The organism is Nocardia sp. NPDC006044, from assembly GCF_042871115.1.
In the GTDB taxonomy this organism is placed as follows: domain Bacteria; phylum Actinomycetota; class Actinomycetes; order Mycobacteriales; family Mycobacteriaceae; genus Nocardia.
Genome location: NZ_JBIAID010000004.1, coordinates 1,117,067 through 1,161,719 on the forward strand (window position 1 = coordinate 1,117,067; position 44,653 = coordinate 1,161,719).

The following is a 44,653-nucleotide window of genomic DNA, read 5'->3' on the forward strand; positions in this document are numbered from 1 at the left end:
GACGAGTCCGGCGGTTCGGTCGTGATGATCAACTCGGCGGTGCTGCGGCACTCCCGGCGCACCTTCGGCCCCTACAAGATGGCCAAGGCCAGCCTGCTGGCCCTGGCCCAGAGCCTGGCCACCGAGCTCGGCCCACGCGGCATCCGGGTGAATACCATTGCCCCCGGCTACATCTGGGCCGACAACCTGAAGTGGTACTTCAACTACCTCGCCGAGCAGCGCGGCATCACCGCCGACGAGGTCTACGCCGAGACCGCGAAGACCATCGATCTGCGCAAGCTGCCCGAACCCGACGAGATCGCCGATGCCGTCGTGTTCTTCGCCTCGCCGATGGCGCGCGCGATCACCGGGGCGTGCCTGGACGTCAACGGCGGCGAATACCACCACTGATCGGGTGCGCACCACTAGTGAGGAGATGAACGTTGATCGGTAGGGACGATGTCGGGACCATCGATGATCTGCACGCGTCGGCGACCAAGGTCGTCGGGCTGACCGACTTCGGTGCCGACGACTACCGCGCCGGGCTCGAGGTGCTGCTCGAGTCCTATGCCAAGGACGCGGAGCTGACGCCGTTCGGCAACAAGGTGAATCGCGCGTTCCTGCGCGGCGCCCTGATCGCCCGGCTGCTCAGCGAGGCCGCGTGGCAACGGTTTCCGGAGCACGCCGAGGTGGCGATCGAACGGCCCATCTTCGTGACCGGGCTGCCGCGCTCGGGGACGACCGCGGTGCACCGGCTGCTCAACGCCGATCCGGCGCACCAGGGTCTGGAGATGTGGCTCACCGAGATGCCGCAGCCGCGCCCGCCCCGGGAGACCTGGGCGAGCAATCCGGTGTATCAGCGGATCGAGGCCGCGTTCGAGCAGCATCATGTCGAGCATCCCGAATTCATGGGGGTGCATCATATTTCCGCCGATCAGGTGGAGGAGTGCTGGCAGCTGCTGCGGCAGTCGGCCATGTCGGTGTCCTACGAGTGCCTCGGCTATCTGCCGACCTATTCCGACTGGCTGCGTGCCCAGGATTGGACCGGCGCCTATCGCCGGCACCGGCGCAACCTGCAACTGATCGGACTGCCCGATGCCGGGCGGCGCTGGGTGTTGAAGAACCCCAGCCATTTATTCGCACTCGATGCCATTTTCGAGGTGTATCCGGACGCGCTCGTCATCCAGATGCATCGCGACCCGCGCACCATCATCGCCTCGGTGTGCAGTCTCAACGAGCAGGCGTCGGCCGGGTGGTCGGACAAGTTCCGCGGGCCGGTGGTCGGCGCCGCGCAATTGGATCTGTGGGCCCGGGGTGCGGATCGGTTCCTGGCGGACCGCAAGCGGCACAATGCGGCTCAGTTCTGCGATGTCGACTATGACGACTTCGTCGCGGATCCGATCGGGACGGTCGAATCGATCTACCGGCACTTCGATCTGCCGTTGACCGAGGAGGCGACGTCGGCGATGACGGCGCTGCACGCGGAAAGCACCTCCGGGGCAGCGCGTCCCGCGCATCGCTACACCCTCGCGGACTTCGGTCTCACCGAAGACCAGGTCGACGAGCGGTTCGCGGCGTATCGGGAGGCGCACTTCCCGGGCCGTTGATCAGTGGAAGCAGCGGGCGCGCATGGCATTTCCCGCATGTGTGCAGAGCATGCAGTAATCGGGCCTGCGCGGCGACCTCGGTCGCTGCGCAGGCCCGGTGCTTGAATCCCTTGGCGGCAGCGGCATCTCGTGCACGCGTGCAGAGTGCGCACTTCCGCGGTGGTGGGACGGAATCAGGGCTGGCCCGGCTTGAGCACGATGAACAAACCGTGCGCCTCGGCGCAGAGCCGGTCGCCGTCGTGCAGCGTGGCCCGCACGTAGACCTTGCGGCCCTCTTGGCGTTCGGCCCACGCGTGCACCTTCAGTTCGGTGTGCAGCGGGGTGATCGATCGGTAGTCGACGGTGAGCGACGCGGTCCTGGTCACTTGGCCGGAGTAGACCGCCGCGGCCATGCCGAGCAGGTCGTCGAAGCCGATCGCGACAACGCCGCCGTGCGCGGCGTTGTTGCCGCCGAGGTGGAAGGTGCGGAAGGTGATGCGCGCGTCGACGCCGTCCCGGCCGACATGGTCGAAGACGAACGGCGGCAGCGTGATGTTGCCCCGGCCGGGCAGATCGTGCCTGGTCCAGTTCGGGGTGGACCACTCGTCCACCTTGGCCGCGTCCAGCTTGTCGTTGAGCTGCTTGAGCAGGCCGATCGTCTCCACCGCCAGCTCGTCGGAGGGGCACGCGAGTCGCACGCGATCCATCAGCCCGCGCACCTGCTCGATGAATTCGCCGTAGTGCGGGCCGCCGCGGGTGATGTCCACGTCGCTGTGCGCGGCGTCGATCAGGTCGCTCATCGGCCGGAACGAGCCCTCGTGGTGCTCCTTGCTGGGCAGCGAGTCACCGGCCTGTTGTTCGTTCATGCAGAACACGTTATAGGTTGCCCGCCGAATGCTCACTTCGTGGGCGGCCGGACGGGCCGCGAGACGTGGCCTAGGCTGGGTCGGCGTATTGACCGGCTCGGCGACGAAAGGCTGTGGGTAGATGGGTATTACGGCGGTTGTCTTCGACATGGACGGCGTACTGATCGACTCCGAGCCGGTGTGGGAACAGGTGCGCCGCGACTATGTGGCCGAGCGGGGCGGGCAGTGGCTGCCCGACGCGCAGCAGCGGCTGATGGGCATGAGCACCCGCGAATGGTCGGCGTATCTGAGCACCGACCTCGGCGTCGACGCCGCGCCGGAGACGGTGGCGCGCGACGTGATCGAGCGGATGGCCGCGCACTACGACCGCGCGGTCCCGCTGCTGCCCGGTGCGATCGACGCGGTGCGGCGGATGAGCGGGCAGTGGCCGCTCGGCGTGGCCAGTTCGTCCCCGCGGGCCCTGATCGACGTGGTACTGGGCCGCACCGGTCTGATCGAATTCTTCGAGGCCACCTGCTCGACCGAGGAGGTCGATCGCGGCAAGCCTGCCCCCGACGTCTACGTGGCCGTGGCCGCCGCCCTCCGCCAACGCCCCACCGATTGCGCCGCGGTGGAAGATTCCAGCAACGGCCTGCGCTCCGCCCACGCCGCCGGCCTGCGCGTCATCGCCGCGCCCCGCCCCGAATACCCGCCGGCCCCGGACGCCCTGGCCCTGGCCGCCCACGTCATCGCCGACCTCGCCGAACTCACGCCGACCCTCGTCACCGAGCCCGCCTGACCGGGGGTGACCGTGCCGAATCACGGGTGATGCCTTCGTGAAGTCCTGTGCCGGGATGAGGCGCGAGTGCCCCGGTCACGGGCCGGTCGTGCGGTAGGAGGTCAGGAGGGTGCGGGCGGCTTCGGGGAGGTCGGTGTCGAGCCAGGTGGGGAGGGTGGGGGCGTGGCGGCGGAGGGTGGCGTAGGGGAGGTCTACTACGACCCGGCTGATGGCGTCCAGTTCGCGTGTGCCCGCGCGGCCGAAGAGGTCGGTGGCGAGGCGGCGCAGGTGGGCGAGCAGGGGTTCGTTCATGGTGGCCAGGCGGGCGCGGAAGTCGTCGTCGGGGGCGCCGTCGAGCAGGTCGCGGAACCGGACGTTGAGCAGAAGCCTTGCGTCGTCGGGGAATTCGCGACCGAAGACCAGCGCGGCGCGGACCATGGCGACGCCGGCCTCGACCGGGTCCGGGTCGCCGGCGGCGGTGAGTACTCCGCTCTGGAACCGTTCGAGCGCGCGTAACCAAGTTGCGGTCAGCACGCCGTTGCGGTTGCCGAAACGGTGGTACAGCGTGCCTACCGGCGCGCCGCTGGCCTCGGCGATGGCCGCCACGCCGGCCGCGCGGGGCCCGTCGGCGAGCACCAGGGCGCGCGCTGCGTCGAGGATCACGTCGGTGTCGTGCTTGCGGGGAGGTGCCATGTACTAGTACGTTCCTTCTATATGGAGCGTTTGTCCTATATCGACCAGCATGCCAGATCGATCGACGCGAATCGCGATCGGGTCTGGAAAGCACTGCTCGAAGTCATGTGCAAAGACCCGGCCGATCCGTCCACGGTGCCGGGCGGTTTCGTGCTCGACGAAGCGGCGGTTCCCTCCCGGCTGGCCCTGAAGGGTCGGCACTGGTTCTCGGTCTACGCCCTTGTCTTCGAACTCGACGACGAAGGCGCGAACCGGACCCGCATCCGCGCCGAGTCCTGGGGGAATTTCCCTGGGCTGCACGGCAAGATCTACCGAGCCCTGGTCATCGGCACCGGCGGCCACAAGATCGTGGTGCGCGGCCTCCTCCGCCGAATAGCCGCCGCGGCCTGATTACCGGAAAGAGCTGGCCGACACCGAGCCTCGGGCCGCGTCGCGACCCTGACCGGCGATCGAGCATGATCAACGGATGACAGCGGTACAGCTCGGTGAAGTCCAGACCTGGTATGACGAAATCGGTTCCGGCGAGGCGGTATTGCTGCTGCACGGCGGTTTTGTGGACTCCCGGTCGTTCGAGCCCGCCGTCGCCGGCCTGGCCGAGCACTTCCGCGTCTTCCGGATGGATCGCCGCGGGCACGGCCGCACGCCCGACGTCGAGGGTCCGATCTCCTATGACCTGATGGCACAGGACACCATCGCCTTTCTCGACCAGGTGGTGGGCGGCCCCGCCCACCTCGTCGGCTACAGCGATGGTGCGATCGTCGCGCTGCTGATCGCGATCCGCCGGCCGGACCTGGTCGGCAAACTGGTCTCGATCAGCGGCAACTTCCATCGCGACGGCATCCTGCCCGGCGTGCTCGACGGCTTCGGTCACGAGGAACCGATGCGGCGCTTGGCCGCTCGCTACGGCGAGGTGTCGCCGGACGGCGAGGAGCATTTCGCCGTGGTCGCCGAGAAACTCCTGCGGATGGCGCGCGAAGAACCGGCCATGTCCGTCGAGGACCTCGCGGGCATCACCAGCCGGACCCTGGTGATCGCCGCCGACGATGACGCGGTGAGCCTGGAGCACACGATCGCGCTCTATCGCGCGATCCCGGATTCCGAGCTCGCCGTGATCCCCGGCACCTCACATCTGCTCGTGGTCGAAAAGCCCGCCGAGGTCTATCGCGTCGTCGGCAACTTTCTCACCACCGATGCGGCCCGGACCTGGCAGCCGATCCGCCGCGCCTGATCGAATCCGGCGTTTCCATCCGGTAGCGCAAAACTGGTCGCGCTTGCGCGCGCAAGACATTTCGGCAAACTATGTGCTAACGGCGGCGCTGTTGGTCGTCCGACCGGTCATGCTGAGCGGTATGGACTTCATGAAACCAGCTGAGCAACTGTTAGCGCAGGTTGCGGCCAGGTTAGGCTCTGCAGAGGCCTTCCTCGAAAGGCTGGCGGACGTCCGCGCGCAAGCGATGGACGACACCGTGGAGATGCCGCGTGTCGCCGGCGGATTGCCCACCATTTACTGAAACTGGTGAAGTTCGGCTACATCGAACTTCCACAGCTCGAACCCGTCGGGCACGGTGTCGCCCACCGAGATCCGGTCGTGCGCCCATGTACCCGCCGGCCCGCGCCGGTCGGCGCCGCCCTCGGCCGTGAGGATCGGCAGCGGATGCACGCGGCGGCGCAGCGCGTCCTCCCGCACGGTCGCCTTGTCCACGTAGCCGAGTTGATCGTGGTTGACGATGTAGCGCCCGGTGCAGCCGTGTTCCGGTGGATTCAGCGGCGCGACGGAAGCGGTGGTGGCGTACAGGCTTTCGCGCCCGCCCTGCTGCCTGGCCCACACCACCCGGGCGGGCGTGGTCAGCAGCCGTTCGACGCCCTGAACGAGGTGATTGCCGATCCACGCGTGTTCCTCGAGCTGGGTATCCGGCTCCACATAGCCGATCAGCCGGTGGTCGTCGTCCAGGAGTACTGCTCGATAGAACTGCCGCACGTGGCCGGATTCCTCTCGGAGGTAAGCGATTTCGTAGCATGCTCACACGCGATTGCGGTGTGGCGATTACCGTCGCGTTACAACCGGACCAGAGCGCTGCCCGCGCACATGAACGGCGGGCGGCATTTGGCGAAATTTGTTGGAGGCATGCTGGTGTCGCCTCTACCGTGACGACGTGACGACTCAGGTGATCGTGCTCAATGGCGGCTCCAGTTCGGGGAAGTCCGGTATCGCCCGATGTCTGCAGGCGGTCCTGCCGGATGCCTGGCTGACCCTCGGAGTCGACACGTTGATCCAGGCCCTGCCCGGCTCGCTGCGCGCCGCGGGCGCCGGGATCGAGTTCGCCGCCGACGGCGGGGTCCGGATCGGGCTGGAATTCTTGCGGTTGGAGGCGGCCTGGATCGAGGGGGTCGCCGCCATGGCCAGGGCCGGCGGCCGGATCATCGTCGACGAGGTCTTTCTCGGCGGCGCGTCGTCGCAGCAGCGATGGCAGAAGGCCGTGGCCGGATTGAGCGTGCTGTGGGTCGGTGTCCGCTGTGACGGTGCGGTCGCCGCCGGCCGCGAGATCGCCCGCGGCGACCGGGTTCCGGGCATGGCCGCCGCGCAGGCGGAGATGGTGCACCAGGGCATGGTCTACGACCTGGAGGTGGACACGACCCTCACCGAGTCGCTCGCCTGCGCTCGGGTCATCGCGGCTCACGTCACGTGACTCAGGGACCGCCCTGTGCGCGGTCGAGCAGCAGGGCTCGTTCGGCTTCGTTGGCGGTGAGTTCGGCGGCGCGGAGGAATTCGGCCCGCGCCGCTTCGGGGCGGCCGAGCTGGGCGAGCAGATCGCCGCGCACCGCGTTGTAGAGATGATAGGTGTCCAGGGCGCCCGCGAGGGCGTCGACGAGGTCGAGGCCGGCCGCCGGACCGTGCACCTTGCCGACCGCGACCGCACGATTGAGTTCGACGATCGGGGACGGGAAGCGTTCGGCGAGAACGGCATACAGGCCGGCGATGCGGCGCCAGTCGGTGTCGCCGGGGGTCGCCGCCATGGCGTGCACGGCGGCGATCGCGGCCTGCAAGGCGTAGCTGCCGGGCAACGTCCCGCGGTCCCTGGCGACCGTGTTGGCGCGCGCGAGCGCGGCGAATCCGCGCCGGATCAACAGTCGATCCCAGCGTGCTCTGTTCTGATCGGCGAGCAGGACAACATCTTTCGCGGGACCGCTGCGCGCGGGCAGCCGGGACGCCTGCAATTCCAGCAGTGCGGCCAGTCCGTGCACCTCCGGCTCGGTGGGCAGCAGTTCGGCCAGGATGCGGACGAGTCGTAATGCGTCCTGGCACAGCTCGATTCGAATCCAGTCCGCACCCGCGGTCGCCGTATACCCCTCGTTGAAAATCAAATAGACGACCGCGAGCACGGAGCCGAGCCGCTCGGTCAGCTCGGCGCCCTCGGGTACCTCGTAGGGCACCTGTTTCGCGGCGATGGTTCGTTTCGCCCGGACGATGCGTTGCGCCACAGTCGATTCCGGGACGACGAAGGCGCGGGCGATCTCGTCGGTGGTCAAACCGCCGAGCAGCCGCAGCGTCAACGCCACCCTGGCCTGCTCGGACAACACCGGATGACAGGCGGTGAACATCATCCGGAGCAGATCGTCCTCGACCGCACCTTCGGGTTCGGGCTCCGCCGGCTGCTCGGTCACCAAGGCGCGGCCGAGCACCGCCAGCTTGCGGGTGAAGTTCTGGGTGCGGCGGATCCGGTCGATCGCCCGGTGTTTGGCGGTGAGCATCAGCCAGCCGCCCGGATTCGGCGGCACGCCGTCGCGCGGCCACTGTTCCAGCGCCGCGACGAGCGCGTCCTGGGCCAGTTCCTCGGCGGCGTCGATATCGCCGACGATGCGGGTGAGCCCGGCGACCAGCCGCGGCCATTCCATCCGCCAGACCGTTTCCACGGCGCGACGGGTCTGTTCCGGCGACCGGCCGGGGCTCATCCGCGGCGCCCGATCAGGCCGGCTCGTCGATCTGCCGGATCTCGACGTCGATATCCCACTCCGGTCCGTGCACCCCGAGGAAGCGCGAGGTCCACTCGATCGCCTCCGCTTTCGACTTGGTCTGCAAGACGCAGTAGCCGCCGACCACCTCCTTGGACTCCGTGAAAGGTCCGTCCAGCACGGTCTGCTTGCCGCCGCTCTGGCTGATCCTGGTCGCCTCGGTGACCGGGCGCAGGCCGTTGGTGTCGAGCAGCACGCCCGCCTTGGTCATCTCCTCGATCACCTTGCCGACCTGCTCGAACAGCGCCTCGTCCGGTTCCGGGGCGGTGGTCGGGTCGACGTGGATCAACATCATGTAGCGCATCTGCGGTCCTTTGCTCGTTGTCGTCAAGATCGGTCGATCCTCACCTCACTGCATCGAACGGCCGACCCCCGAATCGACATCTCGCCGGAGATTCTCCTCGAATTTCTGTCCGGATGTTCGTGACGAGGCGATCTGCGCTGGGCCGCCGCGGGATTCACAGCAGACTCCCAGCCAACAAAGACGTTAGTTTTGCTAAGGTAATAGTGGCGGGCGAGTATCGCGCCGCCGAGTTTCTACCTGATCCCGTCAAGTTTCTTGCTGGTCGTGGAGGTGGACCTACTTATGTCGATAGATTCCCGTGAAGAGCGGCTCGCACGCCGCATCGCAGATCTGCACGCCACTGACGCACAGTTCGTCAGCGCGCTTCCCGACGAGGCGGTGACCGCGGCGCTCGAGCAACCGGGCCTGCGGCTGGCGCAGCTGGTGCGAACCGCGCTGTCCGGATACGCGGACCGGCCCGCGCTCGGGCAACGCGCCGTGCGGTTCGTCGAAAACAAGGCGACCGGACGCGTCGCGACCGAACTGCTGCCCAGTTTCGAGACCATCACCTATGGCGAGCTGTCGGAACGCGTCGACGCCTTCGCCGGTGCGCTCGGCGACGTGGTCGGACCCGGTGATCGGGTCTGCATCCTTGGCTTCAGCAGCGTCGACTACACCACCATCGATCTGGCGCTGATCCCGCTCGGTGCGGTGTCGGTTCCGCTGCAGACCAGCGCGCCGGTGACGCAGTTGCGCCCGATTGTGGCGGAGACCGAACCGCGCGTAATCGCCTCGAGCATCGACTATCTCGCCGACGCCGTCGAACTGGCGTCGGCCGCCGCACCCGAACGACTGGTGGTGTTCGATTACCTCCCGCAGGTGGACGAGCAACGCGAGGCGTTCGAGGCGGCCCGAGCGCGGCTGGCCGAAGCGGGCAGCCCGGTGGTGCTGGAAAGCCTCGCCGACGTGCTCGACCGCGGGAAAGGCGTGCCCGCAGCGGATTTCGCGCCCGACGAGCCCGATCCGTTGACCCTGCTGATCTACACCTCCGGCAGCACCGGCGCGCCCAAGGGCGCCATGTACACCGAACGACTGGTGGCCAACTTCTGGCGCAAGTCGACCAAAGCGGCCTGGGGACAGGAGAGTTCGACCCCGGCGATCACGCTCAACTTCATGCCGATGAGCCACGTCATGGGCCGCGCCGTCCTGTACTGGACGCTCGGCACCGGCGGCACCGCGTATTTCGCGGCCAGGAGCGATCTTTCGACGCTGCTGGAGGATCTCGCCCTGGTCCGGCCGACCCAGCTGAACTTCGTGCCGCGGATCTGGGAGATGCTGTTCCAGGAGTTCCACAGCGAGCTGGATCGGCGCCGCGCCGAAGGCGGCGATCGGGTGGAGCTGGCCGCCGAGGTGATGGCGGATCAGCGCCGGTCGCTGCTCGGTGGCCGGTTCGTCACGGCGCTGACCGGTTCCGCGCCGATCTCGCCGGAGCTGCGCGCGTTCGTGGAAACCTACCTCGACCTGCACCTCTTGGAAGGCTACGGTTCGACCGAGTCCGGTGCGGTGTTCATCGACGGCCACGTGCGCCGCCCGCCGATCATCGACTACAAGCTGGTCGACGTGCCCGAACTCGGCTACTTCCGCACCGATCGGCCGCATCCGCGCGGCGAACTGCTGGTCCAGTCGGACGATGTGTTCCCCGGCTATTACAAGCGGCCCGAGGTCACCGCGAGCGTGTTCGACGCGGACGGCTACTACCGGACCGGCGATATCGTCGCCGAGGTCGGACCGGACGAGCTGGTCTACCTCGATCGGCGCAACAACGTGCAGAAGCTGTCGCAGGGCGAGTTCGTCACGGTCTCGACGTTGGAGGCGGTGTTCGACAGCAGTCCGGTGGTGCGCCAGATCTACATCTACGGAAATAGTGCTCGTGCTTATCTTTTGGCGGTCGTCGTGCCCACGCCGGAAGCATCGGCACGCACCGGCGGTGACGTCGAGGCGCTGAAATCGCTGATCAGCGATTCCTTGCAGGAGGTCGCGCGCACGGCCGAATTGCAGTCCTACGAGATCCCGCGCGGGCTGCTCATCGAGACCACGCCGTTCACGCTGGAGAACGGCCTGCTCACCGGCATCCGCAAGCTCGCCAGGCCGAAACTCAAAGAGCACTACGGTGATCGGCTCGAACAGCTCTACCGCGAGCTGGCCGAGGGGCAGGCCGACGAATTGCGCACGCTGCGCCGCGACGGCGCCGGTCTTCCGGTGCTGGAGACGGTCAGCCGGGCGGCCGGCGCGCTACTCGGCGCGTCGACCGCGGATCGGCGGCCCGACGCGCACTTCACCGATCTGGGCGGAGATTCGTTGTCCGCGTTGACCTTCGCCAATCTGCTGCACGAGATCTACGACCTCGATGTGCCGGTGGGCGTCATCGTCAGTCCGGCGACCGACCTCCAGGCCATCGCCGACTACATCGAGGCGGAACGGACCGGCGGCGCGCAGCGGGCCACCTTCGCCACGGTGCACGGCCGCGACGCCACCGTGGCGCACGCCGCCGAGCTCACCCTGGACAAGTTCATCGACGCCGAAACGCTCGCCGCCGCACCGGTATTGCCCCGCCCCGGCACCGAGATACGGACGGTACTGCTGACCGGCGCGAGTGGTTTCCTCGGCCGCTACCTGGCGCTGGAATGGCTCGAGCGGCTGTCACTGGTCGACGGCACACTGATCTGCCTGGTGCGGGCCAAGGACGACGCGGCGGCCCGAGCCCGTTTGGACCAGGTGTTCGACAGCGGTGACCCGGAGTTGTTGCGGCAGTATCGGAATCTGGCCGCCGATCACCTCGAGGTCATCGCCGGCGACAAGGGCGAGGCCGACCTCGGACTCGATCGGCGGACCTGGCAGCGACTGGCCGACACGGTCGACGTGATCGTCGATCCCGCGGCCCTGGTCAACCATGTTCTGCCGTACAGCCAGCTGTTCGAGCCGAACGTGGCGGGCACCGCCGAGCTGATCCGGCTCGCGCTCACCACGAAGCTGAAGCCGTTCACCTACGTGTCGACCATCGGTGTCGCCGCACAGATCGAGCCGTCGGCGTTCACCGAGGACGCGGACATCCGGGCGGCCAGCCCGGCCCGCGCGGTCGACGACAGCTACGCCAACGGCTACGGCAACAGCAAGTGGGCGGGCGAGGTGCTGCTGCGGCAGGCCAACGACCTGTGCGGCCTGCCGGTCGCGGTCTTCCGCTGCGACATGATCCTGGTCAGCGGCCGGTACGAAGGCCAGCTGAACCTGCCGGACATGTTCACCCGGATGATGCTCAGCCTGGTCGCCACCGGAATCGCGCCCGGCTCGTTCTACGAGACCGATGCCGACGGCAACCGGCAGCGGGCGCACTACGACGGCCTGCCCGTCGACTTCGTCGCCGAGGCCATCACCACCCTCGGCGAGCAGGTGACCGAGGGGTTCGAGACCTATCACGTGATGAACCCGTACGACGACGGCATCGGCCTGGACGAGTACGTCGACTGGCTGATCGACGCGGGCTACTCGATCCAGCGGATCGCCGAATACGACGACTGGCTGCGCAGATTCGAGACCGCGCTGCGGGCGCTGCCGGAGCAGCAACGACAGCATTCGCTGCTGCCGCTGTTGCACAACTATCAGCGACCCGAGCGGCCGGTCCGCGGCTCGTTCGCGCCCACCGAGCGATTCCATGCCGCGGTGCAGGAGGCGAAAGTCGGTCCGGACAAGGACATTCCGCATGTCACCAGGCCGATCATCGTCAAGTACATCACCAACCTGAAGCTGCGCGGCCTGCTCTGAATCCGAAACCCGGTGCGGCCCTGTGCCGTACCGGGGTCAGGTCGGCCAGGCGGGCGTGGTGTGCGCGGCGCGGGCGCTCCAGCGGCCGTCGTAACGGACCTCGACCGGGTGCGCGAAGGCGGCCGTGACGTTGCCGGTGGTGAGGATTTCCCGGGCCGGACCGGCGGCGACGGTGCGGCCGTCGGCGATGAGCAGCGCGTGCGTCGTGGTGCTCGGTAGCTCCTCCAGATGATGGGTGACCAGCACCGAGGCGACCTCGGGATGGCTGTCGCCGAGGGTGTCGATGGTTTCCAGGAGTTGTTCGCGCGCAGCGAGATCCAGGCCGGTGGAGGGTTCGTCGAACAGCAGCAGCCTGGGTTCGGCGATGAGCGCGCGGGCGATCAGTGTGCGTCCGCGCTCACCTTGGGAGAGGGTGTTCCAGGTGTTGGCCGCTTTGCCGCTGAGGCCGACGGCGTCGATCATGGCGTCGGCGCGGACGAGCTGATCCGCCGTCGGCGTCCAGCGCATCGGCGTATCGATGGTCGCCGTGATTCCGGTCAGCACGACCTCGCGGATGGTCAGCGGGTATTGCAGCGGATGCCGCGGATTCACCTGGCCGATCGAGTGACGCAGGCGTTGCAGTTCGACGCGGCCGAGCTGTTCGCCCAGCACCCGGACCGTGCCCGTGGTGGGAAACGTGACCGCGCCGCAGAAACCGAGCAGGGTGCTCTTGCCCGCGCCGTTGGGCCCGAGCAGCGCCCAGTGCTCGCCGGCGCGCACGGTGAGCGAGATGCCGTTGATGATCTTCTTGCCCTCGCGGCGGAACGTCACGTCCGTCAGTTCGAGCACCGGCGTTCCGGTCACGTGAAAGCCTCCTTCAATGCGGTGAGATGGGAGCGGCTGAGTTCCGCCGCGGCCGTGGCGTTTCGGGCGACGATCGCCTCGACCAGCAATTCGTGCGCGGCATGGTCGGCGCGCTCGGACGGGACGGGGCGGATGGTCAGCATGTCGATCATGGCCAGGCGCAGCCGGGGGAGGAACGTGTCGAACAGCTGGACCAGCACCTCGTTGTGCGCCGCGACCAGCACCGCGCGATGGAAGGCCATGTCCGCGTCGACATGCTCGGCCACCGGCTCGCCGTGCGCCTCGCGGGCGAGCAGGGTGGAGCGCAGGATGCGCAGGTCGGCCCGGGTGCGCCGGTGCGCGGCGAGGGCGGCCGCCTCGGCCTCGATGGCGATCCGCGCCTCGATCACCGAGGCGATGGTGGCGCGCCGCAGCACCACGTCCCAGTCGTCCTTCGCGTCCAGTGCCGTGACGAACACGCCCGCGCCCTGACGGCTGTCCAGCACGCCCCTGCCCGCCAGTTCCCGGATCGCTTCGCGCAGCGTCGAGCGGCCGACCCCGAGCTGCGCGGCCAGCGTCGTTTCCCCGGGCAACCGATGCCCGAGCGGCCATTCACCTGCCTTGATCCGGGTCATCAGCAACTCGGCCGCCTGCGCGGCCAGCGGATGCCTGCGTACCTGCGAGACCATTGCACCTCTCTACTTGTCTGAGGAGTTGTGTATAAGTCTAGCCATCATGCGCACCATGCTTCTGCTTAGCCGCCACGGCGGGGCCTGACCGACCGGCCCCCGCCGTGGGGCTCTGTCGTGGCCGGTCACCTCTGTTTCGTGACGACCAGAAGGCACCGCATGTCTTTCCCGACGATCAACACTCCGGCCGGCGCGATCCCCGGCAACGCGCCCGCCTGGAACCCGCAGCGGCACTCCCAGATGCCCTCGCACCGCTACCGATCCGTCTACGACCGGGTGGAAGTGCCGCTCACCGACCGTGATTGGCCGAACGCCCGGATCACCGCCGCACCCCTGTGGGTGCCGGTCGACCTGCGCGACGGCAACCAGGCCCTCGCCGACCCCATGGATCCCGAACGCAAGCGCCGCTTCTTCGAACTGATGGTGGCCATGGGCTACAAGGAAATCGAGGTCGGCTACCCGTCCGCCTCGCAGACCGACTTCGACTTCGTCCGGTTGATCGCCGAGTCCGGGCTCGCGCCCGGCGACGTCACCATCGTCGTATTCACCCCCGCCAGAAGAGATCTCATCGAACGCACCGTCGAATCGGTGCGCGGACTGCCGAGGGTCGTCATCCACATGTACGCCGCGACCGCACCCACCTGGCGAAACACCGTGCTGGGCAAGGACAGTGCCGCGCTGCGCGAGCTGATCCTGGCCGGCGGCCGCGCCATCCTGGAACTCACCGCCGAGCTGCCGGACGTGCGGTTCCAATTCTCGCCCGAGGTGTTCAACCTGACCGAACCCGACTATGTCCTGGACCTGTGCGACCGGGTGACCACACTGTGGGACGCCACCCCGCAACGGCCGGTCATCCTGAATCTGCCTGCCACGGTAGAAGTCGCGACGCCGAACGTGTACGCGGACCAGATCGAATACATGCACCGCAACCTGGCCCGCCGCGACAGCGTCATCCTGTCCGTGCACCCGCACAACGACCGCGGCACCGGCATCGCCGCCGCCGAACTCGCGGTGCTGGCCGGCGCGCAACGTGTGGAGGGCTGCCTCTTCGGCAACGGGGAACGCACCGGCAACGTCGATCTGGCCACCCTGGCGCTGAATCTGCATGCGCAGGGCGTGGATCCGATGATCGACTTCGCCGACATCGACGAGATCCGCCGCACGGTCGAGTACTGCACCCGCATGCCGGTGGCCGAACGTCATCCGTACGTAGGCGATCTCGTGCACACCGCGTTCTCCGGCACGCATCAGGACGCGATCAGCAAGGGCATGGCCGCGCATCGCGCACGGGCCGCGCGGACGGGAACCCCGGAACGGCAACTGGATTGGCAGGTGCCGTATCTGCCGATCGACCCGGCCGACCTCGGCCGCACCTATGACGCGGTCATCCGGGTCAACTCGCAGTCGGGCAAGGGCGGCATCGCCTATCTGCTGAAGACGGAGTTCGGCATCGACCTGCCCCGCGATCAGCAGATCGACTTCGCCGGGCATGTGCAGGCGCACACCGACGCGACCGGCCGGGAGATCACCGCCGCCGAGCTGCGCGAGCTGTTCGAGGCGGTCTATCCGGCCATGCCGATGCCCTGACCGCCGGGCATCTTCGGGCAAAACGCCCGGCGGCGCGCCCGTCCGTGCGAAGGTAATCGGCGTGGCGCGGTACGTGACAGGAAACCTCCCCGCCGAAGTGACCAGTTTCGTCGGGCGGGGCAGCGAAGTCGCCGCCGCCAGGAAACTGCTGTCCAGCACCCGCCTGCTCACCCTCACCGGGCCGGGCGGCGTGGGTAAGACCCGGCTGGCCAGGCGGGTGGGCGAGACGGTGCGCCGGGCCTTTCCCGACGGCGTGTGGCTGGTCGAGGTGGCCCACGTCAACGACGGGGCGCTGGTGGCGTTGACCGTCGCGCAGGCGCTCGGCCTGCGCGACGACACCAGCGTCCCGCTGGCCGGCCTCACCGATTACCTCGGCGGCAAACACCTGCTGCTCGTCCTGGACAACTGCGAGCACGTGATCGGCGCCTGCGCCGAGCTGGTCGACCGGCTGATCGCCGGCATCCCCGACCTCCGGGTGCTGGCGACCAGCCGCGAGCCGCTCGGCGTGGTGGGCGAGCAGGTGCTGCTGGTCGCGCCGCTGCCGGTGCCCGAAATGGACGAGGACGCCGGCGAAGTCGACGCGACGGACAATCCGGCGCTGCGGCTGCTGATCGACCGCGCGACCGCGGCGAATCCCGAATTCCGGGTCACCCCGGCGAATCTCGGCGCGCTCGCGGCGATTTGCGCTCGGCTGGAGGGGATTCCGCTGGCCTTGGAGCTGGCGGCGCTGCGCCTGCGCGCCTTCACGCCGGACCAGGTGCTGGAGCGCCTCGGCGACACCATGCGCCTGCTCACCACGGGCCTGCGCACCGCGCCGGAGCGGCAGCAGACCCTGGAAGCGGCCATCCGCTGGAGCTACGACCTGTGCACCCCGGGCGAACAGCTCCTCTGGGAGCAGCTCGCGGTGTTCGCGGGCGGTTTCGACCTGGCCGCCGCCGAGGCGGTGTGCCTGCTCGAGCCGCCCGCCGCGCTGATGGACGCGCTCACCGGGCTGGTCGACAAGTCGGTGCTGAGTCACCGGCACGACAGCGACGGCACCGGCCGCTACACCATGCTCGAACCGCTGCGGCAGTTCGCGCTGGCGCGGCTGGCGGCGCACGGCGACGAGTACGCGCTGCGGATTCGGCACCGCGACCACTACTACCGGGTCGCGCGGCGAGGGCGGGTCGAGTACTGGGGTGACGCGGATGTCATCTGGTTCCGTGACGTCACGCGGGAACACGCGAATATGCGTGCGGCCCTGCAATTCGCGCTCGCCGACCCGGACGGCGCGCATCGCGGGTTACAGATCGCCAGCGAACTGCGGCCGTTCTGGGAGCACTACCGGTTCTTCCTGGAGGGCTACCGGTGGTTGACGGACGCGCTCGGCAAGGACCTCGCGCGCACCGCCGACCGGGCGCGGGCGCTGGCCGCCGCGTCGGTGATCGCCGGCATGCTCTCGGACACCGTGTCGGCGCACGCGTATCTGGCCGAATGCGTCGCGATAGCCACGGAATCGGCCGCCGAACAGGTGCTGGTCGAGGCGCAGCTATTGGCGTCGGTGCTGGCGTTCGCCGAGGCCGATCCGGTGCGGGCGCTCGACATCGCCGAGGACGCCGCGGTGCGGGCGCGGGCGTGCGGGCATCACGGCACGGAGATGGAGTGTCTCGCGTTCGGGTATGTGTGCGCGATGGTGCTGGCGGACGAGCGCGCCGGTCCGTTGGCCGAGCAGTTCCTGGCCAAGACCGCCGAGCATGGCTCTCATCTGCTCGGCGGCCTCGCGTGGTGGGCGGTCGGGACGAATCACTGGCGAAACGGCAACGGGGACCGGGCGGTCGAGGATCTGCGTCGCGCGGTCGAACTGCTACGGATGTTCGATCGCTGTGTCTGGACGGCGTCCGCGTTCGACGGGCTGGCCTGGGCGGCGGCAGCGAGTGGCGACCAGCGTCGGGCCGCCCGGTTGATGGGTGCGGCGACGACGGTGCGGCGCGGCAGCACCCAGCGTCTCGCGCACGCGATGACCGACGCGGTCGGCGAGAAGGTCCGGCTTCAGGTGCATGATGCGTTGGGGGACAGGGAGTTCGGCGCGGCGTTCGACGGTGGCGCCGCGCTCACCCTGGACGAGGCGGTGAGCTACGCACTCGGCGTCGAGCAGGCAGCGCCGCCGCCGGCACCGAAAGCCGTTGCGGACGAACAGCTCACGCGCAGGGAGAAGGACGTGGCCCGGCTGGTCGCGGCGGGTTACAGCAACAAGCGGATCGCCGCCGAACTGGTCATCTCGATCCGGACCGCGGAGAGCCACGTGGACCATATCCTGACCAAGCTGGGCTTCGACTCACGGTCGCAGGTCGCGGCCTGGGTGCGGGACCACGCGCTCTGACCTGGTCAGTCGCCCGTCGCGCCGTCGATGCGTTCGCGCAGGAGGTCGGCGTGCCCGTTGTGCCGCGCGTACTCCTCGATCATGTGCGTGTAGACCCAGCGCAGGTTGTAGGTCAGTTCCGGGCGTCGGGGATGCGCGAAGGTGTGCTCGAGCGACAGGTCGGCGACCGCGGCATCGGCCAATTCGACCTCTTTCAGGTATTGCGCGAGATCGGTTGCGGGGTCGGACTGTTCGGTGTTGTCGAAGTCGCTGTTCGGATTGTCGGCGCGGCTGTAGACGTAGTCCAGGTCGATGCCCGCGGCGGCCACGCGGAACCAGCCGCGCTCGACCTCGGACAGGTGCCGGACCAGGCCATGCAGCGACATCGCCGACGGTGGGACGGGCCGCTCGCCGAGCTGTTTCGCGTCGAGGCCCGCGCACTTCCGCAGCAGGGTGTCGCGGTGAAAGTCGAGCCAGGCCTGCAACATCGGCCGCTCGTCGGCGATCAGTGGCGGTTTGCTTCGGGTGCGGTCGGGCGCGGTCCAGGTCACGCCGGCGACTGTAACTCGGCGAGGTTGCCGGAGGCTCGTGATTTATCCCCGGCGTCAGTTCGTGAACCGTGTCGCCTTGTCGCCGTGCAACCGGCCGGCGGGCAGGGTGCGTCCGCACAGCACCAGCAGCAGGTCCTGCGCGGCGCCGGACACGACCTCGCCGGACCCATAATTCCATTCCAGGTCATCGGCGCGCAGCTGGATTCCTTTGAGATCAACTCCGAAGAATTTGACGCTCTTGGGGTTGATCGCGTCCAGGACCAGGCGCAATCGGTCCTCGGGCACTGTGCGATTCAGGCCGAGCGCGACGGTGATGTCCAGACCGTGGATGACATCGTGACTGAGCGCACCCTCGAATCCGCCGCCCGGCGGCTTCCACGGGTGGGCTACGTTGTCCCACAACCACTTCAGCAGGTCCTCCGCGGACAGCTCCGCGGCGTCGTGCCGGGCGGTCCGATCCGACATCCGATGGAAACTGCCCGCCGCTCGCACCATCTCGAACGCGAACCGCGGCCCCGACAGCCGGTACGGCATGGTCATGTGCGCGACCACTTCCCGCACCCGCCACCCCTTGCACAGCGTCGGCGCGTCCCAGGTCTCCGCGTCGAGCCCGGCCAGCAGTTCGGCAAGGTCGGTCCGCTCACCTGTGATCGCCTTGCGCACCTCGGTCTCCGTCATAGTCTCTCCTCGCCCGAGATCATTCCCCGCCACGCGGCGAGATGCCATACGACAAGGCAAATTCGTGATCCCGCAACAGGATCGAGGACCGCCGGTTGGGCCTGTTTGCCGGGGACCGGCGGGGATCTGCATGATGGGCTGGATATCAGTGCGCCGCACACCGCGACCATCCCGGGCATTCGGAGTAGAGCTTTGACCTCACCTATCGCGCCGTTCGATACGGACTACCTCGTCGATCCGTACGCGGTGCACCGCAAACTCCGGGAGAGTGCGCCCGTGCACCGTGTCGCACTTCCCGACGGCACGCAGGCCTGGCTGGTCACTCGGGAAGCGGATGTTCGTCGCGGACTTGCCGACCCTCGACTGTCGATCGACAAGCGTTCGTCCACTACGGGATACAAGGGTTTCGCGCTTCCACCGGTGTTCGAGGCGAATCTGCTCAATATCGACGCCCCGGACCACACGCGCCTGCGTCGCCTGGTTTCGCACGCCTTCACCCGCCGACGCGTCGACAGCCTGCACGGCAAGATCCAAACGGAAACCGATCTGCTGCTCGACGGTCTCGCCGAGCGGGAACAGCCCGAACTCATCGCCGATTTCGCGGCTCCGCTGCCGCTGACCGTCATCGGCGACCTCCTCGGCATCCCCGGCGAAGATCGCGAGCGATTCCGGGCTGGACCAATGCGCTACTCGCGCCCGATCCGAGCCAGCCGGGGCAGGCGAAGGAAGCTGTCGTTCAGATGGCGCAATTCATGGTCGATCTGGTCGCCGCCAAACGAGCCGCACCCGCCGACGACTTTCTGTCCGATCTGATCGCGGTGCGTGACGCGGGCGACGTGCTGACCGAAAACGAGCTTGTCTCGCTGGTCTTCCTCATCTTCTGGGCGGGTTACGAAAACGCCGTCAAGCTCATCGGAAAGAGCGTACTGGCGTTGCTGGACAACCCAGAACAACTTGCCGCATTGCGAGTTACCGCGCCCTCGATGAGCGATTCCGCAGTCGAGGAGTTGCTCCGCTACGCCCACCCGAGCCAATTCGCCATCCGCCGTTTTCCCACCGAAGACATCACCATCGGCGACGTCCGAATCCCGGCCGGGGAAACCGTGCTGCTGGGCACCGCATCGGCGAATCGGGATCCATTGTTCGTGCCCGACCCCGATACTCTCGATTTGTCGCGACAGGACAATCCGCACCTCGCCCTCGGTCACGGCATTCACTATTGCCTCGGCGCTCCATTGGCCCGGCTCGAAACCCGCATCGCCATCGGCAGCCTGCTGCACCGATTCTCGCGAATCGAGCTGGCGATACCGCGCGGCGAAATCCGCTGGCGATCGTCCTTCCGGGAACACGGCCTGCATGCCTTGCCTGTGCTCCTGGGCGATTAGGCCGGGCTGGGTAGGTGTTTGCGGTGGCGTCCGTGCTGGCCGGACCAGGTGAACCGCTGGGCGTTCTCGCCGTGCAGGGTTCCGTCGGGCAGGGTGCGGCCGCACAGCGCGAGCAGGAGATGCTGGGCGGCGCCGGAAAGGACTTCGCCGGTGCCGTAGCGCCAGTCGAGGTCATCGGCGCGCAGTTGGATGCCTTTGAGATCGACGCCGAAGAACCTGACGCTCTTGGGATTTACCGCGTCCAGCACGTGCCGTAGTCGATCTTCGGGCACTCTGCGTTCCAGTCCGAGCGGGACCGTGATGTCCAGCCCGTGGATGACGTCGTGACCCAACGCGCCCGTGAAGCCGTAGCCCGGCGGGTGCCACGGGTGAGCGACGTTGTCCCACAGCGACTTCAGCAGATCCTCGGCGGTGAATCTGGCCGCGTCCTGATGGGCGGCATGATCGGCGAGCCGATTGAATCCGCCTGCCGCACGGAGCAGTTCGAGCGCGAAGCGGGGCTCGGACAGGCGGAACGGCAGGGTGATGTGCGCGACGACCTCGCGGACCCGCCAGCCCCGGCACAGCGTCGGCGCGTCCCAGCTCTCGGCGTCGAGGCCGGTCAGGATTTCGGCGAGTTCTGTCCGTTCCGCCGTGATCGCGGCGCGCACCTCGGTATCGGTCATTGTTCTCCTCGCCGCGATCATTTCTTCGCGTCCGCAGATTCCGCCCGTCCGCGAATTCGTTCGGCCGGGCAGGACGCTGCCGCGTAATTGATCGGGATTTGTCGGGTATATCCCCTTTCCGGCGATGCTATGCCCAATAGCCAGCAAAACGCCGGAGTGTGGGAACTCGGCGTTTCAAACCGGCGTGTCGCGCCGGCGGACTAGGCGGGTTTCAGGAAAGTGCCCGCGTGCAGGGTGGTGCCGAAGCCGGGGGCGAAGGCGCCGTATTCATAAACGACGTGCCCGCCGACAATGGTGGCGGCCACGGCCCGGTCATTGCGATTGACCATCCGATTCAGTCCGGCGATACCGGGGAATGGCGTTTCGGCGTAGGCGGCGCTCGATGCGTCGAAGCCGGCCGGGTCGATGACGGCGATATCGGCGCGCGCGCCCTCGTGCAGGCGGCCGGCGTCGAGGCCGTACCAGTCGGCGAGTTCGCCGGTCAGCCGGTGCACCGCCGCCTCGATCGGCATGAAGCGGCGCTGGTGCGTGCGTTCCAGCATGCGCAGGCCGAAGTTGTAGAAAGCCATATTGCGCAGGTGCGCACCGGAATCGGCGAAGCCGACCTGCACATTGGGGGAGCGTTGCAGCCGGTCGAGCACGTCGTCGCGATCGTTGGCGATGACCGTGCGCCAGCGCAGCCGCGCGCCGTGCGCGACGGCGAGGTCGAGCAGCGCGTCGGCGGGATGGATCCCGCGCTCGTCGGCCACCTGGCCGAACGACTTGCCGACCACGCCGGCCTCGGGGCAGGACACGATCTGCGCGTCGTAGAGGTCCCGGTGCCACACTCGCGGACCGTATTTCTTCGCGAGATCCTTGCGGAACTGCCTGCGGTAGGACTCGTCGGCGAGCAACTCGCCGCGCTTCATCACGTCGCGGATGTTCAATGCGGCGACGCCGGAACCGAACTCCTCGAACACCACCAGATCGACGCCGTCGGCATACACCTCGAACGGCACCGGCAGGTGCTGCCACCGGAACGCCGCCCCGCCGACGATATTCGCGATCCACGCCGCGGTGATCGCCGCGCGAGCGGTCGTGCGATCGGCCTTCACGTCCATGCCCGCGATCAGCGTGGTCTTGAGCGGCTTACGGAATCGCCCGGCACTCTGCGCGAAGTAGCGGGCGATCTCCAGCCGTGAGGTGAGATTCGGCGTGCTCTGATGGATCCGATTCCGTTGCCGCAGAATCTTGTTCAGTGCCGCGTACTCCCGCCAGCCGGCATAGGTCGACGGCAGCTGCCTGGCCGGGAAGCGCACTCCCTCCAGCTTCGAGAACGAGCTGCGGATGGTGGACAGGCCGAGGAACCCGGCATCGAGCGCGTCGGTCAGCATCTGGCGCATGCGATTCAGCTCGTCGCCGGTCGGCTGTGCCTGCGGGTCGACCGCGCGCCCGAGCCCCATGACGGCCACCCGAATGTCCGAATGTCCCAGCAGCGCGGCCACATTCGCGCCGAGTGGCCGCGCGGCCAGCGATTGGGCGTAGGCGCGCGGCCCGTCCCAGTCCTTGTGCTCCTTGACCGCCGAGTGCACCGCGTCCCAGGGCAGCGCCTCGACTCGGGCGAACATGTCCGCGCAATCGTCGGCCGCGGCGTACACCGTGGACAGCGAGCAGTTCCCGATCACCACCGAGGTGACGCCGTGCCGCACCGACTCGCCGAGCCCGGGGCTGCCGAGCACCTCCGCGTCGTAGTGGGTGTGCACGTCGAGCATGCCCGGCATGACCCATTTGCCGGCCGCATCGATGGTCCGCGCGCCGTCCGGCAGCGGCTCGGCGCTGATCGTGACTACTTTGCCGTCCCGGATGCCGACGTCCGCGGTCCGCGGTGGCGAACCCGCGCCGTCGAATACCGACCCGCCGCGAAGTACCACGTCATACCGCGTCATCTGCGCCTCCATGCCCTCCGGTATCTGATACCACCGGTATTGAGTACATGGTCGCACGGGCGATCACCCGGGGTCATCCGATGGGCACGAATGCGCCGATCCATCCAGGCCGCGCGCAGAAACGAATACGACAACGGTGGGCCGCTCGGTTCGCCTCGCTGCCGCGGCAGCGGCAACCACGCAGAACGGGGATCACGCATGCGGGTCAGATCCGCTCGGATCAGTACGCTGGCCGCCTTTTGTGTCGTGGCGCTGGTCGGTCTGTCGCCGTCGAGTGCGGCGCGGGCGGACAGCGTTATCGAGGGCGTAGACGTCGAGTCGACCGGGGTCAACTGGGCCACCGTGAAGAAGAACGCCGCCTTCGCCTACGTCAAGGCCACCGACGGAAGGGACGGCGTCAACGCGGCATTCGCCCAGCTGAACGACGCCGCGAGCAAGGCCGGCCTGTTTCACGGCGCGTATCACGTCGCCGCGCCTGATCTGAGCAACGGCATGGACCAGGCTAATCACTTCTTCGACCACGGCGGCGGCCCGACTGCTGCGGACAACCGCACGATGCCAGGAGCCGTCGTCTTGCGCGACGGCGCCAAGACCGACAAGTGCTACGGACTCGACGCCACCGCGATGGTCAGCTGGCTGGCGATGTTCGACAACACGTATATCAACCGGTCCAAGGGCCCGCACCCGGTGATCGCGACCACCGCCGAATGGTGGAAGACCTGCACCGGCGGCTCGCACGATTTCGGCGCGAACCCCTTGTGGCTGCTGCACTCCGCCGATTCGACCGAGCAACTGCCTGCGGGCTGGCAGGCGTACGCCCTCTTGCAGTACGAGGTGTCCGGATCCAAGCAGGGTAAGGACAAATTCAACGGCAGCAAAGACACGCTGGCCAACTTCGTTCTGCCGCAGCAGGAGTGAGCGGCGAGTCGGACATCGCAACCGGTCGGCGAGCCGCGACGCCGATTGCTCACGTCCTCCGCTCGTGACTGCGCCGCCGCCGTCCACGGGGTACGGCGGCGGGCGGCGCACTGGACTTGCCGTAGAGATCGCCTTGCGCCCGTTGATATTCCGCCCGAATGCGGTTACCTATGGCGGGCGCGTCCGGCGCGGGTACCTCGGCGACCGTGCGCGCGGACCAGGTCGGTGGCTCCGCCGCGCCGCTGAGCGCCCAGGCGGCCTGCCGGGCCGCGCCGAGCGCCACGTACTCGTTCGGCTGCGGCACCGTCACGGGCACACCGAAGATCTGCGCGGCGATCTCCGCCACCAGCGTGGACCGGGCGGCCCCGCCGATCAACAGGATTCGCCGCACTCCGGTGCCCCGCGCGCGCAGATGATCGAGCGCCTCGGCCATATTGCACAGCATCCCCTCGTAGGCGGCGCGGGCAATGTGGCCGGGGCGCATGGTTTCCGGGCGCAGACCGTGCAAACTGCCGGTGGCGTGCGGCAGGTTCGGCGTCCGTTCGCCGGACAGGTAGGGGAGCAGGACCAGCCCGTCCGCACCCGGCGGAGCCTGCGCGGCAAGCGTTTCGAGCGTGGCGAGATCGACGCCGAGCAGGTCGGCGGCGTACTTGAGCACTCGCGCGGCGTTGAGCGTGCAGACCAGCGGAAGGAACGCCCCGGTCGCGTCGGCGAATCCGGCGACCGCCCCGCCGGCGTCGGCGCTGGGCGTCGCGGACCGGGCGAAGACGGTCCCGCTCGTGCCGAGCGAGACCACCACATCGCCCTCGCCGAGCCCGAGACCCAGTGCGGCACCGGCATTGTCACCGGTCCCGGCCGCGACGAGCACCCCGCCCGGCGTGCGCCCGGCTGCCTCCGACGGCGCGAGCACCCTCGGCAACTCGGGCGTCCGTCCGCGAAACCCGAGCGCGAGCAGGTCTTTGCGGTACTCGCAATCGGCAGGCGACCAGTACCCGGTGCCCGAGGCGTCGCCGCGGTCGGTCGTCGGTTCGAGCGCGGGATCCGACGGTCCGCCGCCGCGCAGCCGCCAGGTCAGATAGTCGTGGGGCAGCATCACCCGGGCGGTGCGGTCGGCCGACTCCGGCTCGTGATCGGCGAGCCACCGCAGCTTGGTCACGGTGAACGCCGCGAGCGGGACACTGCCGACCGCCTCGGCCCAGGCCTGCGGTCCGCCGAGCTCGAGGATCAGCTCGTCGGCGGCCGCGGCGGACCGGACGTCGTTCCACAGCAGCGCATCGCGTACCGGATTGCCGTCGGCGCCGACCGCGACCAGCCCGTGCTGCTGGCCGGCCACCGCGATCGCGTCCACGCGCTCGAGCAACCCGTCGCCCGCCGCGCACAGGGCCTCCCACCACGCCTGCGGCGCCACCTCGGTGCCGTCCGGATGCGGTGCCTGCGCTTGGTGCAGGATCTCCCCGGTGTCCGCCGCGCAGACCACCACTTTGCAGGACTGAGTAGAGCTGTCCACCCCGGCCACCGTTGCCGCACACATACGCTCCACCTTGCACCCGAACCGTCCCCGCACGGCGCATTTCGGGTATTCGATGACCGGATCGGGCACACTGGCCCGGTGACCGACGATCCGGACCGACCTGCCGACGCGCATGTCCGGACCGGTGCCGGAATCCCGGTACCGGAGCTGACCGACGACCTGCTCACCGAAATGCTGGACGAGCCGCCCGATCCGGAATGCCCGTTCATCGTGATCAACCGCGGCGAGCACGCCTACATCCAGACCCGCCTGCTCCCGGACGGCGTCTACGAGATCGAGCACCGCGCCGACGACTCCGGCGAGCAGTTCCAGGTGTACACCCCCGACGCCCGCCTGGTGCGCGATGTCATGTGGTCGTGGCTGGACGACGACCGGTGGTGGCGCGACGCCGTCGCCTGGTACCGGGTCGATCCGGCGGTCGCGGAGGTGCAGTCCGTGCTGCGCGACTTCGACGATCTGCTCGGCGGCATGGACGTGCTCGACGACATCCAGGCCTCGATGGACGATGCCCTGGCCCGAGCCGACGAACTGCTGGCCATGGATATCGGCGAGCCGAAAGCCGAGCCCGACGAATCACCGTGACGGCGCGGCCAGGTAATACCACGCGGTGCTGGCGATATCCGAATTCTCCAGCGGCAGATAGGCATCCCCTTGCCAGCCGAGCGCCTGCACGGTGACCCGCAGTGCGCTGTCGAAGCAGATGGGATCGCGCTTGTGCCAGCGGTACATGCCGAATTGCTGGTACGGCTCGTAGATCTGGTCCGGCGGCATGACCTGCACCAGTCCGACGTACGGCGCGGAATACCTGCGGTAGGTGCCGTCGATGTCGAAATTCCACGCGCCGCCGAAGTAGTCCTCGGTGCCGGTGCCGCACAGGGTCGGGAAGTCGGTGTCGCCGTCGAGGAAGAACTTGAATTCGCCCTCACCCCACCAGCCGGGGGCGTTGGGCCGCATCGCGAGGTAGGTGCCGACATAACGTCCCGGCCCGGGGACCGTGTCCAGCACGGTATGAATGGCGGGGTGGCCCAGCGGGTTTCGGCGTGACCACTGGGTGTGCAGGTAGCCGACATCTCCCTGCACCTCTTCTTCGGTATAGGTGACCTGGTAGTACACCGGAACCGTACGGCCGGAGTGATTTTCCAGGGTGATCCGGGCGTGCTCGCGAAACGGCATGGGCCAGTAGCTGTTCAGGCCACCGGCCGGCGCGACCACCACCATCTCCGATTCGACCAGGGCGAGTTCTTCCCAGCCGTTGCAGAAGAAGTAGCCGAGCGGCAGGTCGATCGCGGGCTCGGTCGCATGGTCCCAGTACATCCGCACCGTGATGTCGCGCAGCGCACCGCGATCGGTGGTCAGCCAGATATGGCGGACCACGCCGGGACCGCAGATCTCTGCCAGGGTGGCGGTTTCACCGTCGTCGAGCAGGATCGACGGTGACACCTTCCAGCCGACCCCGAGGAACCGGGCCGCGTGCGCGCCGGTGCCGGTGGTCGCGCGGCCGCCCTGGCCGGGAGCGCCCGTCGGGTTCTCGGCGCTGATCGACCGCGTCCGCGTGTTGTCCAGCTGCCATATCTCCATCGGGCGCCTCCAGGGTTGGTTACAGGCCGGGCCAGCCGTATCTACTCGGGATCGGCGCCAGCCCCGCCATGCGCGAGGTCGCGCCGGGTACGGCCGGGGTGACCGCACCGTAGGATTCGGCCGGAGCGCCGTGCTGTTCGGCGAATTCCCGGCGGATCTTTTCCATATCCAGCCATTTGATGTTCTGGACGAGTTCTTCGAGCGATTCGGAATCGATATAGCCGGCCTCGTTGTACACGAGCAGGCCCTCGCGATAGGCCATCAGCGTCGGATACGCGGTGACCTCCGCGGCGTTCTTCATCGCCTCCTCCGCCACGGCGTCGACGGTGCCGTGCACGATGTCGGGGTGCCGCTCCGCCGACGACTCGTACACCGGGGCGAATCGGGTACACCAGCCGCACCAGTCGGCCCACCAGTCGACGAGCACTATGGGGTGGCGGGTGATGACGGATTCGAAATTCGCCGGGGTCAGGGGGAGAGTGGGCATGAGATCCTCGTAGTGAGTCCGACAGAGCAACCCTGCATCCTCGCACGGCGGGCGAGGTTCAGGACAACACCCCCTTGCGGTGTTGTTCGCTCGCGAGGAAATGGGTGATAGCGGTACTGCATTCGTACAGTTCGCGGTAGCGCCGGTAGTACGCGTCGTATTCTTCGGTGCGTTCAGGATACGGCTCGACGGTCGCGACGACCGGATTCCAGTTCGCGGTGCCGACCCCCGCGGCCTCGGCGGCGAGCAGCGCGTCGCCGAGGCAGGCGCCGATCGTCTCGGCGGGCAGTTGCTGAGGCAGGCCGGTGACATCGGAGACGATCTGCGTCCACAGTCCGCCCTTGGTACCGCCGCCGACCGCGACCAGCCGCCCGGCCTGCGCGCCCGCCTCGGTCATCGCGGCGAGGTTGTGCCGGACGCCGTAGGCGATGCCCTCCAGGACCGCCCGATACAGCTCGGCGCGGCCGTGTCCGAGGGTCAGGCCGGCGACGATGCCCCTGGCGTCCGGATCGAACAGGGGTGTGCGCTCGCCGGCGAAGTAGGGCAGCACCAGCAGTCCGCGACCGCCGACCGGCACCTGCGCGGCCTCGGTGACGAGGTCGGCGAACTCGCCGCCGACCAGGTTGCGCAGCCAGTCGGTCACCGCGCCCGAGGTGGCCATGCCTGCGGCGAGAGTGTATGTGCCGGGCCAGGTTCCGCACGTGCCCCACAGGCCGGGGTGCGGGCGCGGATCGGTCAGCACCTGCACCAGGAACATGGTGGTGCCGTACATGACCATCGCGTCGCCCGGCGCGCGCACGCCGACGCTGGCCGCCTCGGCCCAGGCGTCGATGGTGCCGGTGGTGACCGGAAGCCCAACGGGCAGGCCGGTACTCGCCGCCGCCTCGGCACTGATCCGCCCGACGATCTCGGTCGGCCAGGCGAGTTCGGGCAGCGGTAAGCCCGGCGCGACGAGTTCGGCCCAGTCCGTTGCCCATTCGCGGTGGAGCAGGTCGTACATCGGGACGCACTGGCTGGCGGATTGATGGTCGAGCACGTAGCGGCCGGTGAGCCGTTGCACGAGAAAGGAACTCGCCATCAGCAGCATGCGGGTCGCGGCGGCGACCGTGGGTTCGTGCCGGGCCAGCCAGCGCAGTTTCGGGCCGACCGCCTGACTGGTGAGCGGCGACCCGGCGCGCTCGAGGACCGCCTCTTCGCCGAATTCGGCGGCCAGTTCGCCGATTTCAACCGTCGCCCTGGTATCGACGCCGTAGAGGATGGCGGGACGCAGCGGGCGGCCGGTCGCGTCGGCGGGGAGCAGGCAGGGGCCGATGCCCGAGACGGCGAGTCCGTCGAGGGTGGCGCCGTCCGCCGCCTCGACGAGGTCGCGGACGATCGCGACGAAGTCCGCCCACCACACCTGTTCCGCGTCGTGCTCGACCCACCCCGGGCGCGGCGTCGAAACGCCGTGCGCGCGTTCGGATCTGGCCAGGACCGTGCCGTGCTCGTCGGTGAGCACACCCTTCGAGCTGGAGGTGCCGATGTCGACGCCGAGGAACCTCGTCACCGGACGAACTCGTCGAGGGTGACGCCGAGCAGCGCGCACGCCGCCCGCACGGCGGCCCGGTGATCGCCGGGCACGGCGTGAATGTGGTTGGCGCCGAAGCGGGACAGGAAGTCCTCGGCGCGGGCGTCCAGCCGGGCGAACGCGTGCGGCCACTCCCAGGTGGACTGCTTCATCAGCGCTTCGTTGGTCTGCTCGTCGTAGGTCTCGAAGTCACCGAGCATCAACTGCATTCGATAGTCGCCGTCTTTGCGGGTGAGCCGGGCCAGCGTCATGCCGCCGGGCGCGGCGAGATGGTGCACCGAGGCGCCGCCGGCCGGGAAGAAGAACACCTCGGGATACAGGTGCACCTTGGCGAGGTTCTCCGCCGGGTCGGCGCTGCGGGCGGCGAACCACGTCGCGTGCTGACCCGAATTGCACAGATCCCAGATGTCGCGGTCGGCGTGATAGTGCCGCACGTCGGCGAAAAGCACCGGGGTACCGGCGATCTGCTTGAGCAGCTGCATGGTGAGCGCACCGTCCATGTCCGCCTCGGTGGCGCACACATGGGTTTCCTTCGGCCCGTTCCAGTCGTACGGATCGTTGAGCAGGGCCTCGGTGATGTCCATGGTGGCGAAGTACTGGGTGAGCTCGGGTTGCCCCTTGATGCCCGAGAAGTCCAGGCGCCATTCGGCGATCAGCTCACGCACCGCCAGATACGAACGGATCTGGCGTTCCAGGATCTCCGGCGTCAGCTTCGCGCCGTCGTAATGCACGCCCGCGGCATGGGTTTCGAACCATTCGCGGGCCGCCTTCGCCTCGCTCGCGTCGGCCAGCTCGGCCCGGCGGACGATCTCCCACTGATCGATCTCCTCGACATCGATGCCGAAGATCCGTTGCCACTGATCGGTATTGGCCACCGCGGTGTTCATGCCCATCGGCCGTCCGCCGAAGCGGCCGAACGTGCTGCCCCGCAGGCTCGCCACCGCCGCAGCCGCGCTCGCCTGCACGCCGATCGCCTCGATGAGCGCGGAATCGGCCGGGTCACCCCACAACCGGGTGTGGGTGCGCCCGATCTGGTCGAGCGCGCCGCCCGCGGCCAGCATGCCGACCATGCCTGGCTGTACCGGGTCGATATTCGACAGCAGCAGGAGCGGACCGGGGGTCGCGCCCGCGGCGAGCATGGTGAAATGCGGGAACGCCCACACCGCGTAGTGGAAAACGGTCAGATCGACGTCGGCCGCGGCGACGCCCCTGGCCACCGAACTCGCCAGCGCGTTGTCGCTGACGGTTTCCTCGCCACGCACCACCTCGTGCCCGGCCCGGATCAGCGCGGCGACCAGGTGGTCCTCGGTCGAGCTGATGAAGTCCGCGATACCCGCGTGCACATAATCGCGACCGTCGGACATGCTGATAACACCGATACGGGCCATGCCGGTCCCTCCGCGCAGAGTGGTCGGATAGACGGTTTGCTTCAAGAAATACCAGGCAGAACAAAACAATTGGGCGGATTGGGCAAATCGCGCGACCGGCCGGGGCGGTGACGTACGTTTTGCTACGGTCGCCCGATGGGAACGGACCCGGTGGGGCGGGTCGGGCCCGCGTCCGCCTCCGGCACGCGGCGCGGCGTGCTCGTGATCGGCGCCTATTACGCAGATCTGGTTTTTCACGGATTGTCGCGGCCCGTCCGGCCGGGGAGCGAGGTGTTCGCCCGCGGGTTCGAGTTGCTGCCGGGCGGGGCGTTCACGCCGGCGATGGCGATGCGCAGGCTGGGGCACGACGTGGTGTGGTCGACGGACTTCGGCACCGATCTGTTCAGCGCGCAGGTGCTGGCCGCGGCGCGGGCGGAGGGACTCGACGACAGCGGGTTTCGCCTGCACGCGGTGCCGGTCCGCAGCGTGACCGCGGCGTTGTCGTCGCCCGCGGACCGGGCGATGGTGAGCTATCAGGACCCGGTCGCGGAGCGTCCGCTCGCGCAGGTCTTGCGCGAACACCCGGCGCGGGTGGCGATCCTGCCGCTGCTCCGGTACGGCGAGGACGTGCTCGCCGCACTCGAGGTCGCGCACGGGCTCGGAACACGGGTCTTCATGGACTGTCAGGACGTCCCCTGCACGCTCGAAACGCCGACGGTGCGCGAGATACTCAGCCGGGTGGATACTTTCGCGCCGAACGCCGATGAGGCATTGCGATTGACCGGCGCTAGGTCGCTGGACGCGGCAATAGATATCCTTGCGGGCCTGGTGGATACGCTCGTCGTCAAGCGGGGCAGCGGGGGAGCCGTCGCGGTTCGCGACGGACTGCGATGCGAGATCGGTTCGATCCCGGTCGAAGTCGTCGACACCACCGCTGCGGGAGACTGTTTCGCCGCCGGCTTTCTGCACGCTCACCTGGCCGGGCAGTCGCTGTTCGACTGCCTCGCCACCGCGGTCGCCTGCGGCGCGGCGGCCACGACGGCCCTCGGTTCCAGCGCCGCACCGGACTTGGCGGAACTGCCACAGTGGCTTGCCCGCGTGCCCTGCCCCCGTACCCTGTGATATTTCCCCGCCGACACGGTGATGCGGTCCTGCTATCGTTGCGTAGATGGCAACCGGCGCGGGTTCCAAATCTGTTGAGCCGGAGGCCAGTTCATCCGGCAATCGATGCTGCGGCGTCTCGGCGGGCGCGGTCGGCGGTGAGAAGGTCCTGGTCACCGATCTGGACGGCACGCTGCTGGGCGGCTCCGACGCCGATCGGCTGCGCCTGCGCAACGCGCTGACCCGCCACCCCGAGGTGACGGTGGTCTTCGCCACCGGACGCGGCCTCGACTCGGTCCGCGAGGTGCTGCGCGATCCCCTTGTGCCACAGCCGCGGTGGATCATCGCCGACGTCGGCGCCAGCGTCGTCGACGGAGCCGATCTGACCCCGGTCGCGACGCTGCAGGCACGCCTGCGCGCCGGCTGGCCCGGCGCCGCGGTCGTTCGCGCTGCCCTGCGGCGTTTTCCGGCGTTGACCTACCAGGAAGGCGTGGCCCAGGACGGCCGGTGCTCGTTCCTGCTGCCGCCCACGGGCCTGACCCGGGAGCTGCTCGACGCTGTTGTGGCGCTGGGCTGTTCGTGGCAGTACTCGGCGGACACCTACTTCGACGTGTTGCCCGCGCCCGCGGACAAGGGCCACGCACTCGTCGCGCTCGCCGCGGACCGTGGCTGGTCGATGGGCCGGGTGCTGGTCGCCGGCGACTCGGGCAATGACCGCTCGATGTTCGGCCGCGGCGCGCACGGGGTCATCGTCGGCAATGCCGAAAGCGCTCTACTGGCGGCGGTTCCGCCCGCGCAGGCGGCGCATCGACCGGAGCTGCCGGGTGCGGCGGGCATCCTCGCGGCATTGCGTGAACTCGGTTGGGTCGAGGCGGACTATCCGCTGGTCGTCGGATACCACCGCGCACCGGTCACGTGGACGCCGGACGGCTGGCGGACCCCGTCGAGTCCGAACGGCATTCTGCCCACGCTGAACAGCGTGTTCACCGGTGATCTGCGGGCGGTGTGGGCGGCCGGCGTCGTCATCGAACCCGGCGATTTTGCCAGGCTCGACGATCACGACACCGGACTTCCACTCGCCTTCCTGCCTTTGACCTCCGGGGAGTGGCACGAGTATTTCCACCGTGCCTGCAAGGAAGCGCTGTGGCCGGTCCTGATGTCGCAACCGCACCGACTACACTTCGACCCCACCGCCTGGACCGCGTATCGAGAGGTGAACACACGCTTCGCCGACCACATCGGCCTTCGGGCCGCGCCGGGCGCCACGGTCTGGTTGCACGACTACAACCTGTGGCTGGTCCCGGGCCGGCTGCGCGAAACGCACCCCGACCTTCGGGTGGGCCTGTTCCACCACACCCCGTTTCCCGAGCCGGAGGTCTTCGCGACCCTGCCGCCCGCCGCCGAAATCCGCGATTCGCTGGGCGCGCTGGACTGGGCCGGTTTCCACACCCAGGTCTTCGCCGGACGCTTCCTCGCCTCCCTGACCGACCTCGCCCGCCCGCCCGCGGTCGGCGTTCATCCGCTGGGCATCGACCGGGCGGCGATCGAGGAGCTGGCCCGTTCCCGCCCACCCGAGCGGAGGAAAACCGATGGACCCGTGGTGCTTTCGGTCGAACGTCTCGACTACATCAAAGCCCCCGTGCAAAAGGTCGACGCCATAGCGGATCTCCTGGTCCGCCGCCCCGAACTGCGTGGCGCACTGCGCTTCCGGCTCGTCTGTCCGCCGCCGGAGCCCGGCATCACCGCCTACGACGACACCCGGCAGGTGCTCGAACGCCGCATCGACGAGGTCAACCGAGCCTGGGCGGCGGGCGACTGGCAGCCCATCGAGTACTTCCCTCGGTTCCTGAGCTTCCCCGAGGTCATCGACCACTACCTGGCCGCCGACGTGTTCTGGGTGACTTCGCTACAGGACGGGATGAACCTGACCGCCAAGGAGTTCATCGCCGCCCAAGCCGCAGTGCGCGGTTGCGGTGTGCTGGTCCTGTCCCGGCATGCCGGGGTCGCCGGGCAACTGGCGCCCGCCGCGGTGCTCACCGAGCCGAATTCACCCGCCGACCTCGCCGAAACCCTCTACCGCGCACTGCGACTCCCGCCCGCGCAACGCAGACAGCGACTTTCGCGCCTGAGCGATCTGCTCGGACAGCACAGTCCCGCCGAATGGGCCGCCGAGATCATCGCGGCAATCCAGGCCGCCCGATCCCGGCGGGGCGACCGCGCGGCCTGAACCCGCTATCGCGGTACGGCTTTGACGGCACAGGGATCGTGGGCGGGTGGGAAGGTGAGGGTTGTGAGGTATACCCCGCCCTGTCCCCAGCCGGCGCTGGTGATCCACCAGCTGACGTCGTCGCGCACCAATTCGGCTGCGTGGGCGGCGACGTGGCCGGCCGTGTCGCTGATCTGGAAGCAGAAGGGGGAGTCGCTGCCGAACACGTCGGTGCCCAGATAGTCCGGTCGCGGCCCGATGAACAGATACCACCGGCCGTCCTGCTGAACGACGAACGGCGACTCGGTGTTTCCCGCCTCGGTGCCCACGGTCGGATCGGTGTAGGCGATGCGCCGGTCGCCCCAGTGCACGAGATCCGGGCTGGTGCGGTAGGCGACCACATGGTTTCCGCCCGTGGGTTCGCTGGTCGCGCAGTAGTACATCACCCACTGATCGCCCACCCGGGCGACCATCGGATCACGCGCGTCGTAGCCGTCGCGGAACAACGGCCCGGAAGCTTCACGCTCCCAGGTGAACATGTCCGTCGAGGTCGCCAGATTGATCTGAGCAGCGGTCCGATCCGTGCCGCCACCGGCGTAGAACATGTAGTACCGGCCCTGCGCCGCGACCACGTGCGGCGCCCACAGGTGCGTTTCCCCGTACTCCGGGTCGACCTCGAGCGCCGGCGGCTGCTTGGTCCACGGCCCGAGCAGCTCGTCCGCCGTCGCATGCGCGAACTCGATCTCTTCGAACGGATTCGCGGGCTCGGGATGCGTGATCCCGAACAGATGCCACCGCCCGTCCGCGTCCCGGACGATCGTGTGATCGTTGATATACCAGGGCTCGGCCTCCCCGGCGCCGGGATCGTAGATACGCACAAAGGCGCCCGCACGGACCACATCGCGCATCGGCATACCTCCATCATCCTCGCTCCTCGGCCCGCTTCGATGCGGTTCGGGTATCGCGTTGTGGCCGGTTCAGTGCCGTGGTCGTAGCGCGCCCGACCCGGCGGCGGCCAGCAGCACGAACAACACCGGAACCCCCAGTCCCACAGCGAGACCGTGGTTCTGCGCGACGAAGCCGATGAGCACGGGGCCGGTGAAGAAGCCCAGATAGCCGACGAAGGACACGTTCGCGATCGCCTGCGCCGGGTGCACGCCGGGGACGCCGCCGCTCGCGGCGAAGGCGAGGGGCAGGGTGAACGAGATGCCGAAACCGAACACCGCCACGCCGAACAACGCGGGAACCATGCCCCCGCTGAGCAATGCGGCGCCCAGGCCGAGCCCGGCCGCGAGCGTGCCGAACAGGAACGGCCGCACCGGACCGAACCACGCGACCAGCCGGTCGCCGATCAGCCGGCCGGCGAACATCGACCCGGCGAACAGGGCGAACCCCAGCGCCGCGAGCGAGGTGCTGGCGTGCGTCTCGTCGCGCAGGTAGACGGCGGTCCAATCGTTGGCCGCGCCCTCGGCCATCGCCACGCAGAACGCGAGCAGGCCGAGCACGATCAATCGCACCGGCCAGCGCCGCGCACGGCCGGGCGCGTCCGCCTCGCCACGCGCCATGCGGTCGATGGATGACGGCAGCATCCCGCGCGCGCCGAGCACGGCCGCCACGACGACCAGCGCGCCGACCCCGGCGAAGTGGGCCGTGAGCGCCACGTGCGCGCGCTCGACCGCGGCGCCGATCACCGAACCGCCGATCATGCCCAGGCTGAAGCAGGCGTGGATACCGGACAGCAGCGGTCGCCCACTGGCCTGTTCCACCGCGACGCCGTGCGCGTTCATCGCGACGTCCACGACGCTGTTGATCACCGCGAAAACGAATACCGCGGCGGTCAGCGCGGCCAGATTGCCGCCGGCCGTCAGCGCGGGCAGGCAGAGCGCGAACAGCGGCACCGCCACCCGCAAGGTCGCGCGACTACCGAACCGTAGGGTGACCAGCTTGCCGAGTTGCAGCCCGAACACCGCGCCGAGGTTCATCCCCGCGAATGCCGTTGCCAGCCCGGCCTCGTCGAGGCCGAGCTGGTCCTTGATGGTCGGGGTGCGGGAGACCCAGGTCGCGAACAGCGCCCCACTGAGGAAGAAGGTCAACCGGACCGACCACAGCGCCGACCGCACGTCGGTGGTGGATGGGCCCGAGGTCAGCACCGGCACTGTGCGCTCCTTTCGTCACGACCCGGGTCGCGACCGGGACACGAATCAGCCAGCGAAACACGAAAACGAGAGCCCGGCAACACGTTTACGCCCTGCGCGTGATCGCTGCGGCCTAAACTGGTCGGGTGGGTCCGGCGATCGTCGATCCGGGCCGGCAGAGAGTTGCCATGTATTCCGATCTCGACCCGCGCCGGTGGGTGGAGTTCGCGGAGATCGACAATGTGCGCGATCTCGGTGGCCTGCCCGTGAATGACGGCGGCACAACCCGTTTCGGGGTCGTCTATCGCTCCAGCACGCCGCAGCAGGTGTCCGAAGCCGATCTGGCGCAGCTGCTCGGTCCGGTGGGCCTGCGGACCCTGGTGGATCTGCGGACGCCCGCCGAGGTAGCGCAGGAGGGATATGGCCGGCTCGCGGAAAGTGCTGTGCGACTGGTCAATCTGCCCGTGTGCAAGACGGCGAGCGCGGCCATGCCCAGTGACCTCGTACCGGACGCGCACCAACTCGACCAGTGCGAGCTGTATCGCGAACTCCTCTCCGGCAGCGGCGAATCCATGGTCACCGCCGCCCGGCTCATCGCCGACACCGGTCACCATTCGGTCTTCTTCCATTGCGCCGCAGGCAAAGACCGCACCGGAATCCTCGCCGCCGTGCTGCTCGACGCCATCGGTGTGCGCGCGGAAGCGATCGTCGCGGACTACGTACTCACCGCCGACCGCATCGTCCGGATCCGCGCCCGGCTGGCCACCATGGCGTCCTACCAGGGTCTCCCGCCGCTGTCCCGGACCGGCATCTTCGCCGTCGACCCGGCGCCCATGCGCCGCTTCGTGGCCGGCCTGCGCGCCGAGCACGGTGGCGCGGCCAACTGGCTGCGCGCGAACGGCCTGACCGCCGCCGAACTCCGCGACCTGCGCCGGGTCATGGTCCGATAGCCGGCCCTACGCCGCGTCGGTCAGGCTGCGCCGCAGGTAGTCGGCGGTGATCGAGTTCTCGTCCGCGAGCATCGCGGCCGGCGTTCCGGTGAACACGATCTCGCCGCCGTGCTTGCCCCCGTCCGGGCCGAGGTCGATCACCCAATCCGCGCGCTTGACCACGTCCAGGTCGTGCTCGATGACGATCACCGTGTTGCCCGCGTCGACCAGCCGGTCCAGCAGCGCCATCAACGTGTCCACATCGGCCATGTGCAAGCCGGTGGTCGGCTCGTCGAGGACATAGACGCCGCCACTGCGGTGCAGATGATCGGCCAGCTTGATCCGCTGACGTTCACCGCCCGACAGCGAGCTGAGCGAACGGCCCAGGGTCAGATAGCCGAGCCCGACCTCGGTCAGCGACCGCAACGGCGTGCGGATCTTGCTGTCGGCGTTGCCGTCCCAGAAGTCCAGGGCCTGCTCGGCGGTCATGTCCAGCACGTCGGCGATGGACGCGCCGCGCACCGTGTAGTGCAGCACCTCCGGCCGGAATCGGCGGCCGTGACAGGTCTGGCACACGGTGGTGATCGGATCCATGTAGGCCAGATCGGTGAAAATGACGCCCGCGCCGCCGCATTCGGCGCACGCGCCCGCGGAGTTGAAGCTGAACAGGCCCGGCTGCACGCCGTGCTCCCTGGCGAACAACTGCCGCATCGGATCCATGATCCCGATGTAGGTGGCCGGGCTGGAGCGCCGCGACGCGTGAATCGCGGCCTGGCTCACCGCGATCGCGTCCGGGTGCGCGGCCAGGAACGCCCCGGAGACCAGGGTGCTCTTGCCCGAGCCCGCCACCCCGGTGATCGCGGTGAGAACACCGGTCGGGAACCGCGCGGTGACGTTCTTCAAGTTGTGCAGCGCCACGTCGGAAACGGTGAGCCACCCGGTGGGCGTGCGCGTGACGTTCTTGACCGGCCGCACCCGGCGCAGCAACTCCCCGGTCACAGTGCCGGAGGCCCGCAGTTTGTCGACCGTGCCCTGGAACTCGACCTGTCCGCCGTGCGCGCCCGCACCGGGACCCATGTCCACCACCTGATCGGCGATCTGGATGACGTCGGGGGAGTGCTCGACCACCAGCACCGTGTTTCCCTTGTCCCGCAACTGGATCAGCAGATTGTTCAACCGGCCGACGTCGCGCGGGTGCATGCCGACGCTCGGCTCGTCGAAGATGTAGGTCATGCCGGTGAGGCTCGAGCCCAGGTGCCGGACGACTTTCAGCCGCTGCGCCTCACCGCCGGACAGCGACGAGGTCTCCCGGTCCAGCGAGAGGTAGCCGAGCCCGACCTCCTCGATCCGCCGCAGCCGTTCGACGGCGGCGCCGGCGATCACCGCGGCCATCGGATCGTCGATCGCGCCGAGCACCTCGATCAGATCCGACACCTCGAACCGGCCGTAGTCGGCGATGCCGAGTCCGTCGATCCGGCTGGCCAGCGCGGCCGCACTCAACCGCGCACCGCCGCAGGACGGGCAGATCTCCTCGGTCACCACCGCTTTCGCCGCCGCCCGATTCTTGTCCGAGAGCGAGTCCAGATCCCGCTTGATGTAGAGCCGATCGAACCGTTCGAGCAGCCCCTCGTACGCATTGGACCCCATGCCGCCGGTCTTGTTCGGCCGCGGTACCCGGAAGCCGTTGCCGCGCAGGAACAGCTGCCATTCCTCGGCGCTGAACTCGCGCAACGGCTTGTCCGGATCGAACAGCTGCGACTGCGCGTAGAGCTGCCACTGAAACGTGCCGATCGCGAACGGCGCGAACGTGATCGCCCCCTCGTTGAGCGACTTGCCGGTGTCCAGCAGCTTGTCCAGGTCCGGCCGCACCACATGCCCCAGGCCGCCGCACTCCTGGCACATGCCGAGCGGGTCGTTGAACGAATAGCTGGTCGCCTCACCGGCACTCGGCTCGCTGTGCCGGGAGAACAGCACCCGGATGATCGACTGGATGTCGGTCATGGTGCCCACGGTGGACCGCGAGTTGCCGCCGATCGGCCGCTGATCGACGACCACCGCGGGGGCCAGGTTGTCGATCGCGTCCGCCTCGGGCCGCTCGTACTTCGGTAGCCGATTGCGGATGAACCAGGTGTAGGTCTCGTTGAGCTGACGCTGCGACTCGACCGCGACCGTGCCGAACACGATCGACGATTTCCCCGAACCGGACACCCCGGTGAAGACCACGATCTTGCCCTTCGGGATCTCCAGCGTGATGTTGCGCAGGTTGTTCTCCCGGGCACCGACGATCTGGATGGTGTCTTGCTCTGCATTCACGACGACCACGCTATGCGGCAATGAGGTCAGGATCTGTCCTCGTTGGGAGCCATACTGGGACCGTGACCGAGACCGCCGCGCGACTGCTGCAACTGCTGGCGTTGCTCCAGACCCGCCGCGAATGGACCGGGCCCGAGCTGGCCGACCGCCTCGGCGTCACCGTGCGCACGGTGCGTCGCGATATCGAACGACTGCGCGAGCTGGAGTACCCGGTGCGCGCCGGCCTCGGTTCGGCCGGCGGTTATCGGCTGGAGGCGGGGACCGCCCTGCCGCCGCTGCTGCTCGACGACGAGGAGGCGGTGGCGATCACCCTCGGGTTGCGCAGCGCCGCGCAGGGTTCGGTCGCGGGGATCGAGGAGTCGGCCGCGCGAGCGCTGGTCAAGTTGCAGCAGGTGCTGCCGTCGCGGCTGCGCGGACGGGTGGACGCGGTCGACTCGGCGACTGTTTCGCTCGATGGTCCGGCGGCCGGGCCACGCGTCGACCCCGAAACGCTGGTCGTGCTGGCCGCCGCGGCCAGGGACGGCGAGCGGATCCGGTTCCGCTATCGGGACAAGAGCGACGCGGAGAGCAAGCGATTCGCCGAACCGCACCGCCTCGTCGCCGCGGGCCGCCGGTGGTATCTGGTCGCCTGGGACATCGATCGGGCCGACTGGCGGACCTTCCGCCTCGACCGGATAGACGCGCCGTTTCCGACCGGCGTGCGGTGCGCGCCAAGGGAATTGCCTGCCGAAGACGCAGCCGCTTTCGTCACCGAGCAACTCGCGCATTCGCGGCCGGCGCGCAACGTGGTGTTCCTGGCGCACACCCGTGCCGAGCACCTGGCCGAAACCTTCCGGGTGCGACCGGAAGAGGTCGAGCCGATCGACGAGCACAGCTGCCTGATCCGCACCAGCGCCGACTCGCTCGAGTGGACCGCCGTCCGGATCGCCCACCTGAACGTGGAATTCGAGGTGCTGGAACCGCCGGAGATGAAGCGCATGCTGCACGAGGTCGGTGCGAAACTGCTTCGCGCGGCGGGGAATCCGCAGGTGGAAAGCGCGGACTGACGACGAGGACGGGCCCGATCGGAAAATGACCGATTCGCCTGTTTTCAATACCGGTATACGACCGGTCGTGCGTTGCTATCGTTCCGCCATGTCGAACAAGGCGGGCGATCGCCTGGAATCCGAGGCGCCCGTAGAAGATCGGCCCACGTTGCTGGAGGTCGATGACGAGGAAAAGCCTGCCCGGGTACTGACCGGATGGCCCGAGCGGATAGTCGCGACGGTGTCCTTCGTGGTCGCGATCCTGGTGGTGTGGCAGGTCTTTCGGCCGCTGCCGCAGGGCAGTCAGTACTACCTCGTCGTATTCCTCGCGGCGACACTGCCGTTGGTGTTCCTCGCCTATCGCTCCGGTGTGCGGTTCCTCGATCGAGGCGATGGGCCGGGCGTTTTCGACGGGCTGCTTGCCGTTGCCGCCGTGTTCGTGTGCCTCTATCCGGTGCTGCCGTTCGCCATCGGTTCCGGCGGCGGCGGATACAACGCCTTCTTGGATCGGCAGGGACTGCTCGATCCCGTCGACGTCGCCATGGGCGCGGTGCTGCTAGTCCTGGTGCTGGAGGCGTGCCGGCGGACCACGGGCTGGGTGCTCGTCGCGGTCTGCCTGGTGTTCGTCGCGTACGGGTACTACGGCGGTTTCCTGCCGCAGGACTGGACGATCGCGCACGCGGGCCTGGACTTCGGGCAGATCGTCGACGCGCTCTACAACTCGGGCAGCGGGTTCTACGGCACGCCCCTGGATGTCGCGGCCACCTATATCGTGCTGTTCACCCTGTACGGCGCGGTGCTCGAATTCTCCGGCGCGGCACAGTTTTTCGTCGACCTGTCGGTGGCGGCGTTCCGGCGCTCGCGCGGTGCGGCCGGACGCACCGCCGTGGCGTCGGGATTCCTGCTCGGCACGGTATCCGGGTCGGGCACCGCGACCGCGGTGACCATCGGCGCGGTCACCTGGCCGATCCTCAAACGCGCCGGCTATCCGCCGGAGCAGGCGGGCGGCATGCTCGCCGCGGCCGGTGTCGGCGCGATTCTTTCGCCACCGACCCTGGGTGTCGCGGCGTTCATCGTCGCCGAGTACCTCGAGGTGTCGTATGTGACGGTGCTCGGCTGGGCGCTGATTCCGACGCTGCTCTACTACCTCGGAATCCTGCTCGCCGTCGAGATCGATGCGCGCAGGCTCGGCACCGAACCGGTGGAGACCGACGGAGTTTCGGCGTGGCGGTTGCTGCTGCGCTTCGGCTACCACTTCCTGTCGCTGATCGCGATCGTCGTGCTGCTGTTGCTCGACGTCAGCGCCACCAAGTCCGTCGTGTACGCGACCGGCCTGGCGTTCGTCCTCGCCTTCTTCGACCCGCGCACTCGCGAGACCGCACTGTCACCGCGACGCGTGTTCCACGCGATCGGCAGCGGTGTGCGGGCCGCGCTGCCGGTGGTCGCGGTGTGTGCCTCGGCGGGCGTGATCACCGCCATGACCACCAAGACCGGCCTCGGCGCACAGCTCGCCGCCCTGCTGGTGCGCGCGGCGAAGTCGATGTCCGACAACCACACCGTGGTGCTGGCCTGCACGGTCGTGCTCGCCGCGATCGCACTCGCCCTGCTCGGCCTGGCGGTGCCGGTGACCGCGTCGTTCATCATCGGCTGGGCGATCATCGGACCCGCGCTGCTCGCGCTCGACGTGCCGCCGCCGGCCGCCGCGATGTTCGTCTTCTACTACTCCGTGCTCTCCGAGGTCACGCCGCCGACGGCGCTGGCCGCGGTCGGCGCCGCCGCGGTCACCGGCGCGCGCACCGTGCCGACCATGTGGCAGGCGCTGAAATACGCGCTGCCCGCGTTCCTGGTTCCGGTCGTGTTCGTGCTCACCGAACCCGGCGAATATCTGCTCGGCCGCGGTCCCGTGCTGGGCATCCTGTGGACGACGGTCGTCGCCTGTGTAGGGGTCGCCGGCCTCGCGATCGCCACCGGCGGCTGGATCCTCGGCGTCGGTCCGGCGAAACCACCGGCCAGAGCGCTGGCCGGGATCGGCGGCCTGTTGCTGCTGTACCTGGAGACCGGCGCGCTCATCGCCGGAATGGTCGCGCTCGCCGCGGCCGTCGGGATCACTCTGCTCGCTCGAAGGAGGACGACATGAGAAGAGTCGCCGTAGTTTTCGCCGTCACCGCGGTATCGGCCGGACTGCTGACCGGGTGCGGGGGGCGTCGAGACGCGCCGCATCACGACGCGGGCGGCGCGATCACCTGCGAGGTGCGGCAGGAGACCAGGGTCGGCATCGCCACCGGCAACGCGACCGGCGTGTACTTCGCGCTCGGCAACTCCTACGCCGACCAGGTCTCCCAGGCCACCAACGGCAAGGTGAAGGCGACCGCGGCGGAAACCGGCGCGTCCGTGCAGAACATCCAGCAGCTCGTCGCGGGCACCTACCAGGTGGCGTTCTCACTCGCCGACACCGCCGCCGACGCCGTGCTCGGCGTCGGCAGCTTCGACGGCAAAAAGCAACCGGTGCAGGCGCTTTCGCGGCTCTACCCGAACTACACCCAGGTGGTCGCCCGCACCGGCTCCGGCATCAACTCCGTCGCCGACCTGCGCGGCAAGCGCGTGTCCACCGGCTCGCCCAAGTCGGGCACCGAGGTCATCGCCCAGCGCGTCCTGCAGGCCGCCGGCCTGAATCCCGACAGCGACGTCTCCGCTCAGCGCCTCGACCTCACCAAAACCGTCGACGGGATGAAGGACGGCTCGATCGACGCCATGTTCTTCTCCGGCGGCCTGCCCACCCCGGGCATCACCGACCTGTTCACCTCGGCCAAGGACAAGGTCCGCTTCCTCGACCTCACCGACCAGCTGCCCGCCATGCGCAAGCTGAGCCCCGTCTACGAGGCGGGCACCATCCCCGCCGCCACCTACGGCCTGTCCGCCGACGCGAAGACCATCGTCGTCCCCAACGTCCTGCTGGTCCGCGACGACCTCGACGCCGACCTCGCCTGCGTCCTCACCAAGGCTCTTTTCGATCGCAAACCTCAACTGGAACAGGCGAACTCCGCCGCCAAGGACATCTCCCGGGACAACGCCCGCAAGACCGACCCGGTCCCGCTGAACCGCGGCGCCGACCACGCCCTGACCAAGTAGGCAGCCGCTGCCGCTTTGCTGCTCGGTGGAAAATCGACCGGATACCAACGTTTTTCATTAGCTGAGCGGATGGCGTTGATATCGTCACGCCTTGTCTGCCATCGCCGTTGGACTCCGTCGTCCGCGGTCGCGGTGGACGAGGTGGAGCTGCCCGCACGGGCGTCGAGTTTGGTGGGCGAGCGGGTTGGTCGCGGCCGGTGTGGTCGTTCGGCCCGCTCAGGGAGGACGAGATGAGAAGAGTGGCCATCGCTATTGCCGTGGTGTCGGTATCGGCGGGGTTCGTCGCCGGCTGCGGGCCGCGCCAGGACGGGCCGCCGACCGACTCGGGCGCTCCGGTCACCTGCGAGGTGAAGCAGGGCACCAAGCTCGATATCGCCACCGGCAACGCGACCGGCGTGTTCGCCGCGCTGGGGATCGCCTACGCGGATCAGATCGCGCTGGCCACCGACGGTCGAGTGACGGCCACCGCCGCGGAGACGATGGCGTCCGTGCAGAACATTCAGGACCTGGTGGCAGGCAAGTATCAGGTGGCGTTCGCGCAGACCGATACCGCGGCCGACGCGGTGCTCGGCATCGGCACCTTCGACGGGGACAAGCAGCCGGTGCAGGCGTTGGCGCGGCTGTACCCCAGCTATACCGAGGTGGTCGTTCGGGCCGACTCCGGCATCACCTCCATCGCCGGCCTGCGGGGTAAGCGGGTGTCGACCGGATCGCCGAAGTCCGGGACGGAGATGCTGGCACGGCGCATCCTGCGCTCCGGTGGGCTGAACCCGGACAGCGATATCGCGGTCAACCGTCTGGATCTGACCAAGGCCGTCGCCGGGATGAAGGACGGCTCGCTCGACGCACTGTTCTTCACCGGCGGTCTGCCGACGCCGGGGCTCACGGAGTTGTTCAAGTCGGGCGGGGACAAGTTCCGTTTCATCGACACCTCCGAGCAGCTGGCCGGCATGCGGATCCTGAACCCGGTCTACGAGTTGGGTGCCATCCCCGCCGCGACCTATGGACTGCCGGAAGACGTGCCGTCCATTGTCGTACCGAACGTGCTGCTGGTTCGGGACAACCTGGATGCCGATGTCGCGTGCGTGCTGACGAAGGCGCTGTTCGATCGGAAACCTCAGTTGGAACAGGCGAATGCCGCGGCCAAGGGGATCGTGCGGGACGCCGCACGGGAGACGAACCCGGTCCCGCTGCACCGCGGGGCACAGCACGCGCTGGCCAACTGAAGTCTTCGTGGCCTGAGTCACATTCGTGTGACTCGCACCGATCTTCGGCCGATGTCAGGGGCCTTGACCTGCGAATTCTCGGGCTGCCCAGGGGATTTGACGTGGCGTTCTGCGACACGTAACTTAGTTCGAGTCAGAGCGACACGGACACCGACCCGGAGCCGAGAAGCCCAGCGGAAACGCTGAGCGGAGGACCGGGAAACGAGGTAGTACGAGGAGCGCCTGACGCTCACACTGGCAAGACCGGTACCCCGATTTTACCTCGGGTTCATGGTTGCGCTAAGCTGTAAAAGTTGCCTCACCGACCGATCGGGCCAAGCCCGCTAAGTGGTGTGTGCGTGTGTTCTTTGAGAACTCAATAGTGTGTCGATGAATGTCAGTGCCAATTTTTTATTGGTTCCGATTCCTCATGCCCCCCGGTTGAGGGGATCGGACATTTTTGTCAGCAAATACTTTTTGCTGGTGTTTTGTTTTGCTAGGTTTTCGGACTCTAGTTAGATTGTTCTG

39 protein-coding genes and 1 pseudogene (1 of these 40 only partly in view) are annotated in these 44,653 nt (G+C 68.4%); 21 read left to right on the plus strand and 19 right to left on the minus strand.

All coding sequences use genetic code 11. The features are described from left to right. Positions 1-390 carry the 3' portion of an SDR family oxidoreductase gene (locus ACFYO1_RS36200; RefSeq protein WP_387241504.1) on the plus strand. 387 nt of this gene lie to the left of the window's left edge, so 390 of the gene's 777 nt are visible here — the last part of the coding sequence; the start codon falls outside the window, past its left edge; it ends in the stop codon at positions 388-390. A 32-nt stretch (positions 391-422) separates the two neighbouring features. Beyond that, positions 423-1,586, plus strand: a complete 1,164-nt coding sequence (locus tag ACFYO1_RS36205) for a sulfotransferase family protein (protein WP_387241507.1) — start codon at positions 423-425, stop codon at positions 1,584-1,586. Positions 1,587-1,759: 173 nt separating this feature from the next. Here the strand turns inward: ACFYO1_RS36205 and ACFYO1_RS36210 are convergent, their stop codons facing one another. Beyond that, a complete protein-coding gene (locus ACFYO1_RS36210) occupies positions 1,760-2,431 on the minus strand; it encodes a PaaI family thioesterase (RefSeq protein WP_387241510.1) in 672 nt (223 codons plus the stop codon). A 121-nt stretch (positions 2,432-2,552) separates the two neighbouring features. On the opposite strand from ACFYO1_RS36210, the gene ACFYO1_RS36215 reads away from it, so the two are divergent. Then, a complete protein-coding gene (locus tag ACFYO1_RS36215) occupies positions 2,553-3,209 on the plus strand; it encodes an HAD family hydrolase (RefSeq protein ID WP_387241513.1) in 657 nt (218 codons plus the stop codon). 75 nt (positions 3,210-3,284) lie between these two features. On the opposite strand, the gene ACFYO1_RS36220 is transcribed toward ACFYO1_RS36215, so the two are convergent. Continuing rightward, positions 3,285-3,881 carry a TetR/AcrR family transcriptional regulator gene (locus ACFYO1_RS36220; RefSeq protein WP_387241516.1) on the minus strand — a complete coding sequence of 199 codons (597 nt, stop codon included), beginning with the start codon at positions 3,879-3,881 and terminating at the stop codon, positions 3,285-3,287. 21 nt (positions 3,882-3,902) lie between these two features. Between ACFYO1_RS36220 and ACFYO1_RS36225 the strand changes: the two genes are divergently transcribed. The 3 genes from ACFYO1_RS36225 (at position 3,903) to ACFYO1_RS36235 (ending at position 5,392) form a co-directional block, all read left to right on the plus strand. After that, positions 3,903-4,271 (plus strand): hypothetical protein, encoded by a 369-nt coding sequence (locus ACFYO1_RS36225; protein WP_387241519.1) that lies wholly within the window; start codon positions 3,903-3,905, stop codon positions 4,269-4,271. Between the two features lie 76 nt (positions 4,272-4,347). Then, positions 4,348-5,109: an alpha/beta fold hydrolase gene (locus ACFYO1_RS36230; protein ID WP_387241522.1), complete on the plus strand. Its 762-nt coding sequence runs from the start codon at positions 4,348-4,350 to the stop codon at positions 5,107-5,109. A gap of 43 nt (positions 5,110-5,152) precedes the next feature. Further along, a complete protein-coding gene (locus ACFYO1_RS36235) occupies positions 5,153-5,392 on the plus strand; it encodes a hypothetical protein (protein ID WP_387241525.1) in 240 nt (79 codons plus the stop codon). Here ACFYO1_RS36235 and ACFYO1_RS36240 read toward each other — a convergent pair. Beyond that, positions 5,386-5,859: a hypothetical protein gene (locus ACFYO1_RS36240; RefSeq protein WP_387241527.1), complete on the minus strand. Its 474-nt coding sequence runs from the start codon at positions 5,857-5,859 to the stop codon at positions 5,386-5,388. The genes ACFYO1_RS36235 and ACFYO1_RS36240 overlap by 7 nt on opposite strands. 175 nt (positions 5,860-6,034) lie before the next feature. Here ACFYO1_RS36240 and cpt point away from each other — a divergent pair, with 175 nt between their 5' ends. Then, positions 6,035-6,568: a chloramphenicol phosphotransferase CPT gene (cpt, locus tag ACFYO1_RS36245; protein ID WP_387241530.1), complete on the plus strand. Its 534-nt coding sequence runs from the start codon at positions 6,035-6,037 to the stop codon at positions 6,566-6,568. A gap of 1 nt (position 6,569) precedes the next feature. Here cpt and ACFYO1_RS36250 read toward each other — a convergent pair whose 3' ends face one another. Both ACFYO1_RS36250 and ACFYO1_RS36255 read right to left on the minus strand, forming a co-directional pair. Continuing rightward, entirely contained in the window at positions 6,570-7,775 is a 1,206-nt protein-coding gene (locus tag ACFYO1_RS36250) for an RNA polymerase sigma factor (protein ID WP_387241532.1), read from the minus strand. A gap of 70 nt (positions 7,776-7,845) precedes the next feature. After that, positions 7,846-8,196 (minus strand): YciI family protein, encoded by a 351-nt coding sequence (locus tag ACFYO1_RS36255; protein ID WP_387241535.1) that lies wholly within the window; start codon positions 8,194-8,196, stop codon positions 7,846-7,848. Between the two features lie 282 nt (positions 8,197-8,478). Between ACFYO1_RS36255 and car the strand changes: the two genes are divergently transcribed. After that, on the plus strand, positions 8,479-11,994 hold the full coding sequence (gene car / locus ACFYO1_RS36260; protein WP_387241538.1) for a carboxylic acid reductase: 3,516 nt from the start codon (positions 8,479-8,481) through the stop codon (positions 11,992-11,994). A gap of 36 nt (positions 11,995-12,030) precedes the next feature. On the opposite strand, the gene ACFYO1_RS36265 is transcribed toward car, so the two are convergent. Continuing rightward, positions 12,031-12,837: an ABC transporter ATP-binding protein gene (locus ACFYO1_RS36265; RefSeq protein WP_387241541.1), complete on the minus strand. Its 807-nt coding sequence runs from the start codon at positions 12,835-12,837 to the stop codon at positions 12,031-12,033. Next, complete coding sequence (locus ACFYO1_RS36270) at positions 12,834-13,505, minus strand: FadR/GntR family transcriptional regulator (RefSeq protein ID WP_387241544.1); 672 nt, start codon at positions 13,503-13,505, stop codon at positions 12,834-12,836. The genes ACFYO1_RS36265 and ACFYO1_RS36270 overlap by 4 nt, the downstream gene beginning before the upstream one ends. A gap of 240 nt (positions 13,506-13,745) precedes the next feature. Between ACFYO1_RS36270 and ACFYO1_RS36275 the strand changes: the two are divergent. Together ACFYO1_RS36275 and ACFYO1_RS36280 are read left to right on the plus strand one after the other, a co-directional pair. Next, positions 13,746-15,071 (plus strand): annotated as a pseudogene (locus ACFYO1_RS36275) (2-isopropylmalate synthase); the annotation flags it as partial. An 82-nt stretch (positions 15,072-15,153) separates the two neighbouring features. Beyond that, a complete protein-coding gene (locus ACFYO1_RS36280; protein WP_387241547.1) occupies positions 15,154-17,451 on the plus strand; it encodes an ATP-binding protein in 2,298 nt (765 codons plus the stop codon). Between the two features lie 5 nt (positions 17,452-17,456). Here the strand turns inward: ACFYO1_RS36280 and ACFYO1_RS36285 are convergent, their stop codons facing one another. Next, positions 17,457-17,981 carry a DinB family protein gene (locus tag ACFYO1_RS36285; RefSeq protein WP_387241550.1) on the minus strand — a complete coding sequence of 175 codons (525 nt, stop codon included), beginning with the start codon at positions 17,979-17,981 and terminating at the stop codon, positions 17,457-17,459. A gap of 54 nt (positions 17,982-18,035) precedes the next feature. Then, entirely contained in the window at positions 18,036-18,659 is a 624-nt protein-coding gene (locus tag ACFYO1_RS36290; protein WP_387241553.1) for a maleylpyruvate isomerase family mycothiol-dependent enzyme, read from the minus strand. A gap of 192 nt (positions 18,660-18,851) precedes the next feature. Between ACFYO1_RS36290 and ACFYO1_RS36295 the strand changes: the two genes are divergently transcribed. Beyond that, positions 18,852-19,472, plus strand: coding sequence for a hypothetical protein (locus tag ACFYO1_RS36295; protein WP_387241556.1), 621 nt, complete (start codon positions 18,852-18,854; stop codon positions 19,470-19,472). Then, positions 19,400-20,044, plus strand: a complete 645-nt coding sequence (locus ACFYO1_RS36300; RefSeq protein WP_387241559.1) for a cytochrome P450 — start codon at positions 19,400-19,402, stop codon at positions 20,042-20,044. The genes ACFYO1_RS36295 and ACFYO1_RS36300 overlap by 73 nt, the downstream gene beginning before the upstream one ends. On the opposite strand, the gene ACFYO1_RS36305 is transcribed toward ACFYO1_RS36300, so the two are convergent. Together ACFYO1_RS36305 and ACFYO1_RS36310 are read right to left on the minus strand one after the other, a co-directional pair. Further along, on the minus strand, positions 20,041-20,709 hold the full coding sequence (locus tag ACFYO1_RS36305; protein ID WP_387241562.1) for a maleylpyruvate isomerase family mycothiol-dependent enzyme: 669 nt from the start codon (positions 20,707-20,709) through the stop codon (positions 20,041-20,043). The two genes, ACFYO1_RS36300 and ACFYO1_RS36305, sit on opposite strands and share 4 nt — an antisense overlap. A 200-nt stretch (positions 20,710-20,909) precedes the next feature. After that, on the minus strand, positions 20,910-22,634 hold the full coding sequence (locus tag ACFYO1_RS36310; protein ID WP_387241565.1) for an amidohydrolase family protein: 1,725 nt from the start codon (positions 22,632-22,634) through the stop codon (positions 20,910-20,912). Between the two features lie 198 nt (positions 22,635-22,832). Here ACFYO1_RS36310 and ACFYO1_RS36315 point away from each other — a divergent pair, with 198 nt between their 5' ends. Next, the gene (locus ACFYO1_RS36315; RefSeq protein ID WP_387241568.1) at positions 22,833-23,552 is read left to right on the plus strand and encodes a GH25 family lysozyme; all 720 of its coding nucleotides are present in this window, start codon (positions 22,833-22,835) and stop codon (positions 23,550-23,552) included. A 49-nt stretch (positions 23,553-23,601) separates the two neighbouring features. Here the strand turns inward: ACFYO1_RS36315 and xylB are convergent, their stop codons facing one another. Then, a complete protein-coding gene (xylB, locus tag ACFYO1_RS36320) occupies positions 23,602-25,083 on the minus strand; it encodes a xylulokinase (protein ID WP_387241571.1) in 1,482 nt (493 codons plus the stop codon). Positions 25,084-25,161: 78 nt separating this feature from the next. On the opposite strand from xylB, the gene ACFYO1_RS36325 reads away from it, so the two are divergent. Beyond that, positions 25,162-25,665, plus strand: a complete 504-nt coding sequence (locus tag ACFYO1_RS36325; RefSeq protein ID WP_387241574.1) for a hypothetical protein — start codon at positions 25,162-25,164, stop codon at positions 25,663-25,665. Here ACFYO1_RS36325 and ACFYO1_RS36330 read toward each other — a convergent pair. Genes ACFYO1_RS36330 through ACFYO1_RS36345 form a run of 4 tightly spaced genes read right to left on the minus strand, consistent with a single transcriptional unit; the run spans position 25,657 to position 30,103 of the window. Continuing rightward, on the minus strand, positions 25,657-26,661 hold the full coding sequence (locus tag ACFYO1_RS36330) for a glycoside hydrolase family 172 protein (RefSeq protein ID WP_387241577.1): 1,005 nt from the start codon (positions 26,659-26,661) through the stop codon (positions 25,657-25,659). The genes ACFYO1_RS36325 and ACFYO1_RS36330 overlap by 9 nt on opposite strands. Before the next feature lie 19 nt (positions 26,662-26,680). Continuing rightward, positions 26,681-27,148: a thioredoxin family protein gene (locus ACFYO1_RS36335; RefSeq protein WP_387241580.1), complete on the minus strand. Its 468-nt coding sequence runs from the start codon at positions 27,146-27,148 to the stop codon at positions 26,681-26,683. 58 nt (positions 27,149-27,206) lie between these two features. Continuing rightward, positions 27,207-28,694 (minus strand): FGGY-family carbohydrate kinase, encoded by a 1,488-nt coding sequence (locus ACFYO1_RS36340; protein WP_387241583.1) that lies wholly within the window; start codon positions 28,692-28,694, stop codon positions 27,207-27,209. Then, a complete protein-coding gene (locus tag ACFYO1_RS36345; RefSeq protein WP_387241586.1) occupies positions 28,691-30,103 on the minus strand; it encodes an L-fucose/L-arabinose isomerase family protein in 1,413 nt (470 codons plus the stop codon). The genes ACFYO1_RS36340 and ACFYO1_RS36345 overlap by 4 nt, the downstream gene beginning before the upstream one ends. A 135-nt stretch (positions 30,104-30,238) precedes the next feature. Between ACFYO1_RS36345 and ACFYO1_RS36350 the strand changes: the two genes are divergently transcribed. Both ACFYO1_RS36350 and ACFYO1_RS36355 read left to right on the plus strand, forming a co-directional pair. Beyond that, the gene (locus ACFYO1_RS36350) at positions 30,239-31,204 is read left to right on the plus strand and encodes a carbohydrate kinase family protein (RefSeq protein ID WP_387241589.1); all 966 of its coding nucleotides are present in this window, start codon (positions 30,239-30,241) and stop codon (positions 31,202-31,204) included. Positions 31,205-31,250: 46 nt separating this feature from the next. Next, on the plus strand, positions 31,251-33,410 hold the full coding sequence (locus ACFYO1_RS36355; RefSeq protein WP_387241592.1) for a trehalose-6-phosphate synthase: 2,160 nt from the start codon (positions 31,251-31,253) through the stop codon (positions 33,408-33,410). 5 nt (positions 33,411-33,415) lie between these two features. Here the strand turns inward: ACFYO1_RS36355 and ACFYO1_RS36360 are convergent, their stop codons facing one another. Both ACFYO1_RS36360 and ACFYO1_RS36365 read right to left on the minus strand, forming a co-directional pair. After that, entirely contained in the window at positions 33,416-34,297 is an 882-nt protein-coding gene (locus ACFYO1_RS36360; protein WP_387241595.1) for a glycosyl hydrolase family 32, read from the minus strand. A gap of 69 nt (positions 34,298-34,366) precedes the next feature. Beyond that, positions 34,367-35,545, minus strand: coding sequence for an MFS transporter (locus ACFYO1_RS36365; RefSeq protein WP_387241598.1), 1,179 nt, complete (start codon positions 35,543-35,545; stop codon positions 34,367-34,369). A 125-nt stretch (positions 35,546-35,670) separates the two neighbouring features. Here ACFYO1_RS36365 and ACFYO1_RS36370 point away from each other — a divergent pair, with 125 nt between their 5' ends. Beyond that, entirely contained in the window at positions 35,671-36,474 is an 804-nt protein-coding gene (locus tag ACFYO1_RS36370; RefSeq protein WP_387241601.1) for a tyrosine-protein phosphatase, read from the plus strand. A 6-nt stretch (positions 36,475-36,480) separates the two neighbouring features. Here the strand turns inward: ACFYO1_RS36370 and ACFYO1_RS36375 are convergent, their stop codons facing one another. Further along, positions 36,481-38,766 carry an ATP-binding cassette domain-containing protein gene (locus tag ACFYO1_RS36375; protein ID WP_387241604.1) on the minus strand — a complete coding sequence of 762 codons (2,286 nt, stop codon included), beginning with the start codon at positions 38,764-38,766 and terminating at the stop codon, positions 36,481-36,483. A 62-nt stretch (positions 38,767-38,828) separates the two neighbouring features. On the opposite strand from ACFYO1_RS36375, the gene ACFYO1_RS36380 reads away from it, so the two are divergent. The 4 genes from ACFYO1_RS36380 to ACFYO1_RS36395 all read left to right on the plus strand — a co-directional run bounded on the left by ACFYO1_RS36380 (position 38,829) and on the right by ACFYO1_RS36395 (position 44,146). Then, positions 38,829-39,812 (plus strand): helix-turn-helix transcriptional regulator, encoded by a 984-nt coding sequence (locus ACFYO1_RS36380; protein WP_387241607.1) that lies wholly within the window; start codon positions 38,829-38,831, stop codon positions 39,810-39,812. 88 nt (positions 39,813-39,900) lie between these two features. Further along, entirely contained in the window at positions 39,901-41,928 is a 2,028-nt protein-coding gene (locus ACFYO1_RS36385; protein ID WP_387241610.1) for a TRAP transporter permease, read from the plus strand. Then, the gene (locus tag ACFYO1_RS36390; protein ID WP_387241613.1) at positions 41,925-42,920 is read left to right on the plus strand and encodes a TAXI family TRAP transporter solute-binding subunit; all 996 of its coding nucleotides are present in this window, start codon (positions 41,925-41,927) and stop codon (positions 42,918-42,920) included. The genes ACFYO1_RS36385 and ACFYO1_RS36390 overlap by 4 nt, the downstream gene beginning before the upstream one ends. A gap of 230 nt (positions 42,921-43,150) precedes the next feature. Beyond that, positions 43,151-44,146, plus strand: a complete 996-nt coding sequence (locus ACFYO1_RS36395) for a TAXI family TRAP transporter solute-binding subunit (protein ID WP_387241616.1) — start codon at positions 43,151-43,153, stop codon at positions 44,144-44,146. The last annotated feature ends 507 nt before the right edge of the window (positions 44,147-44,653 follow it).

Excerpts from the sequence above, each read along its gene's own strand:
- ACFYO1_RS36210 (WP_387241510.1), bottom strand. The coding sequence starts at position 2,431 with ATGAACGAACAACAGGCCGGTGACTCGCTGCCCAGCAAGGAGCACCAC.
- ACFYO1_RS36215 (WP_387241513.1), top strand. The coding sequence starts at position 2,553 with ATGGGTATTACGGCGGTTGTCTTCGACATGGACGGCGTACTGATCGAC.
- ACFYO1_RS36220 (WP_387241516.1), bottom strand. The coding sequence starts at position 3,881 with ATGGCACCTCCCCGCAAGCACGACACCGACGTGATCCTCGACGCAGCG.
- ACFYO1_RS36225 (WP_387241519.1), top strand. The coding sequence starts at position 3,903 with ATGGAGCGTTTGTCCTATATCGACCAGCATGCCAGATCGATCGACGCG.
- ACFYO1_RS36230 (WP_387241522.1), top strand. The coding sequence starts at position 4,348 with ATGACAGCGGTACAGCTCGGTGAAGTCCAGACCTGGTATGACGAAATC.
- ACFYO1_RS36250 (WP_387241532.1), bottom strand. The coding sequence starts at position 7,775 with ATGGAATGGCCGCGGCTGGTCGCCGGGCTCACCCGCATCGTCGGCGAT.
- ACFYO1_RS36255 (WP_387241535.1), bottom strand. The coding sequence starts at position 8,196 with ATGCGCTACATGATGTTGATCCACGTCGACCCGACCACCGCCCCGGAA.
- car (WP_387241538.1), top strand. The coding sequence starts at position 8,479 with ATGTCGATAGATTCCCGTGAAGAGCGGCTCGCACGCCGCATCGCAGAT.
- ACFYO1_RS36270 (WP_387241544.1), bottom strand. The coding sequence starts at position 13,505 with ATGGTCTCGCAGGTACGCAGGCATCCGCTGGCCGCGCAGGCGGCCGAG.
- ACFYO1_RS36290 (WP_387241553.1), bottom strand. The coding sequence starts at position 18,659 with ATGACGGAGACCGAGGTGCGCAAGGCGATCACAGGTGAGCGGACCGAC.
- ACFYO1_RS36300 (WP_387241559.1), top strand. The coding sequence starts at position 19,400 with ATGGCGCAATTCATGGTCGATCTGGTCGCCGCCAAACGAGCCGCACCC.
- ACFYO1_RS36305 (WP_387241562.1), bottom strand. The coding sequence starts at position 20,709 with ATGACCGATACCGAGGTGCGCGCCGCGATCACGGCGGAACGGACAGAA.
- ACFYO1_RS36310 (WP_387241565.1), bottom strand. The coding sequence starts at position 22,634 with ATGACGCGGTATGACGTGGTACTTCGCGGCGGGTCGGTATTCGACGGC.
- ACFYO1_RS36315 (WP_387241568.1), top strand. The coding sequence starts at position 22,833 with ATGCGGGTCAGATCCGCTCGGATCAGTACGCTGGCCGCCTTTTGTGTC.
- xylB (WP_387241571.1), bottom strand. The coding sequence starts at position 25,083 with ATGTGTGCGGCAACGGTGGCCGGGGTGGACAGCTCTACTCAGTCCTGC.
- ACFYO1_RS36330 (WP_387241577.1), bottom strand. The coding sequence starts at position 26,661 with ATGGAGATATGGCAGCTGGACAACACGCGGACGCGGTCGATCAGCGCC.
- ACFYO1_RS36335 (WP_387241580.1), bottom strand. The coding sequence starts at position 27,148 with ATGCCCACTCTCCCCCTGACCCCGGCGAATTTCGAATCCGTCATCACC.
- ACFYO1_RS36345 (WP_387241586.1), bottom strand. The coding sequence starts at position 30,103 with ATGGCCCGTATCGGTGTTATCAGCATGTCCGACGGTCGCGATTATGTG.
- ACFYO1_RS36350 (WP_387241589.1), top strand. The coding sequence starts at position 30,239 with ATGGGAACGGACCCGGTGGGGCGGGTCGGGCCCGCGTCCGCCTCCGGC.
- ACFYO1_RS36355 (WP_387241592.1), top strand. The coding sequence starts at position 31,251 with ATGGCAACCGGCGCGGGTTCCAAATCTGTTGAGCCGGAGGCCAGTTCA.
- ACFYO1_RS36360 (WP_387241595.1), bottom strand. The coding sequence starts at position 34,297 with ATGCGCGATGTGGTCCGTGCGGGCGCCTTTGTGCGTATCTACGATCCC.
- ACFYO1_RS36385 (WP_387241610.1), top strand. The coding sequence starts at position 39,901 with ATGTCGAACAAGGCGGGCGATCGCCTGGAATCCGAGGCGCCCGTAGAA.
- ACFYO1_RS36390 (WP_387241613.1), top strand. The coding sequence starts at position 41,925 with ATGAGAAGAGTCGCCGTAGTTTTCGCCGTCACCGCGGTATCGGCCGGA.
- ACFYO1_RS36395 (WP_387241616.1), top strand. The coding sequence starts at position 43,151 with ATGAGAAGAGTGGCCATCGCTATTGCCGTGGTGTCGGTATCGGCGGGG.